Annotated in this window: 54 protein-coding genes and 1 pseudogene (2 of these 55 cut by a window edge); 26 read left to right on the top strand and 29 right to left on the bottom strand. The window is 66.4% G+C overall.

Annotated elements, in window-relative coordinates:
• The 9 genes from ACMVY4_RS08975 to parE form a co-directional block, all read left to right on the top strand.
• A protein-coding gene (locus tag ACMVY4_RS08975) for a methyltransferase domain-containing protein (protein WP_416899820.1) crosses the window boundary here: on the top strand, positions 1-278 show its end. Its footprint begins 505 nt before the window's first position; only the last 278 of its 783 coding nucleotides appear in the window; the start codon falls outside the window, past its left edge; its stop codon occupies positions 276-278.
• A 378-nt stretch (positions 279-656) separates the two neighbouring features.
• Entirely contained in the window at positions 657-2066 is a 1410-nt protein-coding gene (gene cysG / locus ACMVY4_RS08970; RefSeq protein WP_416899819.1) for a siroheme synthase CysG, read from the top strand.
• Between the two features lie 21 nt (positions 2067-2087).
• The gene (locus tag ACMVY4_RS08965) at positions 2088-2369 is read left to right on the top strand and encodes a DUF2849 domain-containing protein (RefSeq protein ID WP_416899818.1); all 282 of its coding nucleotides are present in this window, start codon (positions 2088-2090) and stop codon (positions 2367-2369) included.
• A 151-nt stretch (positions 2370-2520) separates the two neighbouring features.
• Positions 2521-4176, top strand: coding sequence for a nitrite/sulfite reductase (locus ACMVY4_RS08960; RefSeq protein WP_416899817.1), 1656 nt, complete (start codon positions 2521-2523; stop codon positions 4174-4176).
• A complete protein-coding gene (locus ACMVY4_RS08955; protein WP_416899816.1) occupies positions 4163-4669 on the top strand; it encodes a DUF934 domain-containing protein in 507 nt (168 codons plus the stop codon). Before ACMVY4_RS08960 ends, ACMVY4_RS08955 begins: the two co-directional genes overlap by 14 nt.
• A 32-nt stretch (positions 4670-4701) precedes the next feature.
• Positions 4702-5430, top strand: coding sequence for a phosphoadenylyl-sulfate reductase (locus ACMVY4_RS08950; RefSeq protein WP_416899815.1), 729 nt, complete (start codon positions 4702-4704; stop codon positions 5428-5430).
• A complete protein-coding gene (locus ACMVY4_RS08945) occupies positions 5409-5867 on the top strand; it encodes a rhodanese-like domain-containing protein (protein ID WP_416899814.1) in 459 nt (152 codons plus the stop codon). The genes ACMVY4_RS08950 and ACMVY4_RS08945 overlap by 22 nt, the downstream gene beginning before the upstream one ends.
• Entirely contained in the window at positions 5864-7063 is a 1200-nt protein-coding gene (gene metZ / locus ACMVY4_RS08940; protein ID WP_416899813.1) for an O-succinylhomoserine sulfhydrylase, read from the top strand. Before ACMVY4_RS08945 ends, metZ begins: the two co-directional genes overlap by 4 nt.
• Positions 7064-7271: 208 nt before the next feature.
• Positions 7272-9236 (top strand): DNA topoisomerase IV subunit B, encoded by a 1965-nt coding sequence (gene parE / locus ACMVY4_RS08935; protein WP_416899812.1) that lies wholly within the window; start codon positions 7272-7274, stop codon positions 9234-9236.
• A 196-nt stretch (positions 9237-9432) separates the two neighbouring features.
• On the opposite strand, the gene ACMVY4_RS08930 is transcribed toward parE, so the two are convergent.
• The 5 genes from ACMVY4_RS08930 to ACMVY4_RS08910 are packed head-to-tail and all read right to left on the bottom strand — an operon-like array spanning position 9433 to position 13723.
• Positions 9433-10707, bottom strand: coding sequence for a DNA polymerase IV (locus ACMVY4_RS08930; RefSeq protein WP_416899811.1), 1275 nt, complete (start codon positions 10705-10707; stop codon positions 9433-9435).
• The gene (locus ACMVY4_RS08925; RefSeq protein ID WP_416899810.1) at positions 10704-11576 is read right to left on the bottom strand and encodes an ROK family protein; all 873 of its coding nucleotides are present in this window, start codon (positions 11574-11576) and stop codon (positions 10704-10706) included. Before ACMVY4_RS08925 ends, ACMVY4_RS08930 begins: the two co-directional genes overlap by 4 nt.
• A gap of 7 nt (positions 11577-11583) precedes the next feature.
• On the bottom strand, positions 11584-12237 hold the full coding sequence (locus tag ACMVY4_RS08920; protein WP_416899809.1) for a hypothetical protein: 654 nt from the start codon (positions 12235-12237) through the stop codon (positions 11584-11586).
• On the bottom strand, positions 12234-13424 hold the full coding sequence (locus ACMVY4_RS08915) for a serine hydrolase domain-containing protein (RefSeq protein WP_416899808.1): 1191 nt from the start codon (positions 13422-13424) through the stop codon (positions 12234-12236). Before ACMVY4_RS08915 ends, ACMVY4_RS08920 begins: the two co-directional genes overlap by 4 nt.
• Positions 13425-13447: 23 nt before the next feature.
• Positions 13448-13723 (bottom strand): DUF3572 domain-containing protein, encoded by a 276-nt coding sequence (locus ACMVY4_RS08910; protein WP_416899807.1) that lies wholly within the window; start codon positions 13721-13723, stop codon positions 13448-13450.
• Positions 13724-13882: 159 nt separating this feature from the next.
• Between ACMVY4_RS08910 and ACMVY4_RS08905 the strand changes: the two genes are divergently transcribed.
• Complete coding sequence (locus ACMVY4_RS08905; RefSeq protein WP_416899806.1) at positions 13883-14248, top strand: response regulator; 366 nt, start codon at positions 13883-13885, stop codon at positions 14246-14248.
• A gap of 17 nt (positions 14249-14265) precedes the next feature.
• A complete protein-coding gene (locus tag ACMVY4_RS08900; RefSeq protein ID WP_416899805.1) occupies positions 14266-15624 on the top strand; it encodes a PleD family two-component system response regulator in 1359 nt (452 codons plus the stop codon).
• On the opposite strand, the gene ACMVY4_RS08895 is transcribed toward ACMVY4_RS08900, so the two are convergent.
• The 14 genes and pseudogenes from ACMVY4_RS08895 to ACMVY4_RS08830 form a co-directional block, all read right to left on the bottom strand.
• Positions 15621-17549 (bottom strand): transglycosylase domain-containing protein, encoded by a 1929-nt coding sequence (locus ACMVY4_RS08895; protein WP_416899804.1) that lies wholly within the window; start codon positions 17547-17549, stop codon positions 15621-15623. The two genes, ACMVY4_RS08900 and ACMVY4_RS08895, sit on opposite strands and share 4 nt — an antisense overlap.
• 144 nt (positions 17550-17693) lie before the next feature.
• Entirely contained in the window at positions 17694-19631 is a 1938-nt protein-coding gene (locus ACMVY4_RS08890) for a hypothetical protein (protein WP_416899803.1), read from the bottom strand.
• Positions 19628-20419 carry a PP2C family serine/threonine-protein phosphatase gene (locus tag ACMVY4_RS08885; protein ID WP_416899802.1) on the bottom strand — a complete coding sequence of 264 codons (792 nt, stop codon included), beginning with the start codon at positions 20417-20419 and terminating at the stop codon, positions 19628-19630. Before ACMVY4_RS08885 ends, ACMVY4_RS08890 begins: the two co-directional genes overlap by 4 nt.
• Positions 20416-21093, bottom strand: coding sequence for a vWA domain-containing protein (locus ACMVY4_RS08880; RefSeq protein ID WP_416899801.1), 678 nt, complete (start codon positions 21091-21093; stop codon positions 20416-20418). The genes ACMVY4_RS08885 and ACMVY4_RS08880 overlap by 4 nt, the downstream gene beginning before the upstream one ends.
• Positions 21094-21155: 62 nt before the next feature.
• Positions 21156-23588, bottom strand: coding sequence for a DNA topoisomerase (ATP-hydrolyzing) subunit B (gene gyrB / locus ACMVY4_RS08875; RefSeq protein ID WP_416899800.1), 2433 nt, complete (start codon positions 23586-23588; stop codon positions 21156-21158).
• 16 nt (positions 23589-23604) lie between these two features.
• Positions 23605-24744 carry a DNA replication/repair protein RecF gene (gene recF / locus ACMVY4_RS08870; protein WP_416899799.1) on the bottom strand — a complete coding sequence of 380 codons (1140 nt, stop codon included), beginning with the start codon at positions 24742-24744 and terminating at the stop codon, positions 23605-23607.
• Between the two features lie 25 nt (positions 24745-24769).
• The gene (gene dnaN, locus ACMVY4_RS08865) at positions 24770-25882 is read right to left on the bottom strand and encodes a DNA polymerase III subunit beta (protein WP_416899798.1); all 1113 of its coding nucleotides are present in this window, start codon (positions 25880-25882) and stop codon (positions 24770-24772) included.
• 148 nt (positions 25883-26030) lie between these two features.
• On the bottom strand, positions 26031-27419 hold the full coding sequence (gene dnaA / locus ACMVY4_RS08860) for a chromosomal replication initiator protein DnaA (RefSeq protein ID WP_416899797.1): 1389 nt from the start codon (positions 27417-27419) through the stop codon (positions 26031-26033).
• A gap of 504 nt (positions 27420-27923) precedes the next feature.
• Positions 27924-28193 carry a 30S ribosomal protein S20 gene (gene rpsT / locus ACMVY4_RS08855; protein ID WP_416899796.1) on the bottom strand — a complete coding sequence of 90 codons (270 nt, stop codon included), beginning with the start codon at positions 28191-28193 and terminating at the stop codon, positions 27924-27926.
• Positions 28194-28317: 124 nt separating this feature from the next.
• Entirely contained in the window at positions 28318-28842 is a 525-nt protein-coding gene (locus ACMVY4_RS08850) for a CoA transferase (RefSeq protein WP_416900283.1), read from the bottom strand.
• A 40-nt stretch (positions 28843-28882) separates the two neighbouring features.
• A pseudogene (locus tag ACMVY4_RS08845) lies at positions 28883-29479 on the bottom strand (CaiB/BaiF CoA transferase family protein); the annotation flags it as partial.
• A gap of 9 nt (positions 29480-29488) precedes the next feature.
• Positions 29489-30259, bottom strand: coding sequence for a gamma-glutamyl-gamma-aminobutyrate hydrolase family protein (locus tag ACMVY4_RS08840; RefSeq protein WP_416899795.1), 771 nt, complete (start codon positions 30257-30259; stop codon positions 29489-29491).
• Positions 30256-30867: a LolA family protein gene (locus ACMVY4_RS08835; protein WP_416899794.1), complete on the bottom strand. Its 612-nt coding sequence runs from the start codon at positions 30865-30867 to the stop codon at positions 30256-30258. The genes ACMVY4_RS08840 and ACMVY4_RS08835 overlap by 4 nt, the downstream gene beginning before the upstream one ends.
• Positions 30857-31042, bottom strand: coding sequence for a DUF1674 domain-containing protein (locus tag ACMVY4_RS08830; RefSeq protein ID WP_416899793.1), 186 nt, complete (start codon positions 31040-31042; stop codon positions 30857-30859). Before ACMVY4_RS08830 ends, ACMVY4_RS08835 begins: the two co-directional genes overlap by 11 nt.
• A gap of 74 nt (positions 31043-31116) precedes the next feature.
• On the opposite strand from ACMVY4_RS08830, the gene htpX reads away from it, so the two are divergent.
• The 10 genes from htpX (at position 31117) to ACMVY4_RS08780 (ending at position 41136) form a co-directional block, all read left to right on the top strand.
• Positions 31117-32040, top strand: a complete 924-nt coding sequence (htpX, locus tag ACMVY4_RS08825; protein ID WP_416899792.1) for a zinc metalloprotease HtpX — start codon at positions 31117-31119, stop codon at positions 32038-32040.
• Positions 32031-33317 (top strand): RsmB/NOP family class I SAM-dependent RNA methyltransferase, encoded by a 1287-nt coding sequence (locus tag ACMVY4_RS08820; protein WP_416899791.1) that lies wholly within the window; start codon positions 32031-32033, stop codon positions 33315-33317. The genes htpX and ACMVY4_RS08820 overlap by 10 nt, the downstream gene beginning before the upstream one ends.
• A gap of 48 nt (positions 33318-33365) precedes the next feature.
• The gene (rpe, locus tag ACMVY4_RS08815; protein WP_416899790.1) at positions 33366-34049 is read left to right on the top strand and encodes a ribulose-phosphate 3-epimerase; all 684 of its coding nucleotides are present in this window, start codon (positions 33366-33368) and stop codon (positions 34047-34049) included.
• A 19-nt stretch (positions 34050-34068) separates the two neighbouring features.
• Positions 34069-35685 carry a heparinase II/III family protein gene (locus ACMVY4_RS08810; RefSeq protein WP_416899789.1) on the top strand — a complete coding sequence of 539 codons (1617 nt, stop codon included), beginning with the start codon at positions 34069-34071 and terminating at the stop codon, positions 35683-35685.
• 29 nt (positions 35686-35714) lie between these two features.
• On the top strand, positions 35715-37301 hold the full coding sequence (gene purH, locus ACMVY4_RS08805; RefSeq protein WP_416899788.1) for a bifunctional phosphoribosylaminoimidazolecarboxamide formyltransferase/IMP cyclohydrolase: 1587 nt from the start codon (positions 35715-35717) through the stop codon (positions 37299-37301).
• 71 nt (positions 37302-37372) lie between these two features.
• Positions 37373-38275 carry a DMT family transporter gene (locus ACMVY4_RS08800; RefSeq protein WP_416899787.1) on the top strand — a complete coding sequence of 301 codons (903 nt, stop codon included), beginning with the start codon at positions 37373-37375 and terminating at the stop codon, positions 38273-38275.
• Positions 38276-38307: 32 nt separating this feature from the next.
• Complete coding sequence (locus ACMVY4_RS08795) at positions 38308-39486, top strand: CaiB/BaiF CoA transferase family protein (RefSeq protein ID WP_416899786.1); 1179 nt, start codon at positions 38308-38310, stop codon at positions 39484-39486.
• Between the two features lie 14 nt (positions 39487-39500).
• Positions 39501-39989: a MaoC family dehydratase gene (locus ACMVY4_RS08790; RefSeq protein ID WP_416899785.1), complete on the top strand. Its 489-nt coding sequence runs from the start codon at positions 39501-39503 to the stop codon at positions 39987-39989.
• A complete protein-coding gene (locus tag ACMVY4_RS08785) occupies positions 39986-40720 on the top strand; it encodes an enoyl-CoA hydratase/isomerase family protein (protein WP_416899784.1) in 735 nt (244 codons plus the stop codon). The genes ACMVY4_RS08790 and ACMVY4_RS08785 overlap by 4 nt, the downstream gene beginning before the upstream one ends.
• 23 nt (positions 40721-40743) lie before the next feature.
• Positions 40744-41136, top strand: a complete 393-nt coding sequence (locus tag ACMVY4_RS08780) for a RidA family protein (protein WP_416899783.1) — start codon at positions 40744-40746, stop codon at positions 41134-41136.
• On the opposite strand, the gene ACMVY4_RS08775 is transcribed toward ACMVY4_RS08780, so the two are convergent.
• Positions 41137-43779, bottom strand: a complete 2643-nt coding sequence (locus tag ACMVY4_RS08775; RefSeq protein ID WP_416899782.1) for a hypothetical protein — start codon at positions 43777-43779, stop codon at positions 41137-41139. It abuts the gene before it with no gap.
• Positions 43780-43928: 149 nt separating this feature from the next.
• Here ACMVY4_RS08775 and ACMVY4_RS08770 point away from each other — a divergent pair, with 149 nt between their 5' ends.
• Together ACMVY4_RS08770 and trmFO are read left to right on the top strand one after the other, a co-directional pair.
• The gene (locus ACMVY4_RS08770) at positions 43929-44384 is read left to right on the top strand and encodes a flagellar basal body-associated FliL family protein (protein ID WP_416899781.1); all 456 of its coding nucleotides are present in this window, start codon (positions 43929-43931) and stop codon (positions 44382-44384) included.
• Between the two features lie 33 nt (positions 44385-44417).
• The gene (trmFO, locus tag ACMVY4_RS08765) at positions 44418-45821 is read left to right on the top strand and encodes a methylenetetrahydrofolate--tRNA-(uracil(54)-C(5))-methyltransferase (FADH(2)-oxidizing) TrmFO (protein ID WP_416900282.1); all 1404 of its coding nucleotides are present in this window, start codon (positions 44418-44420) and stop codon (positions 45819-45821) included.
• Here trmFO and ACMVY4_RS08760 read toward each other — a convergent pair.
• Genes ACMVY4_RS08760 through rpmH form a run of 7 tightly spaced genes read right to left on the bottom strand, consistent with a single transcriptional unit; the run spans position 45774 to position 50416 of the window.
• Positions 45774-46268 carry a GFA family protein gene (locus ACMVY4_RS08760; protein WP_416899780.1) on the bottom strand — a complete coding sequence of 165 codons (495 nt, stop codon included), beginning with the start codon at positions 46266-46268 and terminating at the stop codon, positions 45774-45776. The genes trmFO and ACMVY4_RS08760 overlap by 48 nt on opposite strands.
• A 4-nt stretch (positions 46269-46272) precedes the next feature.
• Positions 46273-47181 carry an acetylglutamate kinase gene (gene argB / locus ACMVY4_RS08755; protein WP_416899779.1) on the bottom strand — a complete coding sequence of 303 codons (909 nt, stop codon included), beginning with the start codon at positions 47179-47181 and terminating at the stop codon, positions 46273-46275.
• Positions 47182-47220: 39 nt separating this feature from the next.
• On the bottom strand, positions 47221-47868 hold the full coding sequence (yihA, locus tag ACMVY4_RS08750; protein ID WP_416899778.1) for a ribosome biogenesis GTP-binding protein YihA/YsxC: 648 nt from the start codon (positions 47866-47868) through the stop codon (positions 47221-47223).
• Positions 47861-49615 (bottom strand): membrane protein insertase YidC, encoded by a 1755-nt coding sequence (yidC, locus tag ACMVY4_RS08745; RefSeq protein ID WP_416899777.1) that lies wholly within the window; start codon positions 49613-49615, stop codon positions 47861-47863. The genes yihA and yidC overlap by 8 nt, the downstream gene beginning before the upstream one ends.
• A 6-nt stretch (positions 49616-49621) precedes the next feature.
• Positions 49622-49894 carry a membrane protein insertion efficiency factor YidD gene (yidD, locus tag ACMVY4_RS08740; RefSeq protein ID WP_416899776.1) on the bottom strand — a complete coding sequence of 91 codons (273 nt, stop codon included), beginning with the start codon at positions 49892-49894 and terminating at the stop codon, positions 49622-49624.
• A complete protein-coding gene (gene rnpA / locus ACMVY4_RS08735) occupies positions 49891-50256 on the bottom strand; it encodes a ribonuclease P protein component (protein ID WP_416899775.1) in 366 nt (121 codons plus the stop codon). Before rnpA ends, yidD begins: the two co-directional genes overlap by 4 nt.
• Before the next feature lie 25 nt (positions 50257-50281).
• The gene (gene rpmH / locus ACMVY4_RS08730) at positions 50282-50416 is read right to left on the bottom strand and encodes a 50S ribosomal protein L34 (protein ID WP_416899774.1); all 135 of its coding nucleotides are present in this window, start codon (positions 50414-50416) and stop codon (positions 50282-50284) included.
• A gap of 173 nt (positions 50417-50589) precedes the next feature.
• Between rpmH and ACMVY4_RS08725 the strand changes: the two genes are divergently transcribed.
• The 3 genes from ACMVY4_RS08725 (at position 50590) to ACMVY4_RS08715 (ending at position 53596) form a co-directional block, all read left to right on the top strand.
• On the top strand, positions 50590-52008 hold the full coding sequence (locus ACMVY4_RS08725; RefSeq protein WP_416899773.1) for a dihydrolipoyl dehydrogenase family protein: 1419 nt from the start codon (positions 50590-50592) through the stop codon (positions 52006-52008).
• Between the two features lie 82 nt (positions 52009-52090).
• Positions 52091-53005, top strand: coding sequence for a crotonase/enoyl-CoA hydratase family protein (locus tag ACMVY4_RS08720; protein WP_416899772.1), 915 nt, complete (start codon positions 52091-52093; stop codon positions 53003-53005).
• 108 nt (positions 53006-53113) lie between these two features.
• Positions 53114-53596 (top strand): 2TM domain-containing protein, encoded by a 483-nt coding sequence (locus ACMVY4_RS08715; RefSeq protein ID WP_416899771.1) that lies wholly within the window; start codon positions 53114-53116, stop codon positions 53594-53596.
• A 36-nt stretch (positions 53597-53632) separates the two neighbouring features.
• Here ACMVY4_RS08715 and ACMVY4_RS08710 read toward each other — a convergent pair whose 3' ends face one another.
• Both ACMVY4_RS08710 and ACMVY4_RS08705 read right to left on the bottom strand, forming a co-directional pair.
• Positions 53633-54478: an SMP-30/gluconolactonase/LRE family protein gene (locus ACMVY4_RS08710; protein WP_416899770.1), complete on the bottom strand. Its 846-nt coding sequence runs from the start codon at positions 54476-54478 to the stop codon at positions 53633-53635.
• Between the two features lie 9 nt (positions 54479-54487).
• On the bottom strand, positions 54488-55821 hold the 3' portion of the coding sequence (locus ACMVY4_RS08705) for an arylsulfatase (protein WP_416899769.1). Its footprint extends 940 nt past the window's final position; only the last 1334 of its 2274 coding nucleotides appear in the window; its start codon lies off the right edge, out of view — the gene reads right to left on this strand; its stop codon occupies positions 54488-54490.

Raw genomic sequence — 55821 nt, 5'->3', positions numbered from 1 at the left:
TGAACGCCGCCTGGTATCACGATCTGCTGCGGCCGCTCGCGGGCGAACTCGACATCTGGGAAGTCGAATACGCCCAGCCGCTGGAAGGCCCGGATCCGGTGCTGGAATGGGTGCGCGGCACCGCCCTGCTGCCGGTGCGGCAGGCGCTCGGGGACGAGGATTTCCAGGCCTTCGAAGCGATCTACGGACAACGTCTGCTGCAGGCCTATCCGGCCGCGCCCGACGGCGTCACCGTCTTTCCCTTCCGCCGCATGTTCATATTTGCACGCAGGCCGTAATAACACTTTCAAACTGTATAAAATTTGATTTTCCATGACAGGAGAAAAATTCCTGTTGACTTACATGGGGGATTACCGAATTCTCCTCCATGTCAGATGCACGTTCATATGGATCGACGCCCGGCAACGGGACAACGAACCCTCGAACGGTCGCTGACGGGCCTGGTCCGGACCGCCTTCCGAACCCGCGGAATTTGATAGGGCAGCTTGCGCCGCGTCATCAATTGCTAAAGCGCCACGGAGAGATCTCCGTGGGCCCATTGTGTGCCACGGAGGTCGCGCCATGACGGCGATGAATGACATCCAGATTACAGGCAGTGACCCGGCTGAAGCCGCAGAAGTCATTGTTTTTTCGAATGTTTCAGGAAGGAACGCCTGATGCAGTCCTTCCCCGTTTTCCTGAAGCTGGACGGTGCGCCCGTGCTGCTGGCCGGTGGCGGCGACGCCGCAACGGCAAAGCTCCGGCTGCTGCTTGCAGCCAAAGCCAGGGTCACGATCGTCACGCCGGCGCCGGAAGCAGAGCTCGCCGAACTGGCCCGCACGGCCGGTGCGACGCTGATCAGCCGCGAATTCTCCACTCCTGATCTGGAAAATAAAAAGCTGGTCATCGTCGCCACGGAAAACGAGGCCAATGACCGCGGGATCGCCGAAGCGGCCCGTGCGGCCGGCGTGACCGTCAACGTGGTCGACCGTCCGGCCCTGTCGGATTTCACCATGCCGGCCATCGTCGAGCGCGGACCGGTCACCGTCGCCATCTCCACCGGCGGCGCAGCCCCGGTGCTGGCGCGGCAGGTGCGCGGCCTGATCGAGACCGCCCTGCCGAAGAACCTGGGCGATCTTGCCGGCTTCATCGACAGCTTCCGCGGCGCGGTGAAGTCCGTGCTGCCGACCGCGACCCAGCGGCGCAAGTTCTGGGACCGTTTCCTGAGCAGCGCTGCGGCCCGCCAGGTCCTGTCGGGCGACGAAGGCGCGGCGCGCCGGGACATGCTGGCGCTTCTGAACCGCTCGGCAGCGGGCGAGGTGACCGGTCGCGTCGCCATCGTCGGCGCCGGTCCGGGCGATCCGGAACTGCTGACCCGCAAGGCGCATCGCCTGCTGCAGGAAGCCGATGTCATCGTGCACGACCGGCTAGTCTCCGACGACATTCTGGATCTGGCCCGCCGCGACGCGCGCCGGGTCTATGTCGGCAAGGCCCGCTCGGCCCACTTCCGCACTCAGGACCAGATCAACCGGATCCTGACCGAGGAAGCCGGCGCCGGTCATCTGGTCGTCCGCCTGAAGGGCGGCGATCCGTTTGTGTTTGGGCGAGGTGGCGAGGAGGCCGACCATCTGAGGGCGGCGGGGATCGAGGTCGAGATCGTGCCCGGGATCACCGCCGCCACCGGATGCGCCGCGGCCGCAGGCTTTCCGCTCACCCACCGTGATCATGCCAGCGCCGTCACCTTCCTGTCCGGCCAGGGCCGCGAGGGCGGCGAGGCCGATATCGACTGGCGGCTGCTGGCGCAGGCCCGACACACGCTGGCCGTTTACATGGGCATCGACACGGCCCGTCAGGCCCGCACCCGCCTGATCGCGCATGGCCGCAGCCCCGAGACCCCGGTCGCCATTGTCGAGAACGGCACGCTGCCGAACCAACGCGTCATCCGCGGCAGGCTGGCCGACCTGCCCGACCTGCTGGAGCGCGAGGCCGTCGCCTCGCCGGCCCTGATCTTCATCGGTGAAGTGACCGGCGATCCGATCGCCCGCACCGCCGAAACCGCCATCGAACGCCTCGCACTGGCGCTCTGAGACCCTGGGGAGACACGCACCATGTCGCTCTTCGCCATCACCGCAAACCGCCTCAACGACGGCGTGGTCATCTTCCTGACCGCCGACGGATGGTCCGAAAGCCTGACCGATGCCGAGATCGCCGAGGGTAATGACGCCATGGCCGGTCTGCTGGCCCGGGCCGAGGCCGAGCCGCATATCGCCGTCGGCCCCTACGAGATTGCCGTCGAACGGACGGAAACGGGCATCCGCCCGACGAAGTACCGGGAAGTCATCCGGACGACCGGCCCGTCCATCGACTACCTGAAGCCCCAGGCGGCGTGATGACGAACCGGGTTCGACATCACGCCGTCCCGGACCTGATCCGGGACCCATTCCTGAGCGCTTGCGCCACCGCGGCGATTGCCGGAACTGCTCTGGAATGGGCTCCGGGTCGTTGCCCGGAGCACCACAGCGCTATTGGAGCCCATTGAGCATGTACCAGTACGATCACATCGACCGCGACATTGTCTCGACCCGCGTGGCCGAGTTCCGCGATCAGGTCGCCCGCCGCGTTTCCGGTGAGTTGACCGAGGAAGAGTTCCGGCCGCTCCGGCTGATGAACGGCCTTTATCTGCAGCTCCACGCCTACATGCTGCGCGTTGCCGTGCCCTATGGCATGCTGTCGTCGGACCAGATGCGCAAGCTGGCCCGGATCGCCCGCGTCTACGACCGCGGCTACGGCCATTTCACCACCCGCCAGAACATTCAATACAACTGGCCGAAGCTGGAAGAGACGCCGGACATCCTGGCCGAGCTGGCCGAGGTCGAGATGCACGCCATCCAGACCTCGGGTAATTGCATCCGCAACACCACCGCGGACCAGTTCGCCGGCGCAACGGCGGAAGAGATCGACGATCCCCGCGTCTGGTCGGAGATCATCCGCCAGTGGTCGACCTTCCATCCGGAGTTCGCCTTCCTGCCGCGCAAGTTCAAGATCGCGGTGACCGGCGCCGAGAAGGACCGCGCCGCGATCAAGGTGCACGACATCGGCATCGTCATCGTGAAGAACGAGAAGGGCGAGACCGGCTTCCAGATGTGGGCCGGCGGCGGCCAGGGCCGGACGCCGATGATCGCGAAGCTGATCCGCGGCTTCGTCGCCGAGGGCGATCTGCTCAGCTATCTCGAAGCCATGCTGCGGGTCTATAACCGCCACGGCCGCCGGGACAACAAGTACAAGGCGCGGATCAAGATCCTGGTCCACGAGATCGGCGCCGATGAATACGCCCGCCAGGTCGACGAGGAATGGGAGCGTATCCGCGACGGCGTGCTGGAACTGCCGGCCGACGAGGTCCGCCGCATCCGCGCACACTTCGCCGAGCCGCCCTTCGAGAAGCTGGAGGCGCGTTCCGGCAAGCTGGCCGCGAAGCAGTTCGAGGACCGCGCCTTCGCCCGCTGGCTGAAGTCGAACGTGAAGCCGCACAAGAAGCCCGGCTATGCCATCGCCAACATTTCGCTCAAGCCCGTCGGCGGCATTCCCGGCGACGCCACGGCGGAGCAGATGGACGTCGTCGCCGACCTTGCCGACCGTTACTCCTTCGGCGAATTGCGGGTCGCGCACGAGCAGAACCTGGTGCTGGCGCATGTGAAGCAGGATGACCTGTACGATCTCTGGACGGTGTTGGGCGAGCACGATCTCGACACGCCGAACATCGGGCTGCTGGGCGACATCATCGCCTGCCCGGGCCTCGACTACTGCAGCCTCGCCAACGCCCGTTCGATCCCGCTGAGCCAGGCGATCTCCGAGCGCTTCGGCGATCTGGACCGGCTGCACGACATCGGTGAGGCGACACTGAACATCTCGGGCTGCATCAATGCCTGCGGCCACCACCACGTCGCCAATATCGGCATCCTCGGCGTCGACAAGAAGGGGGTGGAGAACTACCAGATCACCCTCGGCGGCCGCGCCGACGAAGACGCTGCGGTCGGCAAGATCGTCGGCCGCGCCTTCGAGGCCGATGAGGCCGTCGACGCCATCGAAACCATCATCGAGACCTATGTCGCCAACCGCCGCGACGGCGAGCGTTTCATCGAGACGTTCGACCGGATCGGCATCAATCCCTTCAAGGAGGCTCTCTATGGCGCTGCTTAAGAACGGCAAGCTTCTCCGCGACCGCTGGCTGGTCGCCGACACGCTGGAAGAGGCGCTGCGTCCCGGCGCCAAGCTGGTCAGCCTGGAACTCTGGCAGGCCGAACGCGAGACCTTGCGCGGACTGGGCGCGGTCGGCGTGATCCTGCCGAACGACGCCGACCCGGAGGTGCTCGCCGGCGATCTGGACCGCATCGCCGCCGTTGTGCTGCAGTTCCCGGCCTTCGCTGACGGCCGCGCCTTCAGCCAGGCCCGCATCCTGCGCGACCGCCACGGCTATACCGGCGAGATCCGGGCAGAGGGTCCGCTGATCGCCGATCAGTACGGCTACCTGCTGCGCTGCGGTTTCGACGTCGTGGCCGTCGCCGACGACGTCAATCTCGACAGCTGGCGGAAGGCGGCATCCCGCTTCGCCAATGTCTACCAGCCGGCCGCCGACGCCCGCATCCCCGCCTACCGCCAGCGTCACACCGCGCCGGTCGCCCTGGCGAGCTGATATCCACCGAACGAGGAACCTGAGCGCATATCATGTCCTTTCACGGCCCCTTCCCATTCGCCGACACCGAACGCCTGATCCGCAGCGCCAACCAGGCGCACGAGATGAACATGGCCTTCGGCCATATGGGCGGGCACGATCTGATCGAGCTGGCCTGTCGCACCTTCGGCGGCAGGCTGACGCTGGTCTCGTCGTTCGGGGCCGAGGCTGCGGTGCTGTTGCATCTGGCCTCCGAAGTGGACCGGGACATCGCCGTGACCTTCGTCGACACGGGCCGGCTGTTCGGTGAGACGCTGCGTTACCGCGACCAGCTGGTCGACCGCCTCGGCCTGACCAGCGTGCAGTCGGTGCGGCCCGATTCGCGCCGGGTGAAGGCGGTCGACGGCGACCTGATGCAGTTCCAGCGCGACAGCGGTCTGTGCTGCTACATCCGCAAGGTCGAACCGCTGCAGCGGGCGCTCCGCCCCTACGACGCCTGGCTGACCGGCCGCAAGCGCTTCCAGGGCGGCGCACGCTCCCACCTGCCCACGATCGAGGCGGCCGATGGCCGCGTGAAGTTCAATCCGCTTGCGGACTGGACCCGCGACGACATAGAAGCCCACTTCGACAAGCATGACCTGCCGCGCCATCCGCTGGAGGCGGACGGTTTCCTGTCCATCGGCTGCATGCCCTGCACCGACCGCGTCGCGCCCGGCGAGGACGCGCGGGCCGGGCGTTGGCGCGGCGAGGACAAGACCGAGTGCGGCATCCATACGATCTGAGGGAGATCAAGGTGTCGGGTGAAGGCTACGCGGGCGACCGCGACCCCTGGAACGTGCATGACGAGCTGTCCCAGGACAGGAACGCCGTGCTGATCGATGTGCGGACGGTGCCGGAATGGCAGTTCGTCGGCATTCCGGATCTGACGGACGCCGGCAAGGACGCGCTGTTCATCGAATGGCAGCGTTATCCGGAGATGAAGATCAACGAGGATTTTGTCGACGAGGTTCGCGCCAAGGGCGTGAAGGAAGACCAGCCGGTCTTCCTGCTGTGCCGCTCCGGCGTCCGCTCCAAGGCGGCGGCGAAGGCGCTGACCGCGGCCGGCTTCCGCTATTGCTACAACATCTCCGAAGGCTTCGAGGGCGACAAGGACGACCGGGGCCGCCGCGGCAATGTCGGCGGCTGGCGCTACCACGATCTGCCCTGGAGGCAGCAGTGAGCACCCGCCTCGACGATCCGGAGACCTGGTCGGAAGCGACCCGGCTGGTCCGCGGCGGCCTGAGCCGCTCCGGCGAGGGCGAGACCTCCGAAGCGCTGTTCCTGAACTCCGGCTTCGTCTACGAGACAGCCGCTGACGCCGAGGCCCGTTTCAAGGGCGAGCAGGACGGATTCGTCTATTCCCGCTACGGCAATCCGACGGTCGCCATGTTCGAGGAGCGCCTGCGGCTGCTGGAAGGCGCCGAAGCCTGCTTCGCAACGGCATCCGGCATGGCCGCGGTCTTCGCCTCGCTGATGGCGCAGCTGAAGGCCGGCGACCGGCTGGTGGCCTCGCGGGCGCTGTTCGGCAGCTGCCATCACATCATCACCCAGATCCTGCCGCGCTTCGGCGTCGAGACGGTTCTGGTTGACGGTGCCGATCTCAACCAGTGGGAAACGGCGCTGAGACCCGGCGCGGCCTGCGTCTTCCTGGAGACGCCGGCGAACCCGACGCTGGAACTGATCGACCTCGAAGCCGTCGCAAAGCTGGCCCACGCCGCCGGCGCGCGCGTCGTTGTCGACAATGTCTTTGCCACGCCGCTGCTGCAGAAGCCGCTGAAGCTGGGCGCCGATGTCGTCGTCTACTCCGCGACCAAGCATATCGACGGTCAGGGCCGCTGCCTCGGCGGCGCCGTGCTGTCGACGAAGCAGTTCGTCGACGACCTGCTGATGCCCTTCATGCGCCACACCGGCCCGTCGCTCAGCCCGTTCAACGCCTGGGTGCTGCTGAAGGGGCTGGAGACCCTGCCGCTGCGCGTCGAGCGGATGTGCCAGAGCGCGGCGGGCGTCGCATCGCATCTGGAAACGCTCGCCGGTGTCGAGCGCGTCATCTATCCGGGTCTGGACAGCTTTCCGCAGCGGGCGCTGGCGAAGAGCCAGATGTCCGGCGGCGGCACGCTGGTCGCCTTCGAACTGATGGGCGGCAAGGAAGCCGCCTTCCGCTGCCTCGACCGGCTGAAGATCGTCGACATCTCCAACAATCTCGGCGACTCCAAGAGCCTGATCACGCATCCCGAGACCACGACCCACCGTGCCATCTCCGACGCCGAATGCGCGGCCATCGGCGTGACCCCGGGACTCGTCCGGCTGTCGGTGGGCCTGGAGGGCCTGGAAGACCTGAAGGCCGACTTCACCCAGGCGCTGACGAACTGCGGTTGATTGGACCCTGTATCCCTCGGGCTTGACCCGAGGGTCTCAGCTCTCCACCTCCGGGGCGTTGGCAACATGAGGTCCCCGGGTCAAGCCCGTGGACAGCAACAAAACAGCGACCTGACTGCAAAGTGACGGCACATCTCGTGTTTCGACTTTGTCCTGCCCCCCTGATATGGTGCCGCCATCCACCAATCGGCCTGATTCGATGAACGACATGAGCGACCTTTTCGCCGGCGCGTCCAAGGGCGGCGACGACAGTTATTCCGCCAAGGATATCGACGTCCTGGAGGGCCTGGAGCCCGTCCGGCAGCGTCCCGGCATGTATATCGGCGGCACCGACGAGCGTGCACTGCACCATCTGTTCGCCGAGGTGCTGGACAATTCCATGGACGAGGCGGTCCACGGCCATGCCAGCCGCATCGAGGTCACGATGGAGGCGGACGGGTCCTGCACCGTCGACGACAATGGCCGCGGCATCCCGGTCGATCCGCATCCCAAGTTCCGCGACAAGTCGGCGCTGGAAGTCATCATGACCACGCTGCATTCGGGCGGAAAGTTCAAGGAAGGCGCCTATTCGACCTCCGGCGGCCTGCATGGCGTCGGCATTTCGGTGGTCAACGCGCTGACCGACGAGATGGTGGTCGAGGTGGCCCGCGAACGCCGCCTCTGGCAGCAGACCTTCAGGCGCGGCCTCCCGCAGGGCAAGCTGGCCGATCTCGGGCCTGTCCAGAACCGCCGCGGTACGCGCGTCCGCTTCCATCCCGACCCGCAGATCTTCGGCGAGAAGGCGCATCTGAAGCCGGCCCGCATCTACAAGATGGCGCGGTCGAAGGCCTATCTGCATCCGGGTGTCGAGATCCGCTGGAAGGCCGATCCGTCGCTGATCACCGACGACACGCCCGCCGAAGCCGTGCTGCATTTTCCAGGCGGTCTGGCGGACTACCTGTCCGACAGCCTTGGCGCGCAGGCGACGGTCTCGCCCGATCCCTTCGCCGGCCGCGTCGAACTGGCCGACGGCAAGGGCCGCGCCGAATGGGCCATGCAGTGGCTGGAATGGGGCGACGGCTGGGCCTCGAGCTACTGCAACACCATTCCCACGCCTCTCGGCGGGACCCACGAGAACGGCTTCCGCTCGGCCATCTCGCGCGGGCTGAAGGCCTATGGCGAACTGACGAACAACAGGAAGGCGGCGCAGATCACCGCCGAGGACGCGCTGGGCGGCGCGGCGGGCCTGCTCTCCATCTTCATCAAGGACCCGCAGTTCCAGGGCCAGACCAAGGAAAAGCTGACCACGCCAGAGGCGACGCGGCTGGTCGAGAACGTGGTCAAGGATCACTTCGACCACTGGCTCTCTGGCAACCCGAAGGTCGCCGAGCGGCTGCTGGAAAAGGCCATCGAGCGCGCCGAGGAACGGCAGCGCCGGCGCAAGGAAAAGGAAGTCAGCCGCAAGACCGCAACGCGGAAGCTGCGCCTGCCCGGCAAGCTGGCCGACTGCACCGCCAGCCAGCGCGAGACGACGGAGCTCTTCATTGTCGAGGGTGACTCGGCCGGCGGCTCGGCCAAATCGGCCAGGATGCGCGAGACCCAGGCGATCCTGCCGCTCAGAGGCAAGATCCTGAACGTGATGAGCGCCGGCGCCGAGAAGCTGGCGCAGAACCAGGAGCTCTCCGACCTCGCCCTCGCGCTCGGCTGCGGCATGGGCAAGAGCTTCAATCTGGAGGATCTGCGCTACGGCAAGGTCATCATCATGACCGACGCCGATGTCGACGGCGCGCATATCGCGGCGTTGCTGATGACCTTCTTCTTCCGCGAGATGCCGGGGCTAGTCGATGACGGCCGGCTCTACCTCGCCTGCCCGCCGCTCTACCGTCTGACCCAGGGCGGCAAGACGCTCTACGCCATCGACGACGCCCACCGCGAGGAACTGCTGCAGACCGAGTTCAAGGGCAAGGGGAAGGTCGAGGTCAGCCGCTTCAAGGGTCTGGGCGAGATGCCGCCCGGCCAGCTGAAGGAAACCACGATGGACCCGAAGCGCCGCCGGCTGCTGCTGGTCGACGTACCGGCCGAGGAACGCCCGGAGGCCGCCGGACTCATCGAGCGCCTGATGGGCCGGAAGCCGGAGAAGCGGCTCGAATTCATCCAGGAACGCGCCCGCTTCGTCGAGGACGTGGACATCTGAGACCCTTCCGCCTTCGGGCTCGTTCCGGAGGCTTGGTGCGAACGGCAAGACAAGGTCCTCGGGTCAAGCCCGAGGACGGCAAAGAGCTTCAATGAAGCAGGCGACCATACCGCCCGCAGCGGGACTTGATCCCGCTGCCCAGAGCGGCCTTGGAGGTCCGCTGGGTACTGGGATCGAGTCCCGGGACGGGTGGAGGTTACCGCCGCTTGTCCTTGTCCCGCAGGCCCCGCCCCTCGCCGATGGCTTCCTTGCCGAATTTGGCGCGGATCTGGTCCAGCGTCGCCTCGATCTTGCGGCGCTGCTGGCGGCCCTGGTTGAGCAGGTCCGGCGGATCGGCGTCGGTATCGTCGTCCAGTGACGACACGCCCACGCCGATCAGGCGGAAGCGGGTCTTGCCATCGGCTTCCTTGCGCAGCATCGGTTCCGCCGCACCGAAGATGACACCGGCGAGCTGCGTCAGGTCCTCCAGCGTCACCGAGCGGGTGCGGATGCGGAAGTCGGCGGTGCGCAGTTTCAGCGTCACCGTCCGCCCGGCGATCTTCTTTTCCTTCAGCGTTGCCGAAACATCCTCGGACAGCCGCCAGAGGATGCGGTTCAGGTCCTCGAACCGCTCCAGATCCTCGTTGAAGGTCGTTTCGGTCGAGACCGACTTGCGGTCGCCGTCGGGGTTCACCGCCCGCGTGTCGCGCCCGTCGGCGAAGTTGCGCAGCCGCTTGGCGATGACGCCGTAGCGCTTCATCAGGGCCGCCTCGTCGTGGCGGCGCATGTCGGCGAAGGTGCGGATGCCGTCCGCGGTCAGCTTCGCCTGGAACGCCTTGCCGACGCCGTAGATGTCGGAGACCGGCCGTTCGCTGAGGAAGTCGACGGCCTCGGCGCGGCCGACGACCGCGAAGCCCCGCGGCTTGTCGAGGTCCGACGACAGCTTGGCCAGAAACTTGTTGTAGGAGAGGCCAATCGAGATGGTGACGCCGATCTCGGTCTCCACCCGTTTGGCGAGCCGCGCGAGGCTGACCGCCGGGCTGGCGCGGTGGACCTTCTCGGTGCCGCCGAGATCGAGGAAGGCCTCGTCGATGGAGAGCGGTTCGACCATCGGCGTCAGGTCCGCCATCAGCGCCCTGATCTCCTTGCTGACGGCCACGTATTTCGACATCTGCGGCTTCAGCACGACGGCGTCGGGGCAGGCTTTCAGGGCCTTGAACATGGGCATGGCCGACCGGACGCCGTTCATCCGAGCGATGTAGCAGCAGGTGGAGACCACACCGCGACGCCCGCCGCCGATGATCAGCGGCTTGTCGGCCAGGCTGGGATCGTCGCGCTTCTCGACCGACGCGTAGAAGGCGTCGCAGTCGATATGCGCCAGCCCGAGCTGATGCAGTTCCGGGTGGCGCACGGTTCGGGGCGACCTGCATTCGGGGCAGAGCCGGCTTTCGAACCCCGTGGCGAAACAGTCGCGGCAGAGGCTCCCGGTCATGGCACGGGCCAGAGCCAGGCGGCGCCGCGGACGCCGCTGCTGTCGCCGTGGGCGGGCGGACGGATCGCCGTGGCGACGCGGTCCGAGAAGACATAGCGCGGCAGCAGCGCCTCGACCGGCGCATAGAGCCGGTCCTGTTTCGACAACCCGCCGCCGAGGACGATCACATGCGGGTCGAGCAGGTTGATGACCTGCGCCAGCGCGCGGGCGAGCCGGTCCTGATAGACCGCCCAGACAGCTTCGTTCGAGATGTCAGCCGCAGCGGTTGGCTGTCCGGTCCTTTCGGCGTGGAACCGCTCCAGCCCGGGTCCTGACAGGAAGGTCTCGATGCAGCCGCTCTTGCCGCAGTAGCAGGCCGGGCCGGGCCGCTCGTCATCCGCCGGCCAGGGCAGCGGATTGTGGCCCCACTCGCCGGCGATGGCGTTGGGACCGCTGAGCAGGCGGCCGGCATGGACGATACCGCCGCCGACGCCGGTACCGAGGATCACGCCGAAGACGGTCTCCGCCCCTAGGGCTGCGCCGTCAGTCGCCTCGGACAGTGCAAAGCAGTCGGCGTCGTTGGCCAACCGGACCGGCCGTCCCAATGCGGCCTCGAGATCGCGGTCCAGCGGCTGTCCGATCAGGCAGGTCGAGTTGGCGTTCTTGATCAGTCCGGTCGCGGGCGAGATCGCACCCGGCGTACCGACGCCAACAGTTCCGCTCTCTCCGGTCTCGGCCTCCAGCGCCGCCACAAGATCGCGGACCGCAGCCACGGTCGCCGGGTAGTCGCCCTGCGGGGTCGGCACGCGGCGGCACGCCAGCTCCCGGCCGTCCGGCCCGAGCGCAAGCCCCTCGATTTTCGTACCGCCCAGATCGATGCCGATCCGCATCGCGGAACTATCCTCCGAACAGGTGCCGCTCGATGATCGGGCGGGCCTCGAGCCAGGTGTCGGCGCGGGCGTGGCAGTGCTCGGCCTGCGGGATGAGCCGCGCCAGCCGCGTGTCGGCGACGAAATGCAGCCGGTGCACATCCTCTGCGTGGTCGCGGACCGAGGCATGATTGTGCGGAATGTCGTCGATGAAGACGGCCGGGGCTGCGGCGCGATCATGCAGCAGCCGGACCGCCGGCCCCTTCGCGCCCTCGTTGGCAATCAGTGGATAGTCCATGCCGTGCCGCGCCAGGGCCCGGGCCCGCGCCCCGCGCTGCGCCAGCGGGATATTGGAGAGCACGATGATCTGCGCTTCCTTCGAAAGTTCTGCGAGGGTCTCGGCGGCGTGCTCGACCGGATCCAGCGCCTCGGTGTGCCGCTCGAAGAAGACGCCCAGATGGCTGCGCACCGCTTCACGGTCCAGGGCCATCCCGTCGGCGTCCTTCACATTGCCGGTGATGGCGAAGGAGGAGAAATCGAAGCTCAGCCCCTCCCCCTGCAGATAGCTTTCGAGCCCCGCCATGAAGGCGAACAGCACCTCGTCGGCATCCGAGATCAGCAGCGGGCGGCCCCGCTCGATACCGATGGCGTCGATCTGTTCGCGGATCTCGTCGGCAATCATGCGGCGCCGGCTCCCAAATGGTCGTAGACGGTCTTCTCGAAATCTAGATAGAGCGGCAACGCCTTCTCGTCGCAAAAGGGAAACAGTTGCGTGGTCCAGACACCGCCGATCCCGTTCTTGCGGTCGATCCAGTAGTAGCTGTTGGCGAGACCGGCCCAGGCCAGGCTGCCGGCAGGCCGGCCGGTCGGTGCATCGGCCTCGTTGATCATGAAGGTCAGGCCCCAGGTCTTCTCCAGGCCGGGGAAGAACTCGGCGTCGAGCGTGACCGCCGTGTCGGTCGTCCGCAGCAGCTTCACCCGGTGATCGCCCATCTGGTTCCGCGCCATCATGTCGACGGTTTCCGGCTTCAGTACCGGCCCGCCATCGGGGCCGCGGCCGTCATTCAGGAACAGCCGGACGAAGCAGGCATAGTCCTCCATCGTCGAGAAAAGCCCGCCGCCGCCCATCTCGATCTCGGGTTCGACGCCGGACGGCGCAGCGGGCGCGGCCTGCGCGAGGCCGCTGCCGGTGCGGTTGTGCATGGCCGCCTGCCGTTCCTTCATGGCCGGCGTGGCGTCGAAGGCGGTGCTGTCCATGCCGAGCGGCTCGAACAGGTTCTGTCTGGCGAACGCGCCGAGCGTCATGCCGCTGACCGCCTCGACCAGTTGTCCGGCCCATTCGATGTTGATGCCGTACATCCAGTCCGTGCCGGGATCGAACAGCAGCGGCTGCTGCAGGGACGCCACGGTACGGGTACGGATGGACGGCTGGCCCGTCGCGGCGTTGCAGCGCTTGAGGTCCGCGCTCCAGAAATCGTAGCCGAAGCCCGCCGTGTGGGTGAGCAGATGGCGCAGCGTCATCACCGTCCGCGCCTTGCGGAGCCGGGGCTGTCCGTCAGCGCCGAATCCATCCAGCACCGGCGCTTCGCCCAGCCAAGGGATCAGATCGCCCGCCGGCGCATCCAGATCGAGCCGGCCGGATTCGACCAGCTTCATCGCGCACGCCCCGGTGACCGCCTTGGTCAGCGATGCGATCCAGACCACCGTATCCGTGGTCATCGCCGCGCCGGAGTCGAGCGAGCGGACGCCGAATGCACCGCTGTAGAACGCGCCGTCCGCGCCGGTGGCGATCGCCACCACACCCGGTATGTCGCCGCGTCCGGCCGCCTGCCCCAGCAGCGCGTCCGCGGCTTCCTTCAATCCGCCCATATCTCCCCTGGCCTCCCCGGCGCCTAGTAGTATTCGGTTCCAGCCCCCGGCAACGCCCGCCGCACCGCCTTCAGGCTTTCGGGCGGATGACCGAAGGCGGCACAGAAATCCAGCGCCAGCTGTTCGTCGCCCATGATGAAGTCCATGACCCCGGCCTGGAACTCCGGTTCCATGATCCGGTCGCGCACTTCCGCGGGCGTCACCCCGGCCTGCTGGACGAAGGCCGACAGCAGATGCTCGTCAGCAGCGATGTGCTGGACGGCGTTCAACGCCATGATTGTGGGCCGCTCGTCGCGCATGTCCCTCTTAACCAATGATTTACAGCCTCGGGCGCACTATCGTTGCACCGCAGCAGTCGGATCGACGGTCCGAAAGCTAACCCTGCCGCGGCAGTTTCCAAACCCCCGCGACGCGGGTAGTCTAGGCAGGATAGTGGCAGAAGGCCGCCAGAGGTAGTAATGACCAAGACCGTTCTCATCGTCGAAGACAATGACCTGAACATGAAGCTCTTCCATGACCTTCTGGATGCGCATGGCTACGCCACCGTGCAGACCAAGGACGGGATGGAGGCGCTGAAGCTGGCCCGGGACCACCGTCCCGACCTGATCCTGATGGACATCCAGCTGCCGGAGGTTTCCGGGCTGGAAGTGACCAAATGGATCAAGGAAGACGACGACCTTCAGTCGATTCCCGTCATCGCCGTGACCGCTTTCGCCATGAAGGGCGACGAAGAGAAGATCCGGGAGGGCGGCTGCGAGGCCTACATCTCGAAGCCGATTTCTGTCGGCACCTTCATCGATACGGTCCGACAATTCCTCGACTGAACACGAGAGAGGCCTAGATGTCCGCCCGCGTCCTGGTCGTCGACGACGTCGCGCCGAACATCCGGATTCTGGAAGCCAAGCTCTCCACGGAGTACTTCTACGTCCTGACCGCGACGAACGGGCCGGAGGCGCTCGAATCCGCGGCCCGCGACAATCCCGACATCATCCTGCTGGACGTGATGATGCCGGACATGGACGGCTTCGAGGTCTGCCGCCGCCTGAAGGCGGACCCGGCGGTCTCCCACATTCCCGTCGTCATGGTGACCGCCCTGTCGGACATGGCAGACCGGATCCAGGGGCTGGAGGCGGGCGCCGACGATTTCCTGACCAAGCCGGTGAACGACCTGGCGCTGTTCTCGCGCGTGCGCTCGCTGGTGCGGCTGAAGATGACGATGGACGAGCTGAAGCTGCGCCGCCAGACCGGTCAGCATTTCGGTCAGAACCATTCCGAATCGGAGATGCAGGTCGATGGCGCCAGCGTGCTGGTGATCGACGACAACCGCTCCGACGCCAAGCACATGGAACGCCACATGGGCGAGCGGTTCCGGATGACCTTCGAGGCCGATGCCGAGAAGGCGCTGGCGCTGGCGGGCACGCATCCCTACGACCTGATCATCGTCTCGCTGGACCACCGCGGTGCCGATCCGCTGCGGCTCACCTCCAGCATCCGCAACATCCCCATATCGCGCCAGACGCCGATCCTGCTGGTCGGCGAGGAGAGCGACGCCGAACGCGTCGCCAAGGCGCTGGAAATGGGCGTCAACGACTACATCCTGCGCCCGATCGAGGCCAGCGAACTGATGGCGCGCGCGAAGACGCAGATCCGCCGCAAACGCTATCAGGACATGCTGCGCCAGGACGTCGAGCATTCGATTGCCATGGCAGTCACCGACCCGCTGACCGGGCTGCACAACCGCGGCTATTTCGACCAGCATCTGGAGACGGCGCTGCAGCGGCTGAAGACCTCCGGCAAGGGCTTCTCGCTGATCATGCTCGACATCGACCACTTCAAGGCCGTGAACGACACCCATGGCCATCCCGCCGGCGACCGGATCCTGAAGGAGTTCGCCGCCCGGCTGACATCGGGCACGCGCGGCTTCGACCTGACCGCCCGCTATGGCGGCGAGGAGTTCGTCATCGTGCTGCCCGACGCCGACCTCCGGCTGGCGGAATGCGTCGCCGAGCGGCTTCGCGGCATGGTCGAGGACCAGCCCTTCGACACCGGCGAGGAAGCCGGCATGATCAGCGTCACCTGCTCGCTGGGCGTCGCCGAGGCCTGTGCCGATGACGACCGCGCCTCGGTTCTGAAGAAGGCCGACCAGTGTCTCTACAAGGCCAAGCAGGCCGGCCGCAATCAGGTGGTCGTCGCCGCCTAGCGGGCCGAATCCGATTCGAATGACGGTCTGTTGGACGGCGCCGGCGTCGGATCAGGGATATCGCGCCGCCCGCCGGAGCCGCCCGATCCGTCACCGTCCAGAAAGCGCTTGATGCGGTCGAACAGGCCGCCGATACCGCCGCTGTCGTCACCCTGGTTACGGCTGATCCGCGGACCGTCGTCCGTGCCCTCCGGCAGCGGGCGGGGCGGCAGGCCGCGATGGGCCGCCATCATCGCCTCCCCCCAGATCTGCGCCGGCAGGCCGCTGCCGGTGACGCCCTTCATCGGCGAGTTGTCATCTCGTCCGACCCAGACAACGGCCGTATAGTCGGCCGTGACACCGGCAAACCAGGCGTCGCGGTTGTCCTGGGTGGTGCCTGTCTTGCCGCCGGCCTGGCGGTCGAGACGGGCCGCCTGTCCGCTGCCGGTCTCGATCACGGCCCGCAGCATCTGCGACATGTCCCCGGCGTCGTCCTTGCCGATGACGCGGCCCAGCCCGTCGCCGCGGCGTTCGTATTCGGTGCGTCCGCGCTCATCCTCGATCCTGAGAATCATGTGCGCCGTGACGCCCAGGCCGCCATTGCCGAAGGGCGCGTAGGCGGTCGCCAGTTCCAGCACGTTCACCTCGGCGGTGCCGAGGACCACAGACGGATGATCCGGCAGATCGCTGTCGACGCCCAGCCGCCGGGCGGCCTCCACGCCATGGGTCCGCCCGACGCTTTCCGACAGGCGCACCGCCGCGGCATTGGCCGAACGCGCAAGCGCTTCGGTCAGGGTGACCGTGCCGAGATACTTGTCGCGGTAGTTGCGCGGTTCCCAGTCGCCGACCTTCACCGGCCGGTCCTCGATCCGGTCGCGCGGTGTCCAGCCGGCTTCCAGAGCGGCCAGATAGAAGAAGGGCTTGAACGCCGACCCCGGCTGGCGCTTCGAGCGGACCGCCCGGTTGTACTGGCTGCGGCCGTAGTCGTCGCCGCCCACCATGGCGCGAACCGCACCGTCCGGCGCCACGATCACCATTGCTCCCTGTTCCGCCCGGTTGCCCAGCTTCCGGCCGAGCACGCCGGCGGCAATGTTCTGCAGCCGCGCGTCGATGGTCGTGTAGACCTTCAGATCGCCATCGGGGTTGCCGATCAGGGCGGCCACCTCGTCGCGGGCGAAGTCGGTCGCGTAGCGGATGCCCTCGTCGCGCGGCCGCCCGACCGGCAGCGCGGGCGCCGCCAGCGCACGGTCGGCCTCGCCCCGCTCCAGTTTGCCGGCATCGACCATCGCATCGACGACCAGCCGCATCCGTTGTTCGGCCCCGGCCGGATTGCGCGTCGGGTCGTAGCGGCTGGGCGCCTTGAGCAACCCGGCGATCAGCGCGGACTCCCTCAGGCCCAGCTGCGCCGCCGGCTTGGCGAAATAGCGCTGCGCCGCGGCCTCGACGCCATAGGTGCCGGCGCCCAGATAGACCCGGTTCAGGTAGAGCTCCAGGATCTCGTCCTTGGAGAAGCGCAGTTCCAGGATCAGCGCCAGCACTGCCTCCTGGGCCTTGCGCTTCATGGTCCGCTCGGGGCCGAGATAGAGGTTCTTGGCCAGCTGCTGGGTCAGCGTGCTGCCGCCCTGCACCACGCGGCCGGAGGTCAGGTTGGTGAAGATGGCGCGTAGAATGCCGATCGGATCGACGCCGACATGGTAGAAGAAGCGCCGGTCCTCGATGGCGATGACCGCGTCGATCAGATGGTCGGGCAACCGCTCAAGGGGCACCGCGCGCGAACCGGCCGCCCCGTAGACGGCCAGTTCCTCTCCGTTGACGTCCAGTATGGCGATGGTGCCGCCGTTCACCGGCGTCCGCGGTTCGGGTATGTCGTGCAGCAGCACCGCGCCCGCAACAACGGTCGCGGCGACCACGACCAGCAGGCCCCACTTCAGGAATCGCTTCAGCATCGCCTGCTCATCTCACATCCGCCGTGACGGTGCGGTGACAAGTTGAACCCGGCCTGAACCGGGAGCTCATATTGACGGCGAACATGGTGGCGGCCGGATGTGAACCAATCCGAATCATCGGATGTGAGCATACATGCTTGACCGCTACTGTCCGATCACGTGGTACCGATCCGCTTCCGCCTGCAGGCGCTTCTGGCGCAGTTCCATCAGCTTCGGGAGCCGGCGTTTTCGCTCGTTCTCGATATCCCGCGCAATGGCTTTCAGCTTCCGGGGTCCATCGCGCAGTTCGTCGACTATCGCCTGCTTGCGAGCCTGCACTTCCTGCTCGACACGCTGGATCCGCTCCTTCTCGACCGGTATCCACGGATCGAAACGGAAGTCCTCCTCCTGCGCCAGCCGCCATTCAAGTGCGTCTTTCGCCAGACTTTCGCCGATACCCGGGATCTCGACGAGCCTGTCGTAATGGAGGTCGGCCACCGACTCGATGCCATAACTCTGAAGCATCGCCATTCTCGTCTCCCCGAAATTGGGGATATTCGCATTGGCCAGAGTAAAGCCATCGCTGTAGGCATCGCGCTGGACCAGTTCGCGATTGTCTTCCAATTCCTTGAGGCGATCGCGAAGTGTGCGGTCCATGCCTGCCAGTTCATCCCTTAGCCGTCGCAGATGGTAGTAATGCGACGAAAAGTTTCCCTGCTTCATCATCTTTCCGGAACTGCCCAGATACCGACGCTCCCGGTCTTTCGCCTTGATCGCCTCCCGTTCGAAATGTCGAGCGATGTCGCTCGGCGGGAATTTGTTCCTCAGATACACGATCGCGAACAACACGACAGGAATGACAGCCCACCAGAGAAAGGCCACCACCTGAAGGACGGCAACGCCGGCCAGCGTCGCCAGCAATGGAAGACCGAAATAGCGGAAAAGGAACTTGCGCTGTCCCGCGCGCGCCAGCTGCGACGGCGGTGGGACCAGAAGTTGATCGAGCAGCCTCTCCTCGTCCTCCGGCTCGGGGATGGACTCGATCTCTGCCCACAAGGCGGTGATGTTGACCGGACCACTGCCGGGGCCGGCCTTCGTGGAGAAATGGAACAGCACGGTCCCGACCGTGTTTTCGATTCTGCACCACGGGCATTGATCGAGATCGGCAAGGTGCTTGTGCGAGACGTTCCGTTCGCAGGCCGCAAGACGTGATTCCAGTGCCGTCAGGGCTTCGATCCAATCGGAAGGAGCCGGTCTTCCGGCCGACACCGAAGCCTGTTCGCCAAACGCACGTTCGAACAACGCCGCGACTTCGTCGGAAGCCGTGGCGAGATCTGGCGTCCCGGGCGGTTGCTCCATCTTTCGTGACCGGCTGCCGGGACCGTAGGCGAACCGGAATTCCTGGATGGCCTCTTCGATGGACTTGTCCCCACGACCGAGGAACCGGCCTGCAAACGGATGCCGGCCAAGGAACAGGATCTGGAAGACAAGCACCGCGAGACCGAAACTGTCGTGTTCGACCGTCCGCTTCACCCGCCTCAGCGACTTGCCCTGCAGTTCGGGTGGCGTGAATGTCGGAACGCCCATGCCGCAAAGATGTGTCTTTCCTTCCAGGTCGAACTGGAAGGAGTCGCAATCGATGAGAGTAACTGTGGCGTCCTGGGCGACCATAACGCCGCCATGGTTCACATCCCCGATGACGCAACCCGATGCGTGGACCGCCCCAAACGCGCGGGCGATGTTTGCTGCAACACGCACCAGAAAGGCCCAATCCGCATTCGGAAAGAAGCGCTTCCGGCTCCGCGGTCCGTACAATGCATGGATATCCTGCCGGCCATCCACAAGCGGCATGACAAGCCCGACCACCTTTTCATGCTGCCGGATCAGGCCGGTCGGCCAGGCGGCATAGACCTTCATGTCCGAAGACGATGGCAACCGGATCAGGGCCTCCAGCTTTGCCAGCCGCCCGCCCCTGGGTGGGTCGTGAAACAGCTTCGCGACAACGCGTTCCCGGTTCCTGATCGCATGAACCGCACCTTCGCCGCCCGAGCCGAGCCTTTCACCCAGTTCTATCGGGCCAAGATCATCAGCGAAGCCGCTCATCCATCGGCACCGGCGAATTCGCGCGAAGCCAGAACGAGCGTCGCGTCGTCATCGGTCCGTGACGTGATCGTCGGGGAGCGAAGGTATTGCCCCAGTTGTTCCGAGAGCCGCCCGGCCGCTTCCGGCGTCACCGCCCTGCGGAGCGGTTCGAATATCCTGTCGAAGAACGGGCCGTGGACGCTTCGGCTCTGGTAGTGAAGCACCAGCCGCTCAATCCCGTCTGTAAACAGAGCCACTTCGTCCGTTCGCTCCGGCCGGTCCGAGATGTCGAGGCAATCGCAGGCGTTTCGGGAAGTGACGAAATTTGTCGTGTTCGCGAACTCGCCATGCTGCGGCCAGTGCAGGCAATGCCACTCACCGCCTGTACGCGCCACAATGGATCCATCGCCGATTTGAGCGGCAATCGTGCGCTCGTCCAGCAAGATCGCTATCAGCAACGTGCATGCGAGTTCGCCGGGCCGAACGTCCAGTTCAATGGCCTTGGCGGAAATGCTGTCCCTGACCCCGTCGACCCACGAAGCCACGGTATCTGCCAGGCGGCCGGGCACCGGAATACCTTGCTTCAAAGATCCCGATATTTCCTCTATGGACCGCCGACAGGCAATCGAGGCGCCAATCTCCGAGAACGACGCGCTGCCCGCTCCATCAGAAGCCACGAACACCGCAGCCGAGCCCTCGTCGAGATCCAGGATGTCGAAAGCATGCGCATCCTGGCATGGCGTCCCCGACCTTTCATGCGATGTCCCTGCAACCGAGGCGGCGGCAATCCGCCAGCCGGATACGTTCATTCGAGAAGCGCCCAGCCCTTTGGCCCGGTGGGCGGCGGCAACATGATCGGCTCACCGGGGCTTGAGCGCGACACTGAACTCAGGGAGTTCGACAGCCATGTGAACAGTTCCCGGAACTGAAGCCCCTTCAGCTTCAGCGGATCGCGCGCGGAAATTCGTTTGAGAACATCGAATCTTGCGCCTTCGACACCGACCGCGAAGAACTGGAAGGCCTTGCTGTTCTCTCCCTCCCGGACGAGCGCAGCAGCGGGCTCCCATTCATCCGTCGGGCCGCCATCCGTGATCAGGAATATCCAGGGCCGGTAGTAGGCGATGCCGTTCTGCCGATACGCCTGCTTTCGGCGTTCGACGAGATCGATACCGGCCACAATCGCTTCGCCCATAGGCGTTGCACCCCGAACCCGCAGGGGCGGCGGCAGAAAGTAGTCTGCCGTCTCGAAGTCAGATACCAGATCTACCGGCCCGAATGTCATGATCGCAACTTCGACGCGTTTAGCAGCGAGATTGTCTTCGTTCAGTTCCCGTCGAAAGGTGTCGATGCCTGCATTCAGTTCGGCGATCGGACGGCCCCGCATCGACATGGAGTTGTCCAACAGAAGCAGGCAAGGACATCTTGGCTCAGGGTTCTCGGCAAACTCCGCTGCGTCAAAAGGGACCTGTTCGAAATCATCCATTGCCCGATCCTGTTTTGTTCCAGGCTCGGGAGCGTACAGGCCAGGTAGTTCTGCGGCAAGAGCTACACGTCCAGATTGACGACCGCGAGGGCGTTTTCGCGGATGAAGTCGCGGCGGGGTTCGACGACGTCGCCCATCAGGGTGGAGAAGACCTGGTCGGCTTCCTCCAGATGATCGACCTTCACCTGCAGCAGCGTCCGCGCATTCGGGTCCAGCGTCGTCTCCCAGAGCTGGTCGGGGTTCATCTCGCCCAGCCCCTTGTAGCGCTGCACCGACAGGCCCCGCTGACCGGATTCTAGAACCGCCTTCAACAGGCTGGCGGGTCCGTAGACCTCGGTTTCCTTCTCCTTGATCAGCAGCCGGCCGGGCTTCGCGTAGAGCGCCTGCAGGTCGGCCGCCATCTCGTCGAGACGCCGCGCCTCACCGGTCGAGATCAGCCGGCTGTCCATGACATAGGCTTCCTTCACGCCACGCAGTTCGCGTTCGAAGACCAGGCTGCCGTCATCGGCGTGCGATGCCGACCAGCCCCGTTCGAAATCGGGGAACAGGGCATCGAGGCGGCGGGCGACATACGCGCCGGTCTGCACGGCAAGATCGTCGCTTCCGAAGACTTCCGGCGACAGACCGCCGGCAATCGCCAGCTGCTCGACGATCCAGTCGGGATACTTCTGGCCGATCGAGTCCAGCAGCCGCCGGACGCGCCGCGCCCGGTTCACAAGATCGGCCAGATCCGCACCGCCATACTGGACGCCCTCGTGATCGATGAAGGTGGCGTCGGTCAGGCCGTTCTCGACCAGGTAGTCCTCATACTGGCGATGGTCCTTGCGGTAGACCGCCGAGCGGCCCTTGGTGATCTTGAAGAGCGGCGGCTGGGCGATATAGAGGTGCCCGTGCTCCAGCAGTTCCGGCATCTGACGGTAGAAGAAGGTCAGCAGCAGGGTGCGGATATGGGCGCCGTCCACGTCGGCGTCCGTCATGATGATGATCTTGTGGTAGCGCAGCTTGGAGAGGTCGAAATCCTCCCGGCCGATGCCGGTGCCCAGCGCGGTGATCAGCGCCGTGATCTCGGTCGACGACAACATCTTGTCGAAGCGCGCGCGCTCGACGTTCAGGATCTTGCCACGGAGCGGCAGCACGGCCTGGGTCTTGCGGTCGCGGGCCTGCTTGGCCGAGCCGCCGGCGGAGTCGCCCTCGACCAGATAGAGTTCGCTCTCGGCCGGGTCGCGGGACTGGCAGTCGGCCAGCTTGCCCGGCAGGCCGCCCAGATCCAGCGTCGACTTGCGCCGGGTCAGATCGCGGGCCTTGCGCGCGGCCTCGCGGGCGGCGGCAGCCTCGACGATCTTCTGCACCACCATGCGGGCCTCGGACGGGTTCTCCTCGAACCACTGGCTCAACCCGTCGCCGACCACGCCCTCGACCGCGGGCCGGACTTCCGACGAGACCAGCTTCTCCTTGGTCTGGCTGGAGAATTTCGGATCCGGCACCTTCACCGACAACACGCAGGTCAAGCCTTCGCGGGCGTCGTCGCCGGTGATGGCGACCTTCTCCTTCTTCGCCATGCCGCTGGAGGCGGCATAGGTGTTGATGCAGCGGGTCAGCGCCGCGCGGAAGCCGGCCATGTGGGTGCCGCCATCCTTCTGCGGGATGTTGTTGGTGAAGCAGAGCACGTTCTCGTGGAAACCGTCGTTCCACTGCAGCGCCGCCTCGACCGTGATGCCCTCGCGCTCGCCCTGCATCATGATGGACTGCTTGATGACGGCGCTGCGGTTGCGGTCGAGATACTTCACGAAGGCCTCGGTGCCGCCCTCGTAGAACAGCTCCACCCGCTTCACGTCGACGTGGCGGCGGTCCTCCAGCACGATGCGGACGCCGGAATTCAGGAAGGCCAGCTCGCGCAGCCGGTGCTCCAGCACGCCGAAATCGAAATCGATGTTCCCGAACGTGTTCTCGCTCGGCAGGAAGCGGACCGCCGTGCCCGAGCGCCCCTCGTAATCGCCGACGATCTTCAGGTCCTCGACCGGCTCGCCGAGCTCGAAGCGCATGTTGTGGACCTTGCCGTTGCGGCGGATGGTCAGCTCCAGCCACTTCGACAGCGCGTTCACCACCGAGACGCCGACGCCGTGCAGGCCGCCCGAGACCTTGTAGGAGTTCTGGTCGAACTTACCGCCCGCATGCAGCTGGGTCATGATGACCTGTGCAGCGGACACGCCCTCTTCCTCATGGATGTCGACGGGAATGCCGCGGCCGTTGTCCGAGACGTAGCAGGAGCCGTCGCCTTCCAGGAACACCTCGACGGTGTCGGCATGTCCAGCCAGCGCCTCGTCGATCGCGTTGTCGACGACCTCGAAGACCATGTGGTGCAGGCCGGACCCGTCCTCGGTGTCGCCGATATACATGCCGGGGCGCTTGCGGACCGCGTCCAGCCCCTTCAGCACCTTGATCGAATCCGCGCCGTACTCGTTGCCGCCGCTACCGTTCTGCTGCTCGTCGCTCATGCTCGTCCTCTGGTCTTCAATTTCCGGCGGCCGCCAGTTCGGACTCCCGAACCTCGAACCGCTGCGCCCGCCCGCCCAGGGCCTCGAACAGATGGGGCTCCGTCCCCGTCAGCCAGGCCTGGGCGCCCAGGCCGCAAATCTCGTCATACAGCGCCGCCCGCCGGTCGGCGTCCAGATGGGCCGCCACCTCGTCCAGCAGCAGCACCGGCGTCTGTCCCCGCTCCCGCGCCTGCATCCGGGCGTCGGCCAGGATCAGCGCGATCAGCAGCGCCTTCTGTTCGCCGGTCGAGCACTGCTCGGCCGGCGCGTCCTTCGCCCTATGCCGCACCAGCAGGTCGCTGCGATGGGGTCCGGCCAGCGTCCGCCCCGCCTGCGCGTCCAGCTCCCGGCCCGCGGCCAGCGCCTCGGCGAAACCGTCCTCGACCTCCACCGCGGAACCGCGGTCCAGCCCTTCCTCCAGCGTTCCTTCCAGCGCCAGATCGGCCGCCGGAAAGGGTCCGGTACCTGCCTCCAGGGCGCGGGCGGTGCGGATCTTCCAGGCCCGCCTTGCCGCCGCGATGGCGATGCCGTTCTCGACCATCTGCGCTTCCAGCGCATTCAGCCATTCCGGGTCCCGCCGCCCGTCCTTCAGCAGTTTCAGCCGCTCGCGCATGGCCCGCTCGTATCGGTTGGCGCGGGGGCCGTGTTCAGGGTCGAACCCCAGGATCAGCCGGTCCATGAACCGCCGCCGCACCGAGGCGCCGTCCAGAAACAGCCGGTCCATCTGCGGCGTCAGCCAGCTGACCGACATCACGTCGCCCAGCCGCATCGGCCCGACGGTTTCCCCGTCGATGCGCGCGGTGCGCTTCTCCGATCCCGGCTCGCCGGCGAGGCCGGTCCCGATCGCGGTCAGGCCGCCGGCGTGTTCGACCCGGGCGGCCACCGCCCAGCGAATCGCGCCGCGCCGCGTCAGTTCGTCCATGCGCGCCCGCCGCAGACCGGATCCCGGCGTCAGCATCGAGACCGCCTCCAGCAGGTTCGTCTTGCCCGCGCCATTGGGACCCGTGAGCACCACGGGCCGCGGATCGACGTCCACCGCGGCCGCCGCGTAGGAACGAAAGTCGCTGACCGTCAGCCGCCGCACCGCGATCGGCTCGGCCGTCGGTCGCACCGCCATGGCAGACGCTGTCACAGGCCGCCGCTCAGACCCGCATCGGCATCAGGACGTACAGCGCGCTGGTGTCCTCGGGATCGCGGATGATGGTCGGCGCCGCCGAGTCCGAAAGCTCGAAACGGGCGCTGTCGCCGTCGATCTGCCCGGCGATCTCCATCAGATAGCGCGAGTTGAAGCCGATCTCCATGGCCGGCGCATCGTAGGAGACCGCAATCTCCTCGGTGGCGCTGCCGGCATCGGGGCTGTTGGCGGACAGCACCAGGCGCTCGCCCTCCATGGCCAGCTTCACGGCACGGGACTTCTCGGTCGAAATGGTGGAGACGCGGTCGACGGCGCTGGAGAAGACCTTCGAGTCGACGTCCAGATACTTGTCGTTGCCGGTCGGGATCACCCGCTCGTAGTCGGGGAAAGAGCCGTCGATCAGCTTCGAGGTCAGCACCGTGCGGCCGACACTGAAGCGGATCTTGGTGTCGCTGACGGACAGGCCCACCATGTCCTCGCTGTCGGCCAGCAGCCGGTGGATCTCGCCGATCGCCTTGCGCGGGACGATAACGCCGGGCAGCTTCTCCGACCCCGCCGGCGCCTCGATCTCGAAGCGGGCCAGCCGATGCCCGTCGGTCGCGACGGCGCGCAGCAGGCTGCCGTCCTCGCTGGCGTGCAGGTAGACGCCGTTAAGATAGTAGCGGGTTTCCTCGGTCGAGATGGCGAAACGGGTGCGCTCGACAAGGCGGCGCAGCACCGACGACTTCATCTCGAAGCTGTGCGGCAGATCATCGTCCTCGATGGTCGGGAAATCCTCGTTCGGCAGGCAGGCCAGCGCAAACTCCGAGCGGCCGGAGCGCAGCGACAGCCGCCGCCGCTCGGTCTCCAGCGTCAGTTCGACGTCGGCGCCGTCGGGCAGCTTGCGGACGATGTCGTAGAGCGTGTGCGCCGGCGCGGTGGCGGTGCCCGGCGTGTCGACGGTGGCGTCGTTCTCCTCGACCACCGACAGCTCCAGATCCGTCGCCCGGAACCGTACGGATGTGCCCGCAGCCTCGATCTGCACATGGCTCAGGATCGGGATCGTGTTGCGCCGTTCGACGACGCTCTGGACATGACCGAGCGAGGACAGCAGGGCAGCGCGTTCGATGGTGAGTTTCATCAGGTAATCCGGTTCGAAAGGATCGGTTGGGCGGCCGGCGCGACAAAGCCGTCCGGAGCCGTGTTTTATAGCACGGCGCGTCCACGATTCGCCAACGATTACCTAGCTTTCCGGCGGGCCGGGCGTCCCCGGGACGGGTCCGGGCGGCTCAGTTGGAGAGCGCGGCCTCCAGCAGACGCACATCCTCGGCCAGGCTGGGGTCGTCCTGGATCAGTTCCTCGATCCGGCGGACGCCGTGCAGCACGGTCGTGTGGTCGCGATTGCCGAATTTCCGGCCGATTTCGGGGAAGGACCGCGTGGTCAGCTTCTTGGCCAGATACATGGCCACCTGGCGCGGCCGGGCGACAGCGCGGGCGCGGCGGCTGGACGACATCTCGGTGACCTTGATCGAGAAGTGCTCGGCCACCTTCTTCTGGATCTCGTCGATGGTGATCTGCCGGGCGTTGGCGCGGAGCAGATCGGTCAGCACCTCCTGCGCCAGCTCCAGCGAGATCTTGCGGCCCATCAGTTCGTGATGGGCGACGATGCGCTTCAGCGCGCCCTCCAGTTCGCGGACATTGGAGGTGATGCGGTGCGCCAGAAAGCGGATGACGTCATCCGGCACCTCGACATGCGGGTTCAGCGCCGCCTTCTGTTCCAGGATGCCAACTCGCAACTCGAAGTCGGTCGGATGGATGTCGGCGACGAGGCCCCAGCCGAGGCGGGAGCGGATACGCTCCTCCATGCCATCTAGGTCCGAAGGCGAGCGGTCGGCGGAGATCACCACCTGGTGCTTGCGGTCCACCAGCTCGTTGAAGGTGTGGAAGAACTCCTCCTGGGTGGAATCCTTGTCGGAGAAGAACTGCAGGTCGTCGATCATCAGCACGTCGACCGAGCGGAACTGTTCCTTGAAGGCGACGGTGTCCTTGAACCGGACCGCGCGGATGAAGTGGTACATGAACTTCTCGGCCGAGAGATACATGACCTTCCGGTCCGGGCGCTGGCTGACGATGTGCCAGGCGATGGCCTGCATCAGATGCGTCTTGCCCAGCCCGACGCCGGAATAGAGGAACAAGGGATTGAAGGCCACGTCGTCGGACTCGGCCACGCGCCGGGCGGCGGCATAGGCCAGTTCGTTCGCCTTGCCGACGACGAAATTGTCGAAGGTGAGCTTGTCGTCGAGCGTGTTGACCACGGAGGCGCTCTCGTCGGCGATGCGGGCCTCGGCCACGGCGTGCCGGGCGGCCGCGGGCGCCGGCTGCTCGGCAGGCGCAGCGCTGCTCGCTGCTGCCGTGTCGCTGTTGGCGCGGCGCGGCGTATCCGCAGTCAGCGACGCCTCGATCACCACGTCGTCGATATGCGGCATGTCGCGGCGGAACTCGGCCAGCAGGATCTGCCGGTAGTGAGTCTTGATCCAGTCGCGCATGAAACCGGTTGGTGCCAGCAGCACCACACGGCGACCGTCCAGTGGCGCAATGCGCAGGGGCCGCATCCAGCTGTTGAAGGCATTGGTCCCGATCTGCCCGCGGACCCGCTCGCCCACCTGGGCCCAGAGCATCACGGAAGCTTCATCGGCGGCGTTCGCGTCATCATCTGTCGAAAACTGTACTTCGTTGACCGGATGACGATCCAATCGAACCTCCCCCTCATCATGCGTCGGCACCCAAATGAATCCGAACAGACAATAAAATTCTGCTTCGGCAGGTGAAGTCACCGACCCAAATACTGGACTTGCCTCAATTATTTACATTGCAAGAGGCGTGAGATTACGAAGAAACCGAGGAAAATTTATTGTTTTCACCAGTCTCGTCTGGCGTCTCTCCGCGTTGCCTCCCTCTCGCAGGGCGGACTTTAGATCGGGCCGCCCCTCTGCCGCAATGGGGAAAATGTGCATCGCCGGGGGCCGTTGGGAATATTTTCCTCAGGCCGGATTTTGGCTGTTGATTCGCTTGCGAATCGTGAAATCAACACCGTGTAAGAAAAATTTCACAACAAAAATGGCGTTCCGACCTGTTGTCGAAACGCCACTCTGCAACCCGTCGCGGATGCGCGGGTAACCGTGTCAGGCGGAGGCCAGAGCCTTCACCCGCGCATTCAGGCGCGCGACCTTCCGCGCGGCCATGTTGCGCTTCACGATGCCCTTCTGGGCGGCCGTGTCGATCTCGCTCTGCGCGATCTTCAGCGCGGCCATCGCCTCGGTGTGGTCGCCGCCCGCGATCGCGGTCTCGACCCTCTTCACATAGGTGCGCATGCGGCTGCGCCGGGCCACGTTGCGCGCGGTGCGCTTTGCATCCTGGCGGATGCTCTTCTGGGAAGATTTGATGTTCGCCATTGTACGTCCGGATCTGTCTCGGTCGGTGAAATTCGAAGGCGCGCTTATAGTCGGGGATACCGCCAGCGTCAAGCGTTGCGGCGACGCGCGGGGATCATGCCTCAGCCCACGGCAGCCGCGGCTCTCAGCGCCGCAATCTCGTCCGACGAGAGCCCCGCTTCGGCGAGGATTTCGTCGGTGTGCTCGCCCAGCGCCGGCGCGCCCCGGCGGTATTCGGGTTCGGTGCCCTCGAAGCGGGCCGCGGTGCGCGTCTGACGCAGCCGCCGGCCACAGGATGATCGTGCTCGCGCAGGATTTCGCTGGCCAGCACCTGCGGGTGTTCGATCACGTCCTTGCGGTGCAGGACCGGGGCGCAGGGCACGCCCGCCGCCTCCAGCGTCTCCAGCAGGTCTCCGGTCGTGCGGTCGATCAGCACCGACTGGATCAGTTCCAGCCGCGCGTCGATGTTGAGATCCCGCAACTCGGTGGTCGCGAAACGCTCGTCGTCGATCCATTCCGGATGAGCCATGACCTTGCAGAAGGCCTGCCACTGCGGATTGGTCATCACGGCGACCGACATGTAGCCGTCCTTCGTCTGGTAGATCAGGTCGATGAAACTCGCCGCCCGCTGCTGCGTGATTTCCTTGCCGACATAGGTCTGGGCGCCCATGTCCGAGGACCACAGGAAGGCCAGCACCGAGTTCGAGCATGGAGACGCGGACATGCTGCCCCGCGCCGGTCCGGGCCTGGGCCAGCAGCGCCGCCGTGATCGCCTGGCTGGCCGTCACCGCGGTCAGCTTGTCGGGCACGATGGTCCGGATCAGGCGCGGCCGCTGCTCGTCGGAACCGCCCTGCACCGAGGCCAGTCCCGAGAGAGCCTGCACGATGGGATCGTAGACCGGCTTGCCGGCCCAGGGTCCGCGCTCGCCGAAGCCGGAGATCGAGACATAGACGATGTCGCCGCGGACCGCCTTCATGTCCTCGTAGCCGACGCCCAGGCGCTCGACCACGCCGGGGCGGAAGTTCTGGACGACCGCGTTGCAGGTGGCCGCGATGCGCTTCAGCGCCGCCACGCCGTCGGGCGACTTCAGGTCGATGGCGATGGAGCGCTTGTTGCGGTTGTTGTTCAGAAAGCTGGCCGACATGCCATTCTGCTTGTTGCCGGCATGACGGGTGAAATCGCCGGCGCCCGGCGTCTCCACCTTGATCACGTCGGCGCCCTGATCGGCCAGCATCATGGTGCCGAAAGGCCCCGAGATAACGGCGCTCAGATCCAGAATGCGAATACCGTCCAGCGGTCCGGCCATGACGTCCCCCTATGTCTCGCGTGCTGCGCGCCGCTGCCGGCAGGCGTCGCCAAATGCCCGGAAGATCGCGGCGTGCACCGGAAACTCGGCCGGCGCATATTCGGCGTGCCACTGCACACCCAGAGCAAAGGCCTTGGAGTCCCTTACCGAAACCGCCTCGATGGAGCCGTCGGCGGCCGTCGCCTCGACCATCAGGCGGTCGGCGACCCGCTTGACGCCCTGGCCGTGCAGACTGTTGACCTTCACTTCCTTCGCCCCGTCCAGGATCTGCGACAGCAGGCTGCCGCGTCGGATGGCGATGCCGTGCCGGGGCGCAAGCTGCACCTCCATCGGCTCCTCGCGCCAGCGCCAGCGGCGGTGGTCGAACTTGCCCGGCGCATCCTTGAGGTGCTGCCAGAGCGAGCCGCCCAGCGCGACGTTCATTTCCTGGATGCCGCGGCAGATGCCCAGCAGGGGCACACCCTGCTCGACGGTCTCGCGCACCAGCGCCATTGCCGTCGCATCGCGCCCGGGATCGCGCTCGCCGCTCTCGGGCTCTTCCTCTTCGCCATAGAGGTGCGGCTGCATGTTGGAGGCGCCGCCGGTGAGGCAGACGCCGTCCAGCGTGGAAACGAGGTCGGCGATCGCACCGACATCCTCCAGCGCCGGGATCATCACCGGCGTCGCGCCGGAGAACTCGAGCACGGAGGACACGTAGTACTGCGCCACGCCATGCAGGTAGAAATGCTCCATCGCCCGCGTGTTGGCGGCGATTCCCACCAGCGGACGGCGCGTGCTCAACGTTCGGTATCCCAGGGCGCCTTCGGCTCTTCGTAGCGGAAGGCGTTGGGCGGCAGGTCGCCGTTGACCGCCAGATTGGTCAGCGCCACGGTCGTGGTCTGATCCTGCTGGTCGGTCAGTTCCCAGCCGATCAGGCGCATCGGCCCGGTAAGGAAGTGAAAGCGGATGGAGCCCTGATCGGCGCGGTCCGGATCGCGCAGGCGGAAGCGGAGTTCGCCGCCGCCGGCCTCGACCTCGTCGATGATGGCGTCCTTCTCCAGATCGATGTCCTTGCGCACCAGCCAGGCCAAGGGCGTATCGGACAGCGGCCACTGGGTCAGCTGGCCAACCTCGTAGTCGATGAAGCTGACAAGGCTGCCGTCGGAGATCAGGACGACCTTCGAGGGCGGCGCGTACTGGAACCGGATCAGGCCCGGCCGCCGCATCAGCAGTTCGCCCTGCGCGCGGGCGCCGCTCTCGGCCTGCTGCACGAAATCGGCCTGCACCGTGCGGATGGATTGCAGATAGTCCTCGGCCATGCCGACGGCCGAACTTTCGGCGTCGGTCAGGGCGAAGGCGGGGGCCGCAGCCAGAAACGCGGCAACGAACGCGGCTGCTCTAGAAATCACTGATGATGCCCTTCTTCTCCCAGTCACCGTACCGGGTCGGCTCCGGGCCGTCGCGGCCGTCGACCTCGCCATCGGCCTGGCTCAGCTTGTGCGCCGCCTTCTTGCGGCGCAGCTTGCCGTCCTCGGTTTCCTCGAACCCTTCGGTATCGTCGGACTTCTTTTCGGTGTCGTTCATCGGTTCCGGCGCTTGCGGTGATAGCTGATGATCTTAAATAACGGAGACTTCTGCCCCTTCAACCGTAACCGAATATGAACTACGCGCGAACCGCCCTGCTTCTGGCCGCGATGACGGCAATCATGCTCACCGCCGGCTTCCTGATGGGTGGCCAGGGCGGTTTGATGATCGCGCTGGTCATTGCCATTGCAATGAACGCGTTCTCCTACTGGAACGCGGACAAGATCGTGTTGCGCATGTACGGCGCGAAAGAAGTCGACGGCCGCAGCGCCCCCGAGTTCTTCACCCTGGTGGAGAATCTGGCCCGCCGTGCGGATATGCCGACACCGAAGGTCTACATCATCGATACCGACCAGCCGAACGCCTTCGCGACCGGCCGCAGCCCGGAACGGGCCGCGGTGGCGGCGACCCGCGGCCTGCTCGATCGATTGACCCGCGACGAGATCGCCGGGGTCATGGCGCACGAGCTGGCGCATGTGAAGAACCGCGACACGCTCACCATGACGATCACGGCGACGATTGCAGGCGCCATCGGCATGCTGGCCAACTTCGCCATGTTCGCGGGCATGTTCGGCGGCAACAACCGCGACAATCCGCTGGGCGGCATCGGCACCATTCTTGTCGCCCTGCTTGCGCCCGTTGCAGCGATGCTGGTTCAGATGGCGATCAGCCGGACCCGCGAATATTCCGCCGACCGGGCCGGCGCGGAGATCTGCGGCAACCCGCTCTGGCTCGCTTCGGCGCTGGAGAAGCTGGAGGCCCATGCCCGCGGCATCGACAACAACCGCGCCGAACGCAATCCGGCGACCGCGCATCTGTTCATCGTCAATCCGCTGCACGCGCATTCGGTGGACGGCCTGTTCTCGACCCACCCGAAGACCGCCGAGCGCGTCCGCCGCCTGCGCGCCATGGCCAGCGAAATGCCGGTCCGCCGGGAAGGCGGCACGTCGGTTCCCGTCACCGAGGGCAGTGGCCCGCAACGCGGTCCGTGGGGTTGAGCGGCCCGCACACCGCCCGCGCCGCAGCACTCGACGCGCTGGGACGCATCCTCGACCGGGGACAGGCGCTTGACGAGGCGCTTGACGCCGTCGCGAAGCCGCTGGAAGCGCGGGAACGCGCCTTCTGCCGCGCCATCGTGCTGGCGTCGCTCCGCCACAAGGGCTCCATCGAGTTCCTGATGGCCCGCTACCTCTCACGGCCTCTGCCGAAATCGGGACGCACCGCCCATCTCGCCCTTCTGTCAGGCGCCGCGCAGCTGCTGTTCGTCGGCAGCCCGCCCCACGCGGTGGTCAACGAACAGGTCGGCCTGCTGCCCGGCAACAGCAAGTTCCGGGGTGTCGTGAACGCCATTCTCCGCCGCTTCGACAATGCCGGCCGGACAGCGATGGCCGATCCCAAGGTGCGCCAGCGCGATCTGCCGGGCTGGCTCTGGCAGCGCTGGAAGGCGGCCTACGGCGCCGAGCGCACCATGGCCATCGGCACGTCATTGTCGGAGGACGGTGTGCCGCTCGACCTGACGGTCCGGGCGGATGCCGATGGCTGGGCCGAGCGGCTGGGCGGCGTAGCGCTTCCGACAGGGTCCGTGCGGCTCCGCGACAGTGGCAATGTCGCGGATCTTGACGGATACGACGACGGTGCCTGGTGGGTACAGGACGCCGCTGCAGCCCTGCCGGCGCGTCTGCTCGGCGACGTCCGGGGCCTGCGCGTGCTCGACGCCTGCGCCGCACCCGGCGGCAAGACGGCGCAACTGGCATCCGCAGGCGCCCTGGTGACCGCGCTCGACCGTTCGGCCGGGCGTCTGACGCGCCTCTCCGAGAACCTCGCCCGGCTCGGCCTCGCCGCCGAAACCGCCATCGCCGACCTGCGCGAGTTCGCACCCACCGAACCCTTCGATGCCATCCTGCTGGACGCGCCCTGCACGGCGACGGGGACACTGCGGCGGCATCCCGACATCGGCTGGAACCGGAGCGAAAGCGACGTGGCTGCGCTCGCGAAGTTGCAGGGCGAACTCCTCGACGCCGCCGCCGGCATGATCCGGCCGGGCGGCACACTGGTCTACTGCACCTGTTCGATGGAACCGGAAGAAGGCGAGGATCAGGCTCGCGCCTTTCTGGAGCGTCAGACCGGTTTCCGGCGAAAGAAGGTCCGGCCGTCCGACCTGGGTCTCGGGAAGGAATCGGTCAGCCGCGACGGCGACCTCCGCACGCTGCCGAGCCACCTGGCCGCAAGCGGCGGGATGGACGGATTCTTCGCCGCCCGGTTCGTCCGCAACTGACGCCCCCGCGCATTGTCGCGGTGCGGCGACTCTGCTAGGGAAACGCGCATGCAGAATCCAATCATCTCGCCGTCGATCCTCTCCGCCGATTTCGCCAATCTGGGAGAAGAGATCCGGCGCATCGACGCGGCCGGGGCCGACTGGATCCATGTCGACGTCATGGACGGCCATTTTGTGCCCAACCTCACCATCGGACCGGCGGTGATCAAGGCGCTGAGGCCGCACACCAACAAGCCGTTCGACGTGCATCTGATGATTGCGCCGGTCGATCCGTTCGTCGAAGCCTATGTCGATGCCGGCGCCGATATCGTGACTGTCCATGCCGAGGCGGGACCGCATCTGCACCGCACGCTGCAGCTGATCCGCTCCTTCGGGGTGAAGGCCGGCGTGTCGCTCAACCCGGCCACGCCCTGGCAGGCGGTCGAACCCGTCATCGGCGATATCGACCTGATCCTGGTCATGAGCGTCAATCCGGGCTTCGGCGGCCAGAAGTTCATCGAGAGCCAGCTGGACAAGATCTCCTCGCTGCGCGGCCTGATCGAGGGCTGCGGCGCGGAGGTGACGCTTGAGGTCGACGGCGGCGTCAACCGCGAGACCGCCGCCCGGGTGATCGAGGCCGGCGCCGATGCTCTGGTCGCAGGTACCGCCGTCTTCTCCGGCGGCCCCGAAGCCTATGCCGGGAACATCGCGGCCCTCAGGTCCGCAGCGCCTTCGGCCGAGGCCGCCGACTGAACGCCGGCGGAGGGGGCGCATGAGCGGGGTCCGCGATCTCGTCTACTCCAGCGCGCTCTACCGCGTGAGCCTGCGCGGCCGGTTCCATCACGGCCTCGCCTTCCAGCCCGACGATCCCTGGCCCGGCAATCCCGAACGCGCCAACGAGCTGTTCCAGGGCACCTATACACTGGGTGGGCAGACCGTGACCGTCGGTGCCAACCCGCCCTGGCGGAACCCCGACGGCGGCGACGCCTGGCGCAGCGAACTGCACGCCTTCAGCTGGCTGCGGCATTTCCGCGAGGCCGGCGGCGATTCCGCGGTCCGCGCCGCGCGGTCGCTGGCCGGCACCTGGCACAGCCACTGCGGCACCTACGACCCCTTCATCTGGCGGCCCGACATCCTCGCCCGGCGGCTGACCAACTGGTGCCTGAACGCCGACCTGCTGATCCGCCACGCCGAACTGACCTATCGCTCGAACATCCTCCGCTCCTTCGGGCGGCAGGCGAAGCATCTCTCCCGCACCGCCGACCAGATGAAATCCGGCGCGGAGGGGATAGCCACGGCCGTCGGGCTGGCGCTGGTCGGCTACTGCCTGCCCGAATCCCGGGCCTACGCCGAGAAGGGCCTGCGCCTGCTGGCGGACCAGCTATCGCGCCAGATCCTGTCCGACGGCGGGCATGTCAGCCGCTCGCCCGAAACTCTGGAGCGGGTGCTCCGCGATCTGGTGCTGCTGAAGCGGGTTATGATGGAGGTCGGCGAGCCCGCGCCGGACGCACTGATCAACGCCATCGACCGGATCACGCCGACCCTGAAGCTCTTCCGTCACGGCGATGGCGGGCTGGCGCTGTTCAACGGCGGCACGGCTGGCGACGCCGACGCCATCGAGATCACCGTCAAGCGCTCCGGGATCCGCGGAAAACCGAATCTCTCCGCGCTCCGCAGCGGCTATGAGCGGCTGCAGGGCGACCGCACGGCTGTGATCTGCGATTTCGGCGGCCCCGATCCGCAGCCGGGAATCGGCCATGCGGGTCTGCTGAGCTTCGAGCTGAGCCATCGCCGGGAGCGCATCGTCGTCAACAGCGGCGCGTCGCGCCCACCGTCGGCGCAATGGCAGGCGGCGCTCGCCTCGACCGCGGCGCATTCGACCCTCACCGTCGACGACACAAATGCCGTGCCGGTGCCCGAGGCCGGCCGCAAGCGCCGCCGCGGCATGGAGACAGAGGCCGTCCGTACCGAATCCGCCGAGGCCACGTGGCTGGACATGAGCCATGACGGCTACCGGCAGGCCTATGGCATCACCCACCGCCGCCGGCTTTATCTGGATGCCGCCGGACGCGACTTCCGCGGCGAGGACACGCTGGAGCCGGCGCCGTCGAAATCGCGCCGCAGTGTCCCCTTCGCCATCCGCTTCCACCTCCATCCCGACGTGCAGGCTGTGCCCTCACAGGGCGGCGATGCGGTGCTGCTGCGCCTGAAATCGGGGCGCGGCTGGCGGTTCCGCATGGCCGGCGCCGAACTGAAGATCGAAGACGGCGTCTATCTGGGCGACGGGCGGCCGCGGAAGACGCGTCAGATCGTCTTGCACGGCGTTCTGGAGCAAGAAGCGCTTGCCGTTCACTGGGCTTTCGGGCTCATAGAAGGGGCTGACGCCTAGCCTCAAAAAATCAGGGAAAAGAAGAAGCCATGTCCGATGACATCATCGCGCCGGGTCGCGCGCTGATTTCCGTTTCCGACAAGTCCGGCCTGGATCAGCTGGGCAAGTTCCTGAAGTCGAAGGACGTCGAGATCCTGTCGACCGGCGGCACCGCCCGCGCGCTTGCCGATCTGGGCTGCGACGTGATCGAGGTGAGCGACCATACCGGATCGCCCGAGATGATGGACGGCCGCGTGAAGACGCTGCACCCGAAGATCCATGGCGGCATCCTTGGCCTGCGCGACGCCGACAGCCACGTGAAGGCCATGAAGGATCACGACATCGCGCCGATCGATCTGGTGGTCATCAATCTCTACCCGTTCGAGAAGACCGTGGCCGCCGGCGCCGACCGCGCGACCGCGATCGAGAACATCGACATCGGCGGCCCGGCGATGATCCGCTCGGCGGCGAAGAACCACCGTTTCGTCGCCGTGGTGACGGACCCGGCCGACTATGGCGCCCTGATCGAGGAATGGCGCAATCAGGGCGGCCTGAGCATGGGGTTCCGTGAGGAACTGGCCGCCAAGGCCTATGCCCGGACCGGCGCCTACGATTCGGCGATCACCGCCTGGTTTGCCGGCCAGTCCGACAGGATGCCCTCCAGGCTGGGCATCGCCGCCGGACCGGCGCGCGAACTGCGCTATGGCGAAAACCCCCACCAGATCGCCGCCTTTTACCCCAGCGGCGATGTCCGGCCCGGCGTCGCCAGCGCCCGGCAGATCCAGGGCAAGGCGCTCAGCTACAATAATCTCAACGACACCGACGCCGCCTACGAACTGGTCGCCGAGTTCGATCCGAAGGAGACCGCGGCGGTCGCCATCATCAAGCACGCCAACCCCTGCGGCGTTGCGGTCGGCAAGACCGCGGCCGAGGCCTATGAGCGCGCGCTGGCCTGCGATCCGGTGAGCGCCTTCGGCGGCATCATCGCGCTGAACCGTCCGCTTGAGGCCGACACGGCCGAGAAGATCACCGAGATCTTCACCGAAGTCATCATCGCCCCCGGCGCCTCCGAAGCCGCGATCAAGGTGGTGGCGAAGAAGAAGAATCTTCGCCTGCTGCTGACCGACGGCCTGCCCGACCCGGCTGCAGCCGGCCTGTCCTTCAAGGCGCTGGCCGGGGGCGTTCTGGCGCAGAGCCGCGACAATGGCCGCATTACCGCCGCCGACGTGAAGGTGGTGACGAAGCGTGCGCCGAGCGAGCAGGAGATGGCCGATCTGATCTTCGCCTTCCGGGTCGCCAAGCATGTGAAGTCCAACGCCATCGTCTACGTCCGCGGCGGCCGCACCGTCGGCGTCGGCGCCGGTCAGATGAGCCGGGTCGATTCCGCCCGCATCGCCGCCCGCAAGGCCGAGGATGCGCGCGAGGCCGCCGGCGACAGCGACGGCTGGACGAAGGGGTCGGTCGTGGCGTCCGACGCCTTCTTCCCGTTCGCCGACGGCCTGATGGCGGCGGTCGAGGCCGGCGCGACGGCGGTGATCCAGCCGGGTGGTTCGGTGCGCGACGACGAGGTCATCGCCGCCGCCGACGAGGCCGGTCTGGCCATGGTCTTCACCGGCATGCGGCACTTCAGACATTGAGCGAAATGGCAGGCCGGCCATGACGAACGGGCGCTTGTGATGGGGCGTCCGGTCCGGCTTGGCTGGCACGCATGAAGCTCTCCCCGACATTGGCCGGCGCGGCGCTGGTGGTCCTGTCCACCATGGGCTTCTCGGTCATGCACGCCATGATCCAGTATCTCGGCGCGCAGGGGCTGCACGGCTTCGAGATCGCCTTCTTCCGCAACCTGTTCGGCATCTTCGCGCTGGCGCCGATCATCCTCCAGCACGGTCTGGAGCCCTTCCGGACCAGCAAGCTGAAGCTGCATTTCATGCGCGCGGCGGTGAATGCTGCGGCGATGCTGATGTTCTTCTACGGCATCACCACGGGCATCGCGCTCGGACTCGTTCAGGCGCTCAGCTTCACGGCGCCGCTGTTCACCTCGCTGCTGGCGGTGCTGTTCCTGGGCGAGAAGATGCGGGTGCACCGCTGGACGGCGCTGTTCGTCGGCTTCGTCGGCACGCTGGTGATCCTCCGCCCCGGTGTCGCCGAGATTCCGCCGGGCGCGATCTATCTGCTGGCGGCCGCGATGATGTGGGGCATCGCGATGACCATCATCAAGCGCCTGACAGCGACCGATTCCGCCATCACCATTTCGCTCTACATGGTCATCATGCTGACGCCGATCTCCGGCATCGCGGCAGCCTTCGTCTGGGTCTGGCCGACCTGGGAGCAGTTCGCCTGGCTGGTGGCCATCGGCATCATAGGCACCTTCTCGCAGCTCGCCTTCGCCCAGGCCTTCCGACTGGCGGACGCCACGGCGGTGCTTCCGTTCGACTTCACCAAGCTGATCTGGAGCGCGATGCTGGGCTGGATCTTCTTCGCCCAGGTGCTGGACGTCTGGGTCTGGGTCGGCGCCATCATGATCTTCTGCGGCGGCTTCTACATCGCCTTCAGGGAACGTAAGCTGAAAGGCGAACCGCCGCCGGTCCGGGAGCCCCTGCGCCCGGTCTGAGACGCAGGCGGCGCTGGAGGGGAGGCCAGTGGATGACCGATTATGAACGCCCCTATGCCGGGCTGAAGGTGCTCGACATCAGCCAGGGCGTGGCGGGCCCGCATGCCGGCATGCTGCTGGCGCTCTATGGCGCCGACGTGGTCAAGGTCGAGCCGCCGGCCGGCGACTGGATCCGCCCCATCGGCGTGACCCATGGCGACCACTCGGCGCATGGCGTCTACTACTCTCGCGGCAAGCGCTCCATCGCGCTGGACATCCGCACCGATGCCGGCCGCGATGTCGTGCTGAAGCTGGCGGCGGACGCGGACGTCATGATCGAGAGCAACCGTCCCGGCGTCGCCGACCGGCTGGGCATCGGCTACGAGGCCATCCGCGCGATCAATCCCGGGGTGATCTACCTCTCGGTGAGCGGCTTCGGCCAGACCGGCCCCTATGCCGACCGCGCCTGCACGGACACCGTGGCGCAGGCCTTCTCCGGCATGATGAGCATCAACCGCGGCAGCGACGACGGGCCGGTGAAGTTCGGCGCGGTGATCGTCGACTCCGTCACCGGCCTCTACGCCTATCAGGCCGTGGCCACCGCGCTCTACGCCCGCCGGGACGGCGGCAAGGGCCGGCATGTCGACGTCAGCCTGATGCAGGGCGCGGCGGCGATCCTGGCGCCGAAGATCCTGGAGGCGCATCTGCAGGGCGGCCCGCCGGTGGCGTTCAATCCGCCCGCCGGAAACTTCGAGACGCTGGACGGCTGGATCGCGGTGACGCTGGTCCGCAACGAGGAGTTTCACAAGACCTGCCGCCTGATCGGCCTGCCGGAACTGGCCGAGGACCCGCGCTATGCCAGCTTCGCCAGCCGCGGACAGCACCTGAAGCCGCTGATGGCGGCGCTGCGGGCGAAGTATCGGGAGAAGACGACCGACGCCTGGCTGGCGCTGCTGAAGCCTGAGGGAATCCTCTGCGACAAGGTCAACGACTTCAATGACTGGCTCGCCGACCCGCATGTCCAGGCTGTCGATGCCGCCAAGGCCGCGGACCAGCCTGATGTCGGGGAGAGCCCGCTGGCCCGGGTGCCCGGCGCACTGCTCGCGCCGGCGGATGTCGGCCACGCGCCGCGCATCGGCGAGCAGGGCCGGGAGATCCTGGCCGGGCTGGGATTCGGCGAGGCCGAGATCACAGCCATGGCCGGAAGTGGCGCGGTGAAGCTGCCGGACTGACGAGGGAGACAGACATGACCGGATTCGACCCGGCCCAGCACCGCATGTGCGAGCCGTCCTATTTCGAGGATCTGGAGGTCGGCCAGACCTTCTACATCAATTCCCGCACCCAGACGGACGCGTTGTTCGCGGCGTTCCAGCTGGCCTCGGGCGACAATCACCCGATCCACTACGACGAGGAATACTGCAAGCGCCATGGCCATCGCGGCCTGCTCGCCCACGGGCTGCAGGTGATGGCGCAGACGGCGGCCGGCGCAGGCATCTTCCCCCATGTCGTCGGCGAGGCGCTGGTCGCCTTCATCGAGGCGTCGGCGAAGTTCAAGGGACCGGTCTACGCAGGCGACACGCTCTATCCGCAGCTCGAGATCACCGAGAAGAAGGCCGGCCGGACGACGGGCACCGTCACCTGCCGCGCCACAGTGCACAACCAGGACGGCGATCTGGTGCTGGAGGGCGAGCACAAATACCTGATCCGCAAACGTCATCCGGAGGCCAAGACATGAGCAACGTTCTCTACGAGGTCCGCGACGGGATCGCGATCATCACGCTGAACCGCCCGGAGAAGCTCAACGCCCTGTCGATCGAACTCGGTCACGAACTGGCTGCGGCCTGGGAACGGTTCCAGTCCGGCCCGGAACGCGCGGCCATCCTGACCGCTGCCGGCGACCGCGCCTTCTCGGTCGGCGCCGACCTCACCGACCCGCCGGAGATCTGGCCGTTTGCGCCCGGCGTCGGCGTGCATGTCGACAAACCGGTGGTTGCCGCGGTCAACGGCCTCTGTGTCGGCGGCGCCTTCATTCTGGTCCAGTTCTGCGATCTCTGCGTCATGTCCGAGACCGCGACCTTCGTCTATCCGGAAGCGAAGATCGGCCTGACCGGCGGGCTGATCACGTCGCTGGCGGCCCGGATGCCGCACAAGCTGGCGATGGAGTTCATGATGGTCGGCGAGCCGATGACCGCGCAGCGCGCCTACGAGGCCGGGCTGGTCAATCAGATCACGGCGCCGGACGCCCTGATGGACGCGGCGATGGACTATGCGACGAAGCTGGCCGGTCTGGCGCCGATGGTGCTGAGCACGATCAAGCGCCATGTCGCCGAAGTGCTGCCGAAGGGGCCGTCGGAGAAGGCCGGCATCGCGCGGCGCGACCTGCAGGCGGTCCGCGAGTCCGACGATTTCCGCGAAGGCACCACGGCTTTCCGCGAGAAGCGGCCGCCCCAGTTCAAGGGAAAGTAGGACCTGCCGAGGAGGGAATCCCCATGACCAAGGAAGTGCTCACCCATCCCGTGCTGCAGCAGATGGTGGACCGGGGCAACGTGCCCCTGTCGCTGGCGACGCGCGGCGCCGGACTGATCTTCGTTTCCGGCCTGCCGCCGGTGGATCTGACGACGGGTCAGTTGATCGAGGGCGGCATCGAGGAGCAGACGCGCGCCTCGCTGGAGGCGATCCAGGCGGTGCTGGAGGCCAACGGCTCGTCCATGGACAAGGTGATGAAGTGCACCGTCTTCGCGGTGAACGCCGGCCAGTTCGACCGGGTCAACAGGGTCTATGCAGAGTTCTTTCCCGAAGATCCGCCCGCCCGGACCTTCGTGACGGTGGGATCGTGGCCCTGGGCCTTCGATATCGAGATCGAGGCGGTGGCGCTGGCCTGATCAGAACGACAGGCGCGCCAGTGCGGCCTGGAAGTTGGCGATCTGCTTCTGCAGTGCGGCCGGCGGCTGCTGCAAAAGGGCCTCCTGGCGGCGCTTGGCCAGCGGATCCTTTTCCCTGTCCTGCAGGAAGTCGAAGGCTTTCTCGATCTGGTTCAGGGCGAAGCCGAGATGGTCGCGCGCCTTCTCGGATGCCTCGAAGTCGAGCAGGTTGACGAAACCGCCGAAGCCCAGCGCGAACACGCTCTTGTCGTCGTCGACATCCTTGCCGTAGATGTCGCCCTCGCGCAGGCCGAGGCCCGGCAGCGCATCGAAACCGTCATTGCCGCCACGCAGGCTGATCTTGGAATCGCCCTTGGCCGTGATGCGCAGATACTCGAAGTCGCCGTCCTTCTTCACTTCGGCCAGACCGGAACTGCCGAGCACGCGGTTCACCTCGAAGGCGAGCCAGCGGATGGAGTCGTCGGCCTCGATCGTGATGCGGCGCTGCGGGCCGTCATCGACGCCGATCGAGAAGGTCATACCCGGACGTACGGAACTGCCGGCGGCGACGGTGCGTGAGCCGACATCGCCGATATTGCCGTGTCCGAGGCCCAGGCGGGTCAGCACGGAATCGCCGGTCTCGTCGACGACGATGCCGTTGGAATCCGCGCGGCCGTTGATGCCGGAATAGGTCTGCGTCTGAACCAGCGCGCCGTTCGCGTCCATCCGCGTGACGAAGCCGTCGCGGACACCGACCAGATTGTTGCCGTCGAGATCGCCTTCGGTCTCGCCAGTGACGTAGATCTCGCCGGTCGAGGTGACGTCGATCGCGCGGACCCGGTCGGTTTCGGCGGTGCCGACATAGGCGCCGAAGTCGATCGAGGCGGTCGCTTCGTCGATCCGGGCGACGAAACCGTCGGCGCCGCCCTGATGGGTCTGGCGTCCGTCGAGGCCGGCATTCGCCAGCCCGGCATCCGTGGTGTCGCCGCCGACGAAGATCTTGCCAGCGCCATCCACGGTGATGGCTGAAATGCGGGTGGTCTCGGAGACGCCGCCCACCGTGACGCTCTGGGTCGGACCGGCGGCGAGCTCGTCCACATCGAACATTTGGACGAAGCCCTGGCCGTCATCCTGCCCGCCGACATAGACCACGCCGTTGTCGACCGTGATCGCCGTAGCGCTCTCGTCGCCGGTGTCGCCGAACTGGTATTGGCTGACGACGGAACCGCTGGCGGCCGACAGGCGCTGGATATAGGCGTCCTGGCCGCCCTGATGCGTCTCGCCCGAGAGCGGACCGGCGGTGGCGCCGGCGACGATGACGTCGCCCGAGCTGTCGAAGGCCACGGAAAATGCGCCGTCCACGGCCTGGGGACCGGTATGGCGCGTCCATTGCGCCTCGCCGGAACTGTCGAACAGGGTGACGAAGCTGTTGATGCCGTTGTCCGGCGACCCGGAGGTCAGGGGCTTGTTGGCCCTGCCCGAGATCGCGATGGAGCCGTCGTCCGCGACCGCGAGGCCGTAGCCGTCCGCGGTGTCTGTCGCGCCGACCATGCGCCGCCAGACGACGTTGCCGGCAGCATCGAAGCGGGTCAGGAAGACATCCTTCTCGCCGCCGACGACCAGCCCGCCGATATCGCCGGTGGTCGTGCCGAGCGTGAAGATCTCGCCATTCGGCCCCTGCGCCGAGGCAAGCAGCTTCGAGTTGCCGTCCTCGACTTCGGTCTTGATGTCGTAGTTCTGGGTCATCGTCCCGGAGAGATCGGTGAACTTCCGGAATGAGCCCTTGGCGAACTCGTCATTTCCCGACGTTCCGGCCACATAGGCCGCCGCTTCGGCATCGATCGGCGACAGCGTCACCTCCTCCAGAATGGAGCGGGTGACCTTCAGGCCGAACTTCCCGTCGCCGTCGCCATAAGTGAAGAAGCGCGAGGCGATGCCGGCGGTCTCGAGTTCCTGGTTCAGATACTCCGAGATCGAACCCAGGGTCTTGTCGCCGGCGATGTTGTCCAGATCGATATCCAGATCGATCACGGTACCGTCGGTCTTCTCGACATTGATGTTGAACCGGCTCATGCCGCCGAGGCTGTCGATCGGCTCGGCCACGCTCGAGAACAGCCGCTTGCCCTCGTATTCCGAGCTGGCGCGCGGAATGCGGGCTTCGGTCTCCGTCCTGGTCTCGACCGGACCGGCGATGATGCCGAGATTGCCGAACTGGTTCTTGCCGATGAAATCGACGACGTCCTGTTCGTAACGTTCGAACTGTTTCTGCAACTGCCCGCGGACGAGATCGGCGCGCTTGTCCTCGGTGGCGAAGGCGGCCAGCGACTGCATGCGCTTCAGGCCCTTCCAGAGCTTGAACAGATTGGCCGAGGTCTTGTCGAGATCGGAGCGCAGACCGTCATCGGTGTTGGCGAACAGGTTCTTGCCCGACAGATGCTCGCCCAGCTTGTCCGGCAGGTTCAGCAGGGAGACCGGCTTGTCCCAGGGCGTCTGGACGGCGGCCCCGCGGTCGAAGCCGATCGAGGCGAACGCCTCCGGATTGCGCAGCAGGGCCTGAGTGGTCAGCTTCGAATTCATGGCGCCCTGAATCAGCGACGCATCCAGCTGTACCAGCGTGATGGTCCGGGTCTGCCCGTCGTTCTGATTGCCGAAAATGCCGACCATGGTCCTGTTGCCGCGAAATGGTTCTCCGCACCTGCACGGATACAGGCGAGCAATTAAGGACCCGTAAACGGCCATGCTTCACGGGCTGTTAACCGCAGCCTGCTTATCTGACGCCAGCATTGCATTCTCCGAAGCGGGAGCCGTGGACCATGAAGAAGATGATCGTTTTCGGCGCGCTGGGCCTCCTTCTGCTGGGCGGTGGCGGCGCCGCGGCCTTCATGATGATGGGCGGCAGCGACGCGAAGCCGCCGACCGCGGAAGAGATCGCGGCCGCGGCGGCCGCGCGCGAGCCGGTCTATCTGAGGATGGAAGGCCTGACGGCGCCGATCATCCGCACCAACCGGATCCGCCACTACATCTTCCTGAACGTCACCCTGGAGATGGCCGATACCTCGGCCCGGGACGAGGCGATGAAGATCCGGCCGCGCCTGCACGACGCCTTCCTGCGCGAGTTCTACTCCAAGTCGATCACAGACAAGGACGGGCGCGGCACCATCGATTTCGAATCCATCAAGCGCCGTCTGGCCAAGCAGGCCGACAAGGTGCTGGGCGAAAACCAGGTGCTGAACGTTCTCGTCACCCGGGCGGTGCGCGGCGCGGGCTGACCGGCCCGATTGCCTTCGGCCGCCGGAGCGACTATCTCCGGCGGCATGACTGATACCGGAACCATCCACGTCATCGGTGGCGGGCTGGCCGGCTCCGAAGCGGCCTGGCAGGCCGCCGAGGCCGGCGCCCGGGTCGTGCTGCACGAGATGCGGCCCGAGCGGAAGACCGACGCCCACCAGACATCGGGCCTGGCCGAACTGGTCTGCTCCAACTCCTTCCGCTCCGACGACCACGAGCACAATGCCGTCGGCCTGCTGCACGAGGAAATGCGCCGCTGCGGGTCGGTGATCATGGCCTCCGCGGACCGGCACAAGCTGCCGGCGGGTGGCGCGCTGGCCGTCGATCGCGACGGCTTCTCCGACGCCGTCCAGGCCGCCATCGAGGCGCATCCCAACATCATCGTCGAGCGCGGTGAGATCGCCGGCCTGCCGCCGGCGGACTGGGGCAACGTCATCGTCGCCACCGGACCGCTGACCTCGCCGGCGCTGAGCAAGGAGATCCTGGAGCTGACCGGCGAGGACGCGCTGGCCTTCTTCGACGCCATCGCGCCCATCGTCGCGAAGGAGTCCATCGACTTCGACATCGCCTGGTACCAGAGCCGCTACGACAAGGCGGGTCCCGGCGGCGATGGCGCCGACTACATCAACTGCCCGATGGACGAAGCGCAGTACAACGCCTTCCTCGACGCCATCGACGAGGGCGAGAAGACCGAGTTCCGCGACTGGGAGAAGGACACGCCCTATTTCGAAGGCTGCCTGCCGATCGAGGTGATGGCCTCACGCGGCCGCGAAACGCTGCGCTACGGCCCGATGAAACCGGTCGGGCTGACCGATCCGCGGACCGGAAAATCGCCTCACGCGGTGGTGCAGCTCCGCCAGGACAATGCGCTGGGCACGCTCTACAACATCGTCGGTTTCCAGACGAAGCTGAAGTATGGCGAGCAGCGCCGCGTGTTCCGCATGATCCCGGGGCTGGAGAACGCCGAGTTCGTCCGCCTGGGCGGTCTGCACCGCAACACCTTCATCAACAGCCCCCGCCTGCTTGACCGGCAACTGCGCATGAAGGCGATGCCGCGTCTGCGCTTCGCCGGACAGGTCACCGGCGTCGAAGGTTATGTCGAAAGCGCGGCCATCGGTCTGGTCGCGGGACGTCTGGCCGCCGCGGAGGCGCGGGGCACGGAACTGCCGCCGCCGCCCGCCGAGACCGCCCTGGGCGCACTGCACGCCCACATCACCGGCGGTGCGGATGCATCCAGCTTCCAGCCCATGAACGTGAATTTCGGCCTGTTTCCGGAACTGAACCAGCGCTTCCGCGGACGGGACAAGAAGATGCAGAAACGCAAGGCGCTGTCGGCGCGGGCGCTGGCCGCACTCGCACCCTGGGCTGCGTCAGTCCCCGCTCACCAGCCCGAGGCGCTCGTGCCAGGCGGCGATTGATTCCTCCGGATAGCCACCGAACGACCGGTCCTTCGGACCAGGGCGGAAGTCGACCCAGTCCGGCCTGAAATCGAGCATCAGATGGACCCGCTCCGGCGGGACCGGAAGTGGCGTGTCGATTGCCGACGCCAGCGGATGCACCAGTTCCGGCCAGCGGCTGTCCCACAGCCAGAGATGGCTGCCGCACTCGCCGCAGAAGCTGCGTTTGGCATTGGAGAATGTGACCTCGCCGGTGGCCTCGTCCTCCAGCCGCGCATTGTAGACGCGGATATGCGCCTGCCCCTCGATCCGGAGCGTCCCGAAAGCCGCGCCCAGGTTGATGGCGGAACCGCCGCCACCGCCGGTCTTCCGGCAGATGCCGCAGTAGCAGACGTTGAACGGATAGGGGTGTGCGCTCTCGACGGTGAACCGGACGGCCTTGCAATGACACGAGCCCTCGAGGCGCATCCCTTCAGTCCTCCGCGATGGTGTCTTCCCCGCGCCGGATCATCGTGCCGACGCCATGCTCGGTGAAGGTCTCCAGCAGGACGACGTTCTCGATCCGCCCGTCAAGGATGGTCGCCGCGCCGACGCCCTGACGCACCGCATCGAGGCAGGTCTCGATCTTCGGGATCATGCCGCCGGTGATCACACCCTCGCCGCGCAGAACCAGCACGTCCTTCGGCGTCAGGAACGGCACAAGTTCGCCGTCCTTGTTCAGCACGCCGGCCACGTCGGTCAGCATGATCAGCTTCGCCGCGCCGAGCGCCGAGGCAATGGCGCCGGCCGCCGAGTCGGCATTGATGTTGTAGGTCTCGCCGTTCTTGCCGACGCCGATGGGCGCGATGACCGGGATCAGCGTGTCCAGATCCATCGCGTTGAAGATATCGGGATTGATGTGGCGCGGTTCGCCGACGAACCCGAGATCGAGAATGCGCTCGATGTTGGAATCGGGATCGCGCTTGGAGCGGGTCAGCTTGCGCGCCTCGATCAGGTTGCCGTCCTTGCCCGACAGGCCGATGGCCATGCCGCCGGCCTGCTGGATGGAGGAGACGATCTGCTTGTTGATGGAGCCGGCCAGGACCATCTCGACGATATCGACGGTCTTGCGGTCGGTGACCCGCAGGCCGTCGACGAACTCGGATTCGATGTTGAGCCGTTCCAGCATCGAGCCGATCTGCGGGCCGCCGCCATGCACGACCACCGGGTGGATGCCGACCTGTTTCAGCAGCACGACGTTCTCGGCGAAAGCCTGGGAGAGGCGGTCGTCGCCCATGGCGTGGCCGCCATACTTGATGACGAAGATCTCGCCGGCAAACCGCTTGAGGTAGGGAAGCGCTTCCTGAAGCGTGGCCGCCTTCTTCGTCAGTTCCTCGTTCACGGCGTCTTTCCTCCCCCCGGGTCTGTCCTCGATTCGAAGTTATAGCCCCGGTGAGGCCGTGCGTGCCACCGTTGCCAGTTCAGCCCGCAGTTCCGCCAGGCCGTCGCCCTTCTCGCTGCTGGTCGCGAACAGCTTCGGATACGCGGCCACATGCGGGCGCAGCTTCGCTTCCGTCGCGTCGATCAGCCGCTCCAACTCGCCGCGTTTCAGCTTGTCGGTCTTGGTCAGAACCACCTGATAGACCACGGCCGACTTGTCCAGCATGTTCATGAAGTCCTCGTCGGACTCCTTGATGCCGTGGCGGGAATCGATCAGCAGGTTCACGCGGATCAGGTTGGGACGCCCCCTGAGGTAGTCGCGGATCAGGCGCGTCCAGGCATCGACGGTGCCCTTCGGCGCCTTGGCGAATCCGTAGCCGGGCAGATCGACCAACATCAGCTGCCCGCCGAGATCGAAGAAGTTGAGCTGCTGCGTCCGCCCCGGCGTGTTCGACGTCTTGGCCAGCGCCTTGCGGCCGGTCAGCGCGTTGATCAGGCTGGATTTGCCGACATTGGAGCGGCCGATGAAGGCGACCTCCGGCAGATCCGGCGCCGGCAACTGCGCCAGCCGAGCCACGCTCAACAGGAAGGTGCAGTCGCCGGCGAACAGGACCCGTCCGCTCTCGACCTCGGCCTCGTCGTCAGTCACCGGACTTGGCGGGCGCCGGCGGCTTCAGATTGGTCCGGCGCATGATGAACCACTGCTGCGCGATCGACAGCAGGTTGTTGAACGTCCAGTAGATCACCAGGCCGGCCGGGAAGGTGGCCAGGAAGAAGGTGAACACGATCGGCAGCATCATCATGATGCGGGCCTGCATCGGGTCCGGCGGCTGCGGGTTGATCTTCTGCTGGGCGTACATGGAGATGCCCATCAGCAGCGGCCAGACGCCGAGATGCAGGAAGTCCGGCGCACCCCAGGGGATCAGCCCGAACAGTTCGAACACGTTCGTCGGATCGCGGGCGGACAGGTCCTCGATCCAGCCGTAGAACGGCGCATGCCGCATCTCGATGGTGACGAAAAGCACCTTGTAGAGCGCGAAGAAGACAGGGATCTGCAACAGGATCGGCAGGCAGCCCGAAACCGGGTTCACCTTGTGCTTCTTGTAGAGCCCCATCATTTCCTGCTGCATCTTCATGCGGTCGTCGCCGGCGCGCTCGCGCAGCTTGACCATCTCCGGCTGCAGCGCCCGCATCTTCGCCATCGAGACGTAGGACTTCCACGCCAGCGGCAGGAAGGTGAACTTGACGACGAAGGTCACGGCGATGATCGCCAGACCGAAATTCCCCAGCAGGGTGTTGAAGAAGTCGATGGCGTGGAAGAAGGGCCGGGTCAGGAACTCGAACCAGCCCCAGTCGATCGCCTTGTCGAACAGGCGGATGCCCAGGTTCTCCTCGTAGGCGGAGATCATGTGGACTTCCTTGGCGCCGGCGAACAGCCGCGAGGACTGCTGCACCGTGCCGCCCGGGGCGACGTTCAGACCGTCGATCAGGTAGTCGACCTGATACTTGTCGATGCCGCCCTCGGCCCAGTGCCGGAAAGCGCCGTTGAAGGAATCGGTCTGATCCGGGATCAGCGCCGTCATCCAGTACTTGTCGGAGATGCCGATCCAGCCGCCGCCGGCCGAGCGTTCCTCGATCAGGCCGTCGTCCCGGAGGTCGCTGTAATCCAGTTCCTTCTTCTCCTCGAAGACGCCCAGCGGGCCTTCGTGAATGATGAAGAAGTCGCTGATGTCCGGTGTGCCGAGGCGCAGGACCCGCGCATAGGGATAGAGCGTCAGGTTCTTGTCGGTGCCGTTCTCGACCCCGTGGGTGACCCGGAACATGTAGCCGTTGTCGACCTCGATCCGCTGCGTGAAGCGGACGCCTTCGCCATTGTCCCAGGTGAGGGTGACCGGCTTGTCGGGGGTCAGTTCGGCATTGTCGGTCGTCCAGACGGACTCGGGTCCCGGCACTGCGGTGGCGTTGTCGCCGACCAGCCAGCCGGTCTCGATGAAATAGGGGCTGGGCGCGCTGGACGGATTGAGCAGTTCGACCGGCGGCGAGGTCGGATCGACGGTCGTGTGGTAGTCCTTCAGCGTCAGATCGTCGATGCGGCCGCCCTTGAGGCGGATGGATCCGTGCAGACGCGGCGAGTCGATCGCCAAGCGCTCCTCGGCGCCGATGACGGCGGCGCGGTCCTGCGGCAGGCTGAGCGCGGGCAGGTTCGGGGACCCGCCGGGGACGGCCGGCCGGGCGCCCGGCGCCTGCGGGGCGGTTCCCGGAGACGGCGCCGTCTGCGCGGTCTGCTGCGACTGCTGCTCCGTGTCCTTGCCGTCAGGCGTGAAGAAGAACTGGAAGCCCAGCAGGATCACCATCGACAGCACGATGGCGAAGATCAGGTTGCGTTGTTCCGACATTCGGCTTCAGCGTCCTTTGAGCGTTGTCCGGGGCGCACCCCCGTGCGGGGCGGGTTCGGGTACGGGATCGAAGCCGTGGCCGCCGAAGGGGTGGCAGCGGCCGATGCGGCGGACCGCAAGCCAGCCGCCCTTCACCGGGCCGTGCTTCGAGAGCGCTTCCAGCGCATAGGCCGAGCAGGTCGGCTGATAACGGCAGTTCGGCCCGAGCCAGGGCGAGATGACATAGCTGTAGAACCGGATCGGCGCCTGCAGCAGAAGGACGAGCAGCCGGGCGATCATTCGGCGGCTCCCTGCCGCAGCAGGCCGATGCGTTTCAACGAAAAATGGAGGTCGTCGCGCAGGTCCGCGAAGTCGCGATTCACCGTGGCGGCACGCGCGATCAGAACGTAGTCGTGACCGGGCTCCGCCCGCTCCTTCAGGACCGTATCGACAAGCGCCCGCAGCCGCCGCTTCGCGCGGTTGCGCCGGACGGCATTGCCGACCTTCTTCGATGCGGTGAAGCCAACGCGCATGTCCGGCCTGCGTTCTCCGTCCGGTTGAGCCAGACTGTCCGGCATGGGCTGGGCCTGCAGCACAAGGCCGGTCGATGCGGAACGCAGTCTGGCGCGGCTGAGCCTGAGAAAGTCGGCCCGTTTCTTCAACCGGCCGATCCGCATGGGCTGGCCGTCAGGCCGACAGCTTCTTCCGGCCCTTGGCCCGGCGGAGCCGCAGGATGCGCTGACCGCCTACCGTCGCCTTGCGGGCGCGGAAGCCATGACGGCGCTTACGCACGAGGTTGCTCGGCTGAAAGGTACGCTTCACGACAGGCACTCCTGGATCAGGGATCTTCGACAAAACAGCCACGGCCCGCGGGTCTCCCGGCAGGCGTGAGACGCGGTGTATATGAGGCGGTCACGGCCAAGTCAACCGCGGTGAGCTTCAAATTCGCACCGTACTGTCACAGTTAAATGAGCACGCCGGCAATGGAGACGACAATGCCCCGAACGATCGAGACCGACATCTGCGTCATCGGCGGCGGTTCAGGGGGCCTGAGCGTCGCCGCCGGCGCGGCCCAGATGGGTGCTCCGACCGTGCTGATCGAGGGTGGCAGGATGGGCGGCGACTGCCTGAACTACGGCTGCGTTCCCTCCAAGGCGATGCTGGCCGCGGGACATCACGCCAGCCTCTGGCGGCACTCGGGGGCCTTCGGCGTCGACGCGCCCCGGCCCGCCGTCGATTTCGGCCGGGTCAACGATCATGTCCGCGATGTCATCGCCGGCATCGAGCCGCATGACAGCCAGGAACGGTTCGAAGGCCTCGGCGTGACCGTGCTGCGGGACATGGCGCGCTTCATCTCCGGGGACGCGGTTCAGGCCGGCGATACCGTGGTGAAAGCCCGCCGCTTCGTGGTGGCGACCGGATCGTCGCCCGTCGCACCGCCGATCCCGGGCCTGGAGGAGACCGGCTATCTCACCAACGAGACGCTGTTCGACAACCGCGAACTGCCGGGCCACCTGATCATCATCGGCGGCGGTCCGATCGGGATGGAGATGGCCCAGGCGCATGCCAGCCTGGGCGCGCAGGTCACCGTGCTGGAGGCGTTCTCGGCTCTGGGCAAGGACGATCCGGAACTCGCCGCCGTCGCGCTCGACGCCATCCGCGAAAGCGGCGTCGCTGTCCGCGAGGGCGTGAAGATCGCGCGCGTCGAGCCCGGACCCGTCGTTGTTCTCGAAGACGGCAAGGGCGGCGAGGAGCGGATCGAGGGCACGCACCTTCTTGTCGCCGCGGGTCGCCAGGCCAATGTCCGGAAGCTCGATCTGGAGAAGGCCGGGGTCGACTATTCGCCGAAGGGCATCGTCGTGGACCGGGGTCTCAGGACCAGCAACCGGAAGATCTACGCCATCGGCGACGTCGCGGGCGGCCTGCAGTTCACTCACGTCGCCGGCTGGCATGCCGGTCTCGTCATCCGCAGCGCCCTGTTCCGCCTGCCGGTGAAGGCGGATACCGGTGCGATCCCGTGGGTGACCTACACCGATCCGGAACTGGCCTGGGTCGGGCTGCAGGAGAAGCAGGCCCGCGAGAAGCATGGCGACGGGGTACAGGTGCTGCACTGGGGCTTCGACGAGAATGACCGCGCCCGCGCCGAACGCCGGACCGAAGGCCGGGTGAAGGTGATCTCGTACAAGGGCAGGCCCGTCGGCGCAGGTATCGTCGGCGCGCATGCGGGCGAACTGATCGGACCCTGGGTGCTGGCCATCAACAAGGGGCTGAAGCTCTCCGACATGGCCGGCTTCGTTGCCCCCTACCCCACGCTCGGCGAAGTCAGCAAACGGGCGGCCGGCAGCTACTTCACCCCGACACTGTTCTCCGAGCGCACCCGCAAGGTGGTGAAGTTCCTGCGTCTGTTCGGCTGAGGTCCGCCATGCGCGGGCTGCACTTGGCCCGTGCCTGCCGCCTGCCCCACAATGTCCCGGGAGACAGAAGGGGAGGACGCCGATGGCGCTGTCGCAGGAACACATCATCTACGAGGTCGAGCGCGGCCGCGCCCGGATCACGCTGAACCGGCCCGAGAAGCGAAACGCACTGTCCATCGCGCTGCAACGAGAACTGAACGAGGCGCTGTGGGAAGCCGACAACGACAAGGAAGTGCACTGCGTCATCCTGAAGGGCGCGGGCAAGTCCTTCTCGGCGGGCTACGACCTGACGCCGGGCCTGAACACCACCCCGACCGGGGAGCGGGCCGGCGCGACCTACCGCGAGGGTGGCATCTACGCCAATCCGACCGTCGACGACGATATCTGGCGGCTGGAGCAGGGCCAGCGGATGCGCATGGCCCTGTTCGACATGCACAAGCCCTCGATCGCGCAGGTGCACGGTCACTGCCTGGCCGGCGGCACCGATCTGGCGCTGCTCTGCGACATGGTCATCGCAGCTGACGACGCGACGATCGGCTTTCCGCCGACGCGCGACCTCGGCTCGCCGCCCAATCACATGTGGCTCTACAATTGCGGCCCGCAGTGGGCCAAGCGGCTGCTGCTGACCGGCGACACCGTGACCGGCGAGGAAGCGGCGCTGATCGGGCTGGTGCTGAAATCCGTGCCGGCCGACCTGCTGGAGGCCGAGGTCGAGGGCCTGGCCGACCGCCTGGCGAAGATCGATCCCGATCTGCTGGCCGCCAACAAGCGCATCGTCAATCTGGGCGTCGAACTGATGGGCGGGCGGACGCTGCAGCGGATCACTGCCGAGAACGACGCCCGCGGCCATCTGGCGCCGGGCACCCTCGCCTTCCGCAAGAACGCGAACGAGAAGGGCCTGAAGGCGGCGCTGAAGGAACGCGACGGCCAGTTCGGCGACGGCCGCGCCCGCGTCCGCGGTCCGGAGACACGCGACGAGGATGGCAATCTGGTATGATCTGATCGGCGGTTTCGTGTTCGTGTCCGCCCGGTGTCCGGCCCGTGTCGTGGTGGCCGCGGCCCGGGATTCCTAGGTGTTGGGAGCAATCGACCAATGAGGAAGATCATGAAACTCCGTCAACACCGTATCGACCGCGGATGGTCGCAGGAACAACTCGCCGAACTCTCGGGGGTGAGTGCGCGCACCATCCAGCGGATCGAGAATGGCGGCAATGCAGGGCTGGACACGCTCAACAGCCTCGCCGCCGCATTCGGAACCGATGTCGCGGTTCTGACCTTGGATGACAATCCTTCCGGCGAGGCCATCGCTTCAGACCCGCAGGCCGATACCGAACTGCAGACGGAGGAACGTGTGAATCGCCGCCGTGACCGGCGGAAGCGGGAATTCTACATCCATCTGGCCACCTTCATTCTGATCATGCCGTTCCTGCTGGCGCTGAACGTCACGCTGACGGCCGGATATTACTGGGTCGTCTGGCCATTCCTCGGGTGGGGCGCTGCCGTGGCGCTGCATTGGATCATGGTCTTTCCGATGCGCGGATTCATGGACGCCGAATGGGAGGAAGAGCAGTTCAACCGGCCAGCTTGAACTGCCGTCGTCCCCGATCAAGTCATGCCCGATGGTTCAGGGTAATCCCGCCCGCCCGGTCTCGACCTCGACGACCTCGATGCGTCCGGCCGATTTCCCGGCGATGCCGGGGCCACTGTCCTCGTTGGTGATGATGAACAGGTGCTTCCCGGCCGGTCCGCCGAGCATGCAGGCATAGGCGCCGCGTTCGCCGAAGGGGATCTGGTCGAGGATCCTGCCGCCTTCCGCATAGCGGACGATGCGCTTGCCGCGCGGGTCGGCGACCCAGATGGCGCCCTCGGCGTCCAGGCAGATGCCATCCGGCACCCCCTGCTCCATCTCCGCCCAGAGGCGGCGGTTGGAGAGGTTCCCGTTGCCGTCGACATCGAAGGCCGTCAGCCGCATGCCGAAGGTCTCGCCGACGATCAGCGTCTTGCCGTCCGGCGTGATCACCGTGCCGTTCGGAAAGGTCAGGTCGCCGGCCGCCTCGTGGATCGAACCGTCGGGATCGACGCGCCACATGCTGGTCGTCTTCAGTTTCTCGCCCTTGTGGCGCTCGAAGCCGAAATTGCCGACATAGGCGCGGCCCTGAGCATCGACGACCATGTCGTTGCAGGGCGCCGACACCCGGTCCGACAGGTCCGCCACCTCGTCCAGCGCACCGCCGCGGAAGCGCAGCAGCTTCCGGTCCAGCATGGACACGATCAGCAGGCTGCCGTCCGGCGCGAAGCCGAGCCCCGAGGGCTGGTTCGGAACGGTGACGATGTCCTTCACCTCACCGGCCAGATTCACGGTGCGGACGTGATGGGCGTAGAAGTCCGAGTACCAGAGCCGGTCCTGATGCCAGCGCGGCCCCTCGCCGAACCTGAGCCCGTCGACCAGCGTCTCGGGTATGCGTGACATGAGATTCTCCTACTGCCGCGTCATGGCTGCACGGGCCTCGGACTCGACTTCGGCCTTGCGGTCCTTGTCGGTCTTCAGTTCGGGCAACTGGAAGACCACACGTCGAATCAGGCCCGAATAGACGAAAGGCGCCTGATAGTCGTCGGTCACCGGCGCGTGAGAGCAGCCGAAATCCATGCCGGTCGAGGACAGTATCCGGAGCAGCATCGGGATGTAGGAACTGCCGGCTTCCTTGCCGTCGACCGTCAGGGTCACGTCGGCCGACTGGTCAGCGTGGCGCATGACCTCGACGGTCAGCGTGTGCGCCCCCTTCGACAGCTTCGACTTCGCCTCGATCCGGGCGTGGTCGCGGAAGCAGTTGTAGTCGAAGACGACCTTGCCCTTGAGAACGTACAACGCCATGCCCGAATTCGGCGTGCCGCGGGCGATGATCGCGCCGTCGCGGCCATCATGTTCGATCTCGGCAGTGATAATGAAACTCCGCGCTGCGCTGGGGCAGGCGTCGGACACGACATGGCTGATCGGCGGCAGATACTCGAAGTATCGCCGCGCTGTCGGCGTGCCGGGCTGGCGCGAGGCGCGGAACAGCTGCGCCGCGCCGCGGCCGTCCAGCGGCAGCACGCCGTGTTTCTCGGCCTCCTGCCACCAGAGTTCCTTCATCTCTTCGAGCTTCTTCGGATCGGACTCCGCGAGGTCGTTGCTCTCCGAGAAGTCTTCCTCGAGGTGGTAAAGCTCCCAGCGGTCGTCATCGAAGGACGTGTTGCGGCCGTGGCGGGTGACGGCCTTCCAGCCGTCCTTCCAGATTCCGCGATGGCCGAGCATCTCGAAATACTGCACCGACCGCGCCGGCGAGGCCTTCGGATCCGTCAGGGTCGGCATCAGGCTGGAGCCGTGCATCGGCATCTGCTCGACGCCCGCGACCTCTTCGGGCATCCCGGCGCCCGCCGCGTCGAGAATTGTCGCAGCGATATCCGTCGCGTAGCAGAAGGGCCGACGGAACTGTCCCTCCTGCCCCTTCAGCTTCTTCGGCCAGTGGATGACCAGCGGATCGCGCACGCCGCCGCCATGTGTGTTCTGCTTGTACCATTTCAGCGGCGTGTTGCCGGCCTGCGCCCAGCCCCAGGGGATGTTGGAGTGGCTCTTCGGGCCGCCGATCAGGTCGAGATGCTTGACCGCCTCGTCGACGTCCTCCTTCAGGCCGTTGAAATAACGCATCTCGTCGAACACGCCGCTGGCGCCGCCTTCCTGGCTGGCGCCATTGTCGGACATCACGATCAGCAGCGTGTCGTCCAGCTTGCCGATCTCTTCGAGGAAGGCGACGAAGCGGCCGATCTGGTGATCGG

Source organism: Minwuia sp., from assembly GCF_048007105.1.
Lineage (GTDB): Bacteria > Pseudomonadota > Alphaproteobacteria > Minwuiales > Minwuiaceae > Minwuia.
The sequence above is the reverse complement of the archived record's forward strand: the minus strand, read 5'-3'. Positions and strand labels throughout refer to the sequence as shown.

Excerpts from the sequence above, each read along its gene's own strand:
- dnaA (WP_416899797.1), bottom strand. The coding sequence starts at position 27,419 with ATGCTCTGGGCCCAGGTGGGCGAGCGGGTCCGCGGGCAGATCGGGACC.
- ACMVY4_RS08850 (WP_416900283.1), bottom strand. The coding sequence starts at position 28,842 with ATGGGCGCCCAGACCTATGTCGGCAAGGAAATCACGCAGCAGCGGGCG.
- ACMVY4_RS08780 (WP_416899783.1), top strand. The coding sequence starts at position 40,744 with ATGACCAAGGAAGTGCTCACCCATCCCGTGCTGCAGCAGATGGTGGAC.
- yidC (WP_416899777.1), bottom strand. The coding sequence starts at position 49,615 with ATGTCGGAACAACGCAACCTGATCTTCGCCATCGTGCTGTCGATGGTG.
- ACMVY4_RS08895 (WP_416899804.1), bottom strand. The coding sequence starts at position 17,549 with ATGCTGAAGCGATTCCTGAAGTGGGGCCTGCTGGTCGTGGTCGCCGCG.
- ACMVY4_RS08710 (WP_416899770.1), bottom strand. The coding sequence starts at position 54,478 with ATGTCACGCATACCCGAGACGCTGGTCGACGGGCTCAGGTTCGGCGAG.
- ACMVY4_RS08785 (WP_416899784.1), top strand. The coding sequence starts at position 39,986 with ATGAGCAACGTTCTCTACGAGGTCCGCGACGGGATCGCGATCATCACG.
- recF (WP_416899799.1), bottom strand. The coding sequence starts at position 24,744 with ATGGCGGTGCGACCGACGGCCGAGCCGATCGCGGTGCGGCGGCTGACG.
- ACMVY4_RS08795 (WP_416899786.1), top strand. The coding sequence starts at position 38,308 with ATGACCGATTATGAACGCCCCTATGCCGGGCTGAAGGTGCTCGACATC.
- ACMVY4_RS08965 (WP_416899818.1), top strand. The coding sequence starts at position 2,088 with ATGTCGCTCTTCGCCATCACCGCAAACCGCCTCAACGACGGCGTGGTC.
- ACMVY4_RS08900 (WP_416899805.1), top strand. The coding sequence starts at position 14,266 with ATGTCCGCCCGCGTCCTGGTCGTCGACGACGTCGCGCCGAACATCCGG.
- ACMVY4_RS08950 (WP_416899815.1), top strand. The coding sequence starts at position 4,702 with ATGTCCTTTCACGGCCCCTTCCCATTCGCCGACACCGAACGCCTGATC.
- ACMVY4_RS08910 (WP_416899807.1), bottom strand. The coding sequence starts at position 13,723 with ATGCGCGACGAGCGGCCCACAATCATGGCGTTGAACGCCGTCCAGCAC.
- ACMVY4_RS08925 (WP_416899810.1), bottom strand. The coding sequence starts at position 11,576 with ATGCGGATCGGCATCGATCTGGGCGGTACGAAAATCGAGGGGCTTGCG.
- ACMVY4_RS08920 (WP_416899809.1), bottom strand. The coding sequence starts at position 12,237 with ATGATTGCCGACGAGATCCGCGAACAGATCGACGCCATCGGTATCGAG.
- parE (WP_416899812.1), top strand. The coding sequence starts at position 7,272 with ATGAGCGACCTTTTCGCCGGCGCGTCCAAGGGCGGCGACGACAGTTAT.
- rpsT (WP_416899796.1), bottom strand. The coding sequence starts at position 28,193 with ATGGCGAACATCAAATCTTCCCAGAAGAGCATCCGCCAGGATGCAAAG.
- gyrB (WP_416899800.1), bottom strand. The coding sequence starts at position 23,588 with ATGAGCGACGAGCAGCAGAACGGTAGCGGCGGCAACGAGTACGGCGCG.
- ACMVY4_RS08800 (WP_416899787.1), top strand. The coding sequence starts at position 37,373 with ATGAAGCTCTCCCCGACATTGGCCGGCGCGGCGCTGGTGGTCCTGTCC.
- purH (WP_416899788.1), top strand. The coding sequence starts at position 35,715 with ATGTCCGATGACATCATCGCGCCGGGTCGCGCGCTGATTTCCGTTTCC.
- yidD (WP_416899776.1), bottom strand. The coding sequence starts at position 49,894 with ATGATCGCCCGGCTGCTCGTCCTTCTGCTGCAGGCGCCGATCCGGTTC.
- ACMVY4_RS08960 (WP_416899817.1), top strand. The coding sequence starts at position 2,521 with ATGTACCAGTACGATCACATCGACCGCGACATTGTCTCGACCCGCGTG.
- ACMVY4_RS08810 (WP_416899789.1), top strand. The coding sequence starts at position 34,069 with ATGAGCGGGGTCCGCGATCTCGTCTACTCCAGCGCGCTCTACCGCGTG.
- ACMVY4_RS08760 (WP_416899780.1), bottom strand. The coding sequence starts at position 46,268 with ATGCGCCTCGAGGGCTCGTGTCATTGCAAGGCCGTCCGGTTCACCGTC.
- htpX (WP_416899792.1), top strand. The coding sequence starts at position 31,117 with ATGAACTACGCGCGAACCGCCCTGCTTCTGGCCGCGATGACGGCAATC.
- ACMVY4_RS08890 (WP_416899803.1), bottom strand. The coding sequence starts at position 19,631 with ATGAGCGGCTTCGCTGATGATCTTGGCCCGATAGAACTGGGTGAAAGG.
- dnaN (WP_416899798.1), bottom strand. The coding sequence starts at position 25,882 with ATGAAACTCACCATCGAACGCGCTGCCCTGCTGTCCTCGCTCGGTCAT.
- ACMVY4_RS08725 (WP_416899773.1), top strand. The coding sequence starts at position 50,590 with ATGCCCCGAACGATCGAGACCGACATCTGCGTCATCGGCGGCGGTTCA.
- ACMVY4_RS08905 (WP_416899806.1), top strand. The coding sequence starts at position 13,883 with ATGACCAAGACCGTTCTCATCGTCGAAGACAATGACCTGAACATGAAG.
- ACMVY4_RS08880 (WP_416899801.1), bottom strand. The coding sequence starts at position 21,093 with ATGGATGATTTCGAACAGGTCCCTTTTGACGCAGCGGAGTTTGCCGAG.
- ACMVY4_RS08830 (WP_416899793.1), bottom strand. The coding sequence starts at position 31,042 with ATGAACGACACCGAAAAGAAGTCCGACGATACCGAAGGGTTCGAGGAA.
- ACMVY4_RS08715 (WP_416899771.1), top strand. The coding sequence starts at position 53,114 with ATGAAACTCCGTCAACACCGTATCGACCGCGGATGGTCGCAGGAACAA.
- ACMVY4_RS08720 (WP_416899772.1), top strand. The coding sequence starts at position 52,091 with ATGGCGCTGTCGCAGGAACACATCATCTACGAGGTCGAGCGCGGCCGC.
- cysG (WP_416899819.1), top strand. The coding sequence starts at position 657 with ATGCAGTCCTTCCCCGTTTTCCTGAAGCTGGACGGTGCGCCCGTGCTG.
- ACMVY4_RS08770 (WP_416899781.1), top strand. The coding sequence starts at position 43,929 with ATGAAGAAGATGATCGTTTTCGGCGCGCTGGGCCTCCTTCTGCTGGGC.
- ACMVY4_RS08885 (WP_416899802.1), bottom strand. The coding sequence starts at position 20,419 with ATGAACGTATCCGGCTGGCGGATTGCCGCCGCCTCGGTTGCAGGGACA.
- ACMVY4_RS08955 (WP_416899816.1), top strand. The coding sequence starts at position 4,163 with ATGGCGCTGCTTAAGAACGGCAAGCTTCTCCGCGACCGCTGGCTGGTC.
- ACMVY4_RS08915 (WP_416899808.1), bottom strand. The coding sequence starts at position 13,424 with ATGGGCGGATTGAAGGAAGCCGCGGACGCGCTGCTGGGGCAGGCGGCC.
- ACMVY4_RS08930 (WP_416899811.1), bottom strand. The coding sequence starts at position 10,707 with ATGACCGGGAGCCTCTGCCGCGACTGTTTCGCCACGGGGTTCGAAAGC.
- rpe (WP_416899790.1), top strand. The coding sequence starts at position 33,366 with ATGCAGAATCCAATCATCTCGCCGTCGATCCTCTCCGCCGATTTCGCC.
- ACMVY4_RS08790 (WP_416899785.1), top strand. The coding sequence starts at position 39,501 with ATGACCGGATTCGACCCGGCCCAGCACCGCATGTGCGAGCCGTCCTAT.
- ACMVY4_RS08775 (WP_416899782.1), bottom strand. The coding sequence starts at position 43,779 with ATGGTCGGCATTTTCGGCAATCAGAACGACGGGCAGACCCGGACCATC.